The sequence below is a fragment of the Flagellimonas onchidii genome, from assembly GCF_004804315.1.
Taxonomy (GTDB): Bacteria; Bacteroidota; Bacteroidia; order Flavobacteriales; family Flavobacteriaceae; genus Flagellimonas; species Flagellimonas onchidii.
On sequence record NZ_SRXX01000006.1, the window covers coordinates 57,672 to 115,342 of the forward strand.

A 57,671-nucleotide genomic window follows, 5' to 3' on the forward strand; every position below is an offset into this window, starting at 1 on the left:
GATAAAATAGCCGATTTTGTTACTGGAATTCGCTAAATTCGATTCTGTAACAAACGCTGTCCACAATGAAAAAATTAGTAGCCTTATGGCTGTTGGTTGCTTCTTTTGCAACCTTCGGCCAGGATTCCGTCGCCGTTAAATCGCAAGTAGCCAAAGCCATTGAAGAATTAAGGGATTTTATATCGATACCAAACGACGCCCTTAATGCAGATGACATTGATGCCAATATTCTTTGGTTGAAACGAAAGTTTGGGGAGCGTGGATTCAACACCGCAGTATTGGAAACGGAAAATCTTCCACTCTTTTTTGCTGCGTTGCCCATGGAGGATTCTAAACCCACAATGCTTATTTATATGCATTTTGACGGACAGTCTGTGGATCCTTCTAAATGGAATCAACCCAATCCCTACCAAACTGTATTGAAAGCTCCCGATGGAGATGGTTTCAAAACGATTTCTTTTGATGCATTGGAGGATGACATAAACTATAATTGGAGATTGTTTGGGCGTTCTACTTCAGATGATAAGGGGCCTATTGTTATGCTCCTCAATGCCTTAGATCTATTGAAAAAGGACGGTAAGGAAATTCCATTTAACATTAAAGTTATTTTAGATGGTGAAGAAGAAAAGAGCAGTAAACCATTACCAAAAGCAGTAAAACAATATCGTGAATTGCTTCAAGCAGATTTTTTAGTGATTGCAGATGGACCTGTACACCCATCTGAAAATCCAACGGTTGTATATGGTTGCAGAGGAATCACAACCCTGACATTGACCACATATGGACCGATTAAACCTCAGCATAGTGGCCATTATGGGAATTATGCTCCAAATCCAGGATTTCAACTGGCCCAACTTTTGGCTACCATGAAAGATACAGATGGAAAAGTCATTATTCCGGGATATTATGATGGAATATCGTTTAACGAGTCCATATCTGAAGTCCTCAAAAGTGTTCCCGATAGTGACCAGGCCATTGCCGAGAAACTACAATTTAAGTCAGCCGAAAAGGTGGGTGATTTTTATCAGAAGGCTTTACAATATCCTTCCCTAAATATAAGAGGTCTCGGTTCTGGGTGGATTGGTCCGAAAAGAAGAACGATTATTCCTGAAAGTGCAACTGCAGAGCTTGATCTACGTTTGGTTCCGGAAAGCGATGGTTCACGTTTGAAACAATTGGTCAAAAACCACATTTCAAAACAAGGTTATCATGTTTTGGACCATGTTCCTTCCAAAGAGGAGCGCATGTCCTTTGACAAAATAGTGACCATAGAAGAAGGCAGTGTTACAGATGCCTTTCGAACCGATTTGGATAATGCCTATGGCAAATTCTTAATCGAGACGCTACAGTCTTCTTTCAACAAGGATGTTGTGCGAATTCGAATTATGGGAGGTACCGTTCCTATTTCACCATTCATTAATGAATTAAAAATCCCAGCCTTTATTGTTCCTATGGTGAATCCAGACAATAACCAGCATAGTCCTAACGAGAATATTAAGATTGGGCAGTTGGCTTATGGAATCAAAGCGCTTTACAGCATTTTGAGCACTAATATCCCTTAACCATATTGTTTTCACCTTTTGACCAAATTATTCTTTATTTCTAGGAAGATTTATACTACTTTACACTTTCAAATCAACCTATGCGAAAACACCTCTCGATTGCACTCTTTTCACTGTTTTTAACCAGCGCCTGTAGTCCTAAGATTTCTTCCGCAATTATTAAAGATTATGATGCCTTAAAGTATGATCAAAAAGTAGTTGTACTGGAATTGAACCAAAAGCAACCTGTCAACGCAGAAGTGCTTGGCCATGTAAAAATCAGAGACACTGGATTTAGTACCAAATGCAATTATGACATTGTATTGGATAAAGCAAAGCTAGAAGCGCGACGGGTTGGCGGCAATACCATAAAAATCACAAAACACAAGAAGCCAGATTTATGGAGTACCTGCCATAGACTAGATGTCACAATCTTAAAAATTGATTCCTGAAAATATGATTAAAAAAATACCTGTCGTTCTAACATTCACTCTTTTTTTAACCCAGATAGTTTTGGCTCAAGATTTAATTGTGACCAAGCAGAACGACTCCATTCATTGTAAAATAACCAAGTTGAAAAAGGGCTATATTCATTTTGTTTTTCAAAAGGACAATGAATATTTAAGCACTTTGATCCCCGTTGCGGAGACCGCATCATATCAGTATAATTTCGACAAGAATAATCCCATTCCAAAAGATAGTCTTCCATGGGTTGTGGATTATCCAAAACTTAGGATTGCCGTCAGCGGAGGTTTTAGTTATGACCCAAGTAAGTTTACCAACAGTATTACCAATGACTTCAGTGACTATTATAATGAATTAAGGTCGGGCTACCACTTAGAAAGTAGTATTAGTCACTTTTTGGATGAAAAAGTCGGACTAGGAATAAAGTATAGCTTTTTTAAAACAACCAACAGCTTAAATGGGGTTGTTTTTGTGGATAGAAATGGAAACAATCTGACCGGTACGCTTGCGGACAACATTTCCGTATCGTTTGTAGGACCACAATTCTTGCTAAGATTGACCAACCGTACAGGGAAAAATGCCTTTCTGATTAATTCTGCAATTGGCTATTTATCTTATAAAAATAATCAACTATTGGTTGACCCGGTGAAATTAAGTGGCAGCACGGTAGGGTTTGTTTCAGAAATCGGATATGATATTGGGATTGCTGAAAATTTGGCTCTCGGCGTTCAGGTAGGACTAACGGCAAGTAACATTAGAAAAATTACCATTGAGAGTGGTTCAATTACCGAAAAAGTTAAGCTTCCAAAAAATGAAAGACCGCAAGGCAGTGGTAGAATTGACTTTTCACTGGGGCTGAGGTATAATCTCTAGTGTACAGTTCGAAAACCAAAAAACAAAAATGTATGCATAGTCAAAATACAGTTTAACCACATATTTAACCTACTGATTTTCAGATAAATTCATCAAAAACAGAATTTCATCATATAAATTAAGCAGTACAACCTAATTTTTGACAGATAATAACGTAGTGAGTGTAACTTTAAAATACCCAAATCACTCACTATGAAGTATTCTGCACTGGTTATCGACGACTCTTCCATACAGCGATTAGCAACCTCAATTCTGATTAAAAATCATCCCGATTTGGAATTGGTTGGTTCATATGGAAGCCCGTATAAAGGAATCAAGGCTATTTATGACCATAAGGTAGATATGGTTTTTCTGGATGTTTTAATGGACAAGGTCAATGCTTTTGAGTTACTGGAAAGTATCGAGATCAACACCGCAATCATTATGAATTCAACATGGGCCGCTTATGCAAAAAAGGCGTTTGACTATGGCATCAATGATTTCTTGATGAAACCTATGCGCAAAACAAGGTTTGAACGGGCGGTATCCAAAATCATACACGAAATTGAGGTAAAACGGATAAAACCAGTTAAAACCTATACCGTTTTAAAGCGATTTTCAAGTTTCAAAAACTAGCTATTCAAAAAACTTTCGGTACTGCATTACCCTAAAATCAAAAGTGTTGAAATTGGGGTTGGCTGTCTTTAAATCCTTATAGGTTTGAAGGCTGCCCACCGCACGATTTGCAGCACCTGAAGGCGCCGTAAGAGAAACGGCAGTAATTGTTCTAAACTTCTCGACTCCGTTCGAAGTAAAAGGAAGATCAAGTTTATGAATTCTTGGTACTTCATTATTGACCAAGTCCAACTTTAATCCACGTTCCTTTAGTTGTCTTCTGAAAAAATATTCCGGTCCATTTTTGCTGTTGCCTCCCATAAAAAGAACAGTTTGGATATTTGGGTACTCTTGGAGGTATCCCACCAAGTCTCGAAGCTTTACATTTAGCATCCCAAGGTCGGATGCATCTACCTTCTGACGTTCCGCACTTGCAACAATATCACAAACTCCAATTTTTTGTGCTATCAAAAAGCCCTTACGTTGGTTCGCAGCTTCTGTTGTGGTCTCATATTTTAGGTCCAGCCCAAAAATCTCGTTCAAAATGGGCCAAAGCATCCCGTTCCGACTACCATAACAAAAGTCCACATCGTCGTGCTTAAGCTCTCCTGTTGTAAATCGAGGTGGAGGCAAAGTGCCAACAATCAGCTTGGTTGCTTCCGGAAACAGGAACGGCTCATAAGGGTGGGTATGCAGAAAGGGTTTTGAATTCAAAGCTTCAAATTTGATTCGAATTCAAAAATATATAATTCTTATGCCGAATTCCTACTTGCATTAATATTACCATATAAAGATCGGGTCACAATCTTTTCATAGACATCCTTATACTCAGAATTCTTAGTTATATGATAAAGTGCATTCTGTTGGATCACTAACAGTGGAAGCACTATTTTTTCCCTAATCTTTACCGATTCACGGGAAACCTCTTCATCCTCCATTAAAATTTTGAGTCCAGATATTTGAAGGAGCATTTTCTTGGACAACAAAAATTCTTCATGCAATATATTCCAAAATTCTCCAAATTCTTTATCCTCCTTCATATAACTGGTCAAATCAAAATTGGTCTTGGCCAATGACATCATACTATTGTGCATCAACGCTCTAAAGAAGGGAACTTCCTTATACAGTTTCTTTATTTGGGTCAACTTACCATCATCTTTCAATTTCTGGATGGCTGTTCCTATTCCAAAATAGCCTGGTACGTTTTGTTTAAGTTGACTCCAGGAACCCACAAAAGATATAGCCCTCAAATCTGAAAGCTCCAATTGCTTTTTATTGCCACGTTTACCTGGTCGGCTGCCAATATTGGCCTTAGTATAGTATTTTAGGGTACTTCTGTGTTCCAAGTAAGGAATAAACTTGTCATGCTGCTTTAATGCATCATATTTGGCAAAACTAAGTTCGGAAAGCTCCTCTATTAATTTACGCTGCTCCGTTGAAATCACATGTTCTTTTCCATAAAGATTATTACTCAATCCAGCCGTCAACAACTGTTCCGAGTTGTGCATAAACTGCTCTTTAGTACCATAGGTACTGGTAATGGTCTGACCCTGAATAGTCAGCTGTATTTCGTGATTGGCAACATCTTTGGTCTGGGCTGCGTAAAAACGATGCGTTTTCCCACCTCCACGTGCTGGCGGTCCTCCACGACCATCAAAGAAAATAGCTCGAATCTCATTTTTCTTGCACACTTTGCTCAAGGTTTCCTTGGTTTTTAAGATTGACCAATTCGCTTTTAGATAGCCTCCATCTTTTGTACCGTCCGAAAAGCCCAACATTATGGTATGTGTGTTATTTCTTCTCTCTAAATGCTGGCGATATTGCGGTGTATCGAACAAAGTTTGCATGACTCCTTCAGCTTCCTCCATCCCTTTCATTGTCTCGAACAACGGAATGATATCAAAAGTAATCTCATCTTCTTTCCATCCACACCACCTAAACAGGGCAAAAACAAACAGAACTGAGTAAATATCCTCTGAGTTACTGATAATATATCTGTTACAGCCATCTTCACCATTGTTCTGCTGAATTTGTTTTAGCTGACCTATATTGGTAATAGTATCCTTCACAATATCCTCTTCAAAATCGTTAGGATTCAATTGCAAATCTCTCTTTAATAACCACTTCTGTAATTCTGCATCCGAAAGTTCATCTAAACTCTCCTTAATGGCGCCTTGTTGTTTAAGTATGGATTCAACAGCCAGTACATGCTTGCTATGATCTTGACGTATGTCCAAGCTTGCAAAATGTGTTCTGAAAATTCGAACCTTATTAATAAGCATATCCAATTGTTCCAAATACAGGCCATGGTATTTATCTTCCAATTTTTCCCGAATTTGTGTCAAGCTTTCAATGATTTCTTGGTACGAAATAACTGCCTTGGCATCGAACATGGCCTTATAGAGCTTATTGCTTAGTTCATTAAGACCCTCTTGTGTATCCTTAAACGTCAGCTTTTTGCGAAGTGATTTCAGTTCGTTATAGTAGCATTTCATAAGCGTAAGCCGAAGCTCATCTGCCACCTGCTGGGTAATCTTTGCAGTTACAAATGGGTTACCATCCCTATCTCCTCCTGGCCAAAATCCAAGCTTGATAATATTGTAATTATCGAACTCCTCATTATAGATATTACTCTTTATATACTGGAATACTTCTCCAACAGCATCATAATAAGTGTTTCGAAGAATATAAATAATGTTTTTTGCTTCATCTAACGGAGTGGGCTTTTTGGCATTTACTAAGGAAGTGAGTCCCAACTGCTGCAACGTTAAATCAATGTCGTCCACTTCATTCTCATCAATCATGTTTCGCAATTCCGAAATAATATTGAGAACCGACGGGGTATAAAATTGTGTCGGGTGTGCTGTTAAAACGATTCGTGCGCTAAAAGTGGAAAGCGAGTTGGAAATTTTGTCCCAATTTTTGGTACTGTTTACCAATTCAAAATAATCCTTTATGGAAAGGGACTTGGTGTGTTCTTGCAACTTGGGAAAAGCCGAGTCTTCAACACTATCATACAAAACTACTTGTCGCTCCACATACTGAATCACCTTGAACATAAAATCCAAACGCTCTCGTTCATCCTTAATATCCACAAAATTGGTAAAGAAGGTCTCTAAAATTTCCTGTGGTTTTTTACCTTCTTTCAATCCTTTTTCGCATTGATCAAAAAGCAAGGGTATCAAAACACCAACATTTTCGATGTCCCGATAGGGCAAGCTTAAAAATAGACTGTTATAAACATTAAATTTATTGGTGACCGACTTTCTGAATTCTTCTAAACGTCTTGACTGCAGCATGATTTCTTCGGAATGGTTAGTTTTTATAGTTTGTGAAAGGGCAAAGATCGTGATAAATGCCGAACATCACATACCAATTTAGGCACATCACAATTTATAATGGGGAGTCCACAAACCTAACATCAATGGTTCGGGACAAGTTGTTAACGAACAAAAACGGGCTGATCTTGTTTTAAGGTATGTTCTGCACTGAACAAATACCCATCGTAATCGAATCCCTTAAGTTCTTCCATGGTTTTTACATCCTTATCCAAAATATAGCGAACCATAGAACCCCGGGCTTTTTTCGCAAAGAAACTGATGACTTTTAGTTTGTCATTTTTCCAATCTTTAAAGATGGGGGTGATTACGGGAGCCTTCAATGTCTTTTCATCAACTGCCCCAAAATATTCATTACTGGCCAGATTGATGAACAATTCTCCATCTTCCAATTCCGTATTTAGATGGTCCGTTAATTGCTTTTTCCAGAACTCATAAAGATTTTTCTTTCGACCTACTTTTAGTTGGGTTCCCATCTCCAAGCGATAAGGTTGAATTAAATCCAAAGGTTTTAATATACCATAAAGTCCTGAGAGAACCCGAAGGGTATCTTGTAATTTGTCAAGCTTATTCTCAGGAATGGTATAGGCATCCAAACCTTGGTACACATCGCCATTGAATGAATATACAGCCGGTCGGGCATTGTCTTGGGTAAAAGGGGTTGAAAATTGCTGGTTTCGTTGCCAATTAAGTTCTGCCAAATTATCGGAAATGGACATCAATTTTGAGAGTGCCTTTGGTTTTTTCTTGACCAAAACGGCATTCAACTTTTCGGATGCTTCCAAAAACTGGGGCTGACTATATCGAGCTGTTGGCAATGCTGTTTCAAAATCGAGTGACTTGGCTGGAGAGATTACAATCTTCATGAAAACTAATTTTAAGTAAAAATAGTGATGTAATCGGACTTTTGGCAATTTCTTGCCAAAGGTGTTTTCAATTCAAAGATTGAAGAAATCTATTGATCGTTGTGCTTCGCGTAAGAACGCCATTTCTCGATGCAATTTACCATGTCCTCGGGAAGCTCTGAATCGAATCGCATAAATTCACCGGTCACAGGATGTTCAAATCCTAACGTTTTGGCATGTAGTGCCTGTCTGGGTAGTATTTTGAAGGCGTTCTCCACAAACTGCTTATATTTTGTAAAGGTGGTTCCCTTTAAGATTTTATCGCCGCCATAGCGCTCATCATTAAAAAGAGTATGCCCAATATATTTCATGTGGACCCTTATTTGATGGGTTCTTCCTGTCTCAAGCTTACAAGACACCAAAGTAACATAACCCAATCGTTCAATGACTTTGTAATGGGTAACCGCTTCCTTGCCTTGGTCTCCTTCAGGAAAAACAATCATTTGCAAACGATTCTTTGGATTTCGCCCTATATGCCCTTCGACGGTGCCTTCATCATCTTCTACATTTCCCCATACCAATGCCAGATATTCCCGCTCACTACTTTTTTCAAAAAACTGTTTAGCCAGGTGGGTCATAGCAGCTTCTGTTTTGGCAATGACCAAAAGTCCCGAGGTGTCTTTATCTATCCGATGTACCAATCCTGGTCTTTCTGAGCTATTAGAAGGTAAATTATCAAAGTGATAAACCAGAGCATTAATCAATGTTCCTGAATAGTTTCCATGACCTGGATGTACCACCATGCCAGGAGGTTTATTTACCACCAACAACGTATCATCCTCATAAACTATATCTAGAGGAATGTCCTCGGGGGTCAGTAAAAATTCGTAGGGAGGATGTTCAAACATTACTTTGACCTCATCCCCCGCCTTTACCTTGTAATTTTGCTTTACGATGGCATCATTTACCCAGATGTGGCCCTGCTTGGCGGCTTGTTGAATTTTGTTTCGGGTAGCGTTTTCAATAAAGTTCATCAAAAATTTATCCACCCGAAGGGGCTCTTGTCCTTTGGCCCCAATAAATTTATGGTGTTCAAAAAGTTCTTCCTGTGAGGGTTCTTGGTTTTCGGTTGAATCCATGATTACTGGGAGTCAGCTTGTACTCGTGCACTTCCAGGGATAGTTCCGTTTCCACAGACCAATTCAATTTTAGAAGTCTTTGGCAATTTGTCACCAGGTTTGATGTGCTTGCCCTTATACTTCATTCTATAAACCATGTCTTTGCCCAATTCATTAATATAAGAAACACGTTGAACTTCCAACCCCACGGCCCTAAGCATAGAAGTGGCATTTCTTTGAGTGACTTGAATGATATCGGGAACCGTTACTTTTTTATACCCTGAAGGATTGACGGTGAAATAAATTTTTCTATTGGATTTTACCTTACTGCCCGCGCTTGGGTTTTGCTCCAAAATTGAGAACCTTGGATAATCAGGATTGTAATTTGAAGAATCCAAAACCTGATATCGCAATCCTGCATCCTCAACAGCTTTACGCATGTCCATAACCGACATTTTCGCGAAGTCGGGAACTTCTACAAACTCACCATGATTGGTGGTACTTTTCAACCAGTTCAAAATCAAAAAAACAATGAGTATGGTCACCACAAGTGCCAATCCAATTTGGATAAGAAATACCCGACTTCTAAGGAAGTTAAAAAAATGTTTCATGCACAATACCTTATCTGAACAAATATAGGAAAGCCAGTCCTTTTTTCTTTACTTTGGCTAAGTGATTCGATAAGCTGATGAAAAAAAACATTGCCGTCATCATGGGTGGTCATTCCAGTGAGCATGATATTTCTATAAAAAGTGGAAATGTGGTCCACAAATATCTGGATAGGAAAAAATACAAGTCTTACCGCATTGTCATTGAAAAAGAGAAATGGTTATACTTGGATGAAAATGATAAGGAATTCCCTGTAGACAGATCAGATTTCAGTATAAGTCCGAATGGCGTCAAAATCTATTTTCATTGTGTATTCAATGCTATTCACGGCACTCCGGGAGAAGATGGCCTACTGCAATCCTATTTTGAGCTGTTAGGTATTACGCAAACGTCTTGTGAGCATTATCAAGCAGCACTTACATTCAACAAGAGGGATTTATTGAGTGTGTTAAGGCCTTATGGTATCCGCTGCGCAACCTCGTATTATTTGAACAAAGGAGACATTGTCGATAAAGAGGCGATCATCGAAAAAGTAGGGCTCCCATGTTTTGTTAAGGCTAATAAAGCTGGAAGTAGTTATGGAATCAGCAAGGTATATGAAAAAAAAGATTTGGATGCCGCTATAGACAATGCCTTTTCCGAGGATACGGAAATTATTATTGAGTCGTTCTTGGATGGAACCGAAGTCTCCGTAGGCGTAATCACCTATAAGAATCAAATCACTGTACTGCCCATTACTGAAATCGTTTCTGAAAATGATTTTTTTGACTTTGAAGCCAAGTACGAAGGAAAGTCCCAGGAGATTACCCCAGCAAGAATCTCAAAAATCCAACAAGAAAACGTTTCCAAGCTGGCAAAACAGATTTATAGGGTTTTGGGCCTTAAGGGCTATAGTCGAAGTGAATTTATCTTTATTGGCGATGAACCTCATTTATTGGAAGTGAACACTACACCAGGACTTACCGAAGAAAGTATTTTGCCGCAACAGGCAAAAGTTGCAGGGATATCGCTTGAAGAATTATTTGGTAGTGCTATTGAAGCATGTATACCGTAGAAATCTGTATTTTTAGAAAAACTTTCCACCGATGAGGCGTGCGATTTTCCCTGGTTCATTTGACCCCCTTACCTTGGGCCACTACGATATAATCACTAGAGGAATAACTTTGTTCGATGAGCTTTTGATTGCCATCGGAATCAATGCGGATAAGAAATACATGTTTTCCCTAGAGGAACGCAAGACATTTATTGAAGAAGCCTTTAAAAACGAGCCCAAAATAAAAGTAGTTACCTATGAAGGCCTTACAGTAGATTTTTGCAAAAAGGTTAAAGCGGATTTTATATTAAGAGGCTTACGAAATCCAGGGGATTTTGAGTTTGAAAAGGCTATAGCGCATACCAACCGAAAACTCTCCGAAATAGAAACGGTTTTCTTGCTCACCTCCTCTGGCAAATCCTATATAAGCTCCTCCATTGTTAGGGATGTAATTAGAAACGGAGGCGATTATTCAGGTTTGGTACCAAATACTGTGGTGGTCAAATCGCAAAACAAAGGATAAGAGGAATAGCATTTTCTGTCCCCATTTTTCCAAAACCCATCTACACAACTATACCGTTCGTCGACAAAACAACATATTTTAGTCTATTCACAACAATATCTGAGTCAAGTTAGGCAATACTCATATTTTAGTAAGAAATTTCTTATGTAAAAGAATTTTAACCTCAAATCAGCCTACTTTTGAAAGCAATTAAAAAATTCCCCTACCCCTACCTCATAAAACAGTTGCCGCAGCCGACTGCATTTGTGGATAACGACCACATTTTAGTGTCAGCTTCAGATTCTTGGATTCATAATTTCGATGCAATCCAAGAGAACTCAATGGGTTCAGAGGTCTATAAACTTTTCGCTTCGCATTCTGAATTTCATTTTGATGACTTAAAGCGTTGTTTGAAGGGAGATAAAACCCATAAACTTAGGCACAAGAACATAGACAATTCTGAAGATGTATGGTACGAAAGTATTTTCACACCCTGGTTTGATGAAAGAGAAAATCTTTTGGGCACCATTATACAAACCAACAATATCACCCAAGAAGCTATTAAAGATGCCGAGCTCAAAAGAATGAATACTTTATTGAAGGCCAAATCGGAAGTGGCTAAAGTGGGGAGTTGGGAATACGATATAGCCCAAGACAAAATTACTTGGTGCGATATGACCAAAAGAATTCACGGAGTTCCAAAATCTTATGTCCCCAATGTAAATGAAGGAATCGCGTTTTACAAACAAGGCTACAGTCGAAATAGAATTTCAATGCTTTTTCATAATCTTTTGGAAAAGGGGGTTCCGTTTAGTGAAAGATTGGTCATTATCACCCATGATGGCAAAGAAAGATGGGTTGCGGCCGGTGGAAAAGCCATTAAAAAAGATGGGAAAGTTGTCAAACTTTTTGGTACGTTTCAAGATGTTAATGAGCACGTAGTAGCGGAAAACAAGACTAGGGAAAGTGAGCAGTTGCTAACTACTTTGATTGATAATCTTCCATTAAATGTCTTCATCAAGGATAAAAACTCACGCAAAATACTTGTCAATAAATCAGAATGTGAATATCTGGGGCTCAAACCAAAGGACCTCATTGGAAAAACAGATTTTGATCTTTACGATAAAGATGTTGCGCAGATATCTCGGGATGAGGACCTAGAGGTAATGCGGACTTTAAAGCCCATGCTTGGACAAGAAACCATCAACGTAAGAAAAGATGGAAGCATTACCAACTTCCTTACCTCCAAAATTCCTCTTTTGGATATGAATGGCAAGGTTTATGGATTGATCGGTATGAGTATGGATATCACCCATATGAAACAAAAGGAAGATCAACTACGGAACTTGATCAACGTTACCGCAGTCCAAAACAAAAAACTCATCAACTTTGCTCATATTGTTTCCCACAACTTAAGGTCCCATACAGCCAATTTTTCCATGCTCTTAGATTTTCTAATAAAGGAAAGAGACGGTTCCGAAAGGGAACGTATTATGAAAATGCTTTCGTACGCTTCAGACAATCTTTTGGAAACACTGGAAAACTTAAACGAAGTTGTAGACATAAGCACCAACATCAATATGGATAAAAAATCCATGAACCTCAATGAAAGTATTATCAAGGTGCAACAAAATCTTTCCGCTTTTTTGGAAAGAAACAAAGTAGAATTCATTAATTCAGTTCCTGACGACCTTACAGTTCCAAGTGTTCCAGCATATTTAGAAAGTATCGTACTGAATCTTGTAACTAATGCGGTTAAATACCGAAAAACTAATGCACATCCTGTAATTTCTCTTACCGCAAAAAAACAAGAGGACAGTGTTATCTTCAGTATTTCCGATAATGGTCTTGGAATAGATTTAAATCGATACGGCAACAAGATTTTTGGCATGTACAAAACCTTTCATAACAATAAGGATGCCCGTGGGCTGGGACTTTATATAATCAAAAATCAGATTGAGGCCATGGGAGGCAATATTACCGTCAACAGCGAAGTCGGGGTTGGCACTACTTTCAATGTTTATTTTAATGAGGAGAATCAATAACACTGTGATAGGGGTAAATGAAAGAAATTAATAGTATTTATATAATAGACGACGATCATATTACGGTATTCGGCATAAAAAAAATGCTCAAGACCATAGTAAAATGCAACAATATTGAAACTTTTGAAAATGGTAGATTAGCTTTGGACGGACTACAAGAGCGTATTAGTGCTGGGATATCCGCTCCAGAGGTAATATTTCTGGATATAAATATGCCCATAATGGATGGATGGGAATTCTTGGATGAATTTGTGACTCTAGACCTTAAGGAAAAGATAATTATTAATGTAATAACATCATCCATAGATCCTTCAGATTACCAAAAGTGGAACGACTTTAGGCTCAAATGTTGGCATTATCTAAATTTCAGAAACAAACCCATCTATAAAATAGAGGTAACTGACCTTAACCGAATGAATATCACATCGTTCACGTAATATTTCCTATTTTTATCTTAGGGAAAATATATTTTCCTTTAGTTTTTAACCAGTTACGCCAACGATTGAAATATTTTATTTACCCCGCCATTCTATTGTTTTTGTTATCGTGTGAAACAAAAACACAAGATGAAATTGTTTCGTATCAAACCTTTTATGAGGCTTCGAATGGAACGGAAACTGCGACCTATCCGGAAACCATAGATTTTTATATCAAACTCGCTAAGGATTTTCCCGAAATAAATATTCAGACCATAGGAGAGACCGATAGTGGATATCCATTGCATATGGTCACTTATAATCCCGATGGAGACTTCAATTTTGAACGTTTAAGAGAAAAAAAGGCAATCATTCTAATCAACAATGGAATACATCCGGGAGAAAGCGATGGAATCGATGCCACAATGTTACTTTACAGGGATTTAGCAACCAAAAAATTGCCGCATCCAAAAAATACTGTATTGGTTACCATTCCTATATATAATATTGGAGGCGCCCTTAACCGAAATTCAAATACTCGGGCCAACCAAAACGGACCCAAGGAATACGGATTCAGGGGTAATGCGCTCAATTATGACCTCAATAGGGATTTTGTTAAGATGGACACCAAAAATGCAAAGACGTTTTCCCAGATTTTTCATCTGGTACAGCCCGATGTTTTTGTTGACAATCACGTAAGCAATGGGGCCGATTATCAATACACGTTAACCCATTTATTTACACAACACAATAAACTAGGCGGAAAACTTGGGGTTTATCTCGAAAAAGAATTTAAACCCCAGGTTGAAAAATCCTTGGAGCAAAAGGATTGGGACATAACCCCTTATGTAAATGTATTTAACCGTCCTCCCGAGCTGGGTTTTAGTCAGTTTATGGATTATCCAAGGTATTCCACAGGTTACACTGCACTTTGGAACACTTTGGGACTCATGGTGGAAACACATATGCTCAAACCTTACAAACAAAGGGTTGAAGGGACCTATGAGTTCATGGAAAGTGTTATGGATGTAGTGGAAAAAGAATATGAAACTATTCGAAAACTCAGAAAACAGACCTTCGAGGAAAACCTTGTACTCGACCAATACCCTTTTAACTGGCAGTTAGACACCACCCAATATTCCCAGCTCAATTTTAAAGGGTACGAAGCTGAGCAATTAACCAGTGAGGTAACAGGGCTTGAAAGATTAAAATACGACAAAGACCGACCTTTTACTCGTGAAACAGTTTACTACAACCATTACTTCCCACAGGATACGGTGATTGTACCAGCCGCTTATGTGATTCCTCAAAGTTGGCAAAGTGTTATGGAAAGGCTCGTGCCCAATGAAATAGAGTACTTTATTTTGGAAAAAGACACTTCTCTATTGGTCGAATCCTACCACATATTAGACTTTGACACTAGGAAAAATCCTTATGAGGGTCATTATTCACACTCCAATGTCCAGCTCAAAAAAAACAACCTAAATATAAATTTCCAAGCAGGGGACTATATAGTGCCAACAAGTCAGCCAGGAATCCGATATTTATTGGAAACTTTAGAACCGCAAGGCCCTGATTCTTTTTTTAACTGGAATTTCTTTGATATGATTTTGCAGCAAAAAGAAGGGTTTTCTCCCTATGTTTTTGAAGATATTGCTTTGGATATCCTGAAAAAGGACTCTACGCTTCGAGGTAATTTTTTGCTCAAAAAAGAACTGGATGAGGAATTTGCAAAAGATTGGTATGCACAGTTGGATTGGGTATACCAAAGGTCTAAATACCGTGAAAAGGCTTATATGAGGTATCCGGTATATCGAATTCCCAAAGGCAGCCGCGCCGAAGCTATTCTTCTGGAATGAGCCAGCCTTCAAATAATACTTTGATGTTGTGATAAGAGTTTTCAAGGGCTTTCTTTATTTTTTTCTGGCCTTTCCATTTTACCTTTTCAATACCTTCCTCTTTTTGCCCCACCAACTTTCCATTATAGGTAGTGTACATTGAAAACCAGTGTACTTGTTTTAATCTATATTCTCCGTTTCTTTTGAAAACATGGTAGGTTGTACGAAGAAACTTATCAATTACAAGGTCTTTCACACCTGTTTCTTCCTCTACTTCACGAATTGCAGCCTTCTCAATGGATTCACCCTTGTCTACCTTCCCCTTGGGTAAATCCCATTTATTATTTCTGTAGATAAATAGCACTTTGCCATTTGGATTGGTAACAAATCCACCTCCCGCCACCACAACAGGGATTTTATGCATAAAAACATCCAAGATTTTCTCCTCATCTGGATGGTAGATATAAGCCTCTTTTAGCCTTCCTTTAGAAAGTGAATCTATAGCCATCAATATGGAATCCCCATCTAACGAAAAGAGGTTTCCATTTGAGTTATCTTGACGCTCATTTGTTAAAATGAGTGGAGACTCATTAACAAAAACTTTATACATTTGCGCAATGGTTTTAAACAAAGATACCGCACGAAAAACTGCCGAACTTTTGCTGCAAATTAATGCAATTAAGTTGGAACCAGAAAATCCATTTACGTGGGCTTCTGGATGGAAATCACCAATCTATTGTGATAACAGAATTATGCTTTCCTATCCCGAAATACGCAATTTTGTTAGGGAAGAAATGGCAAATCAGGTAGAATCCCTTTATGGCAAACCAGATGTTATTGCCGGAGTGGCCACAGGGGCCATCGGAATAGGGATTTTGGTTGCGGAAGCATTGGGACTTCCCTTTATATATGTAAGACCGGAGCCTAAATCGCATGGCAGACAAAACCAAATTGAAGGGCAGCTGGAATCAGGTCAAAATGTTGTGGTCATCGAGGACCTCATCAGCACAGGAAAAAGTAGCTTAAATGCAGTTAGAGCCCTTAAGGAACAGGGTGCAAATGTAAAGGGTATGGTGGCTATTTTCACTTATGGATTCTCAGTAGCGACCGCCAATTTTGAATCGGAAGGGGTTACCCTGAACACACTTTCCGATTATGACCACTTAATAGAACAAGCCGCTGAGACCAGCTATATCAAAGAATCCCATCAACAAACCCTATTGGAGTGGAAGACCAATCCGCAACAATGGAAACAATAGAACAAAATGCATATTGAAACTCCATCCAAAAAAGTAGCTAAAAGTGACAAAGAAGTTTTTGATTTCTTGACAGATATCAAAAATTTCGAAACGCTTATGCCTGACAATATTGACAAATTTGAAGTATTGGACGATATCACATTCAAATTTGCCCTTAAAGGAATGCCCGAAATAGTCTTAAGACTAAAAGAACAAGTTCCAAACAGCAAAGTGGTTTTGGGTGCGGCCAGTGACAAACTGCCATTTACGCTGACAGGTGACATCACAGCCTTGGGAGATTCGGAAAGTGAAATAGCCTTAAGCTTTGAAGGAGAATTCAATGCTATGATGGCCATGATGATAAAATCTCCCATAACTAACTTTATGGAAACGCTTTCGGTCAATATGGACAAGATTTTTTAATACAAGAGCGACACCTCCTTAAGATCAAATTCTTTTAATAGACTATCCTCAAGTTCAACCCTAAGCTTCCCTTCGGGTGACACACCTCGGATAAATCCCATAAACGTTTGCTCATACCTGTCATTAAAGGTAGAAGGCTTATCCTTTCTGAACAATAGGTTTTCATAAGCGGGTAATTGTTGGATGACCGTTTTGGTTTCAATACCCTCTAAATAAAACCGTAGTTTTTCCAACAATTTTGACAAAACTTCATCCAAGTCAAAAAACCGTCCAGTCAATGATTTCAACGAGGCTACTTTATCTAAATTTTCAAATGAAGTTTGGTTTACATTAAGTCCAATACCAATTATAGAACTTTGAATATGCTTTCCCTTCAAGATGTTTTCAATCAATATGCCACATATCTTGGAGGCACCTGACATAATGTCGTTGGGCCATTTTACCCTCAAAACTGGAATTCCCATTTCTTTTAGCGTTTCATAAACAGCCAAGGAAACTCCTATGTTCAACACAAATTGTTGGTCGATATGCAGAGCTTCAAACCTTTTCAACACACTAAAAGTCAAGTTTTTACCTGATTCCGATTGCCAACTAGCTCCCATTTGCCCTCTACCCTTTTGTTGGCTTTTAGTCACCACAACCGTATAATCCCTAAGTTTGGCAGACAACAATAAATCTTTTAAATACAGATTTGTAGAGTCAGTGGCATCAAGTTTGATTATTTGTGATAGTTCTCCCAATGTGGTACGTCCAATGATATGTTAAATTCTAGGGCTAAGAAAACAAAAAAAATATAACTTTGTAGAAACTAAAATTTTTGAATGCAGAAAACGAAAGCTAGTGCAGATGAACTGATTGCCTTAATTTTACACGGGATTGAAGAAGTTAAAGGAGTAGATATCAATCTACTAGATCTTAGGGAAATAGAAAATACAGTTTGTGACTACTTTATAATCTGCAACGGTACTTCCAACACGCATGTAAACGCAATAGTCTCATCCATCCAGAAAACCGTTAGCAAGGCCATCCAAGATAAACCTTGGCATGTTGAAGGTTCAGAAAATGCAGAATGGGTTTTGATGGATTATGTAAATGTTGTTGTACATGTATTTCAAAAACACATTAGAGAATTCTACGACATTGAAGGACTTTGGGGCGATGCCAAAGTAACCATGGTGGAAAGCAGCTACAATTCTTAAAAAATGGCAAAAGAAAACAATTCGAATACCCCTAAAAAACCGCGTTTTAGTTCTTGGTGGATCTATGGTGTGGTAATAGCTTTAATTATAGGATTTCAATTCCTTGGTGGAGGCAGTTTTTCCAATACGGAAAAAACTACGACTTCAGCACTTGAAGAATATCTTAGAAATGGCGATATCGAAAAAATCATCGTCATAAAGAATATAGGTCAGGCCAAGGTATTTCTTACCGAAGCCGCCCTCCAAAAGGAAGTTCATAAAAAAGTAAGTGAAAAGCCTCTCATTCCTGCAACCAGTGCCGTACCACAATATATTGTTGAATATGGGGACCTGCAGATATTTCAGAACGAGATTGACGAAATCAAAGCCGAAAACAATCTGAACACCATTGTTGAGTTTGACACGGAATCCAATGTGTTAGGTGAACTATTACTGTCATTGTTACCATTTGCTTTGATAATAGGTATCTGGATTTATTTGATGAGAAGGATGTCAGGTGGTGCTGGAGGTGGTGCAGGTGGACAGATTTTCAATATTGGAAAATCAAAAGCTAAGCTTTTTGATGAAAAAACCGATACCCGCACTTCTTTTAAAGATGTGGCCGGGCTTGAAGGAGCAAAGGAAGAGGTGCAGGAAATCGTAGAATTTCTTAAAAACCCAGATAAATACACCTCTTTAGGGGGGAAAATCCCAAAAGGGGCCCTTTTGGTAGGCCCTCCTGGAACGGGTAAGACCCTTTTGGCCAAAGCCGTTGCAGGTGAAGCCAAAGTTCCGTTTTTCTCGCTATCCGGTTCCGATTTTGTTGAAATGTTCGTAGGTGTGGGTGCTTCTCGAGTAAGAGACTTGTTCAAACAAGCCAAGGATAAATCACCATCCATAATTTTTATTGATGAAATCGATGCCATTGGTAGGGCAAGGGGCAAAAACAATTTCACAGGTTCCAATGACGAACGTGAAAACACCTTGAACCAACTTTTGACCGAAATGGATGGTTTTGGCACCAATACGAACGTAATTGTTTTGGCTGCCACAAACCGTGCCGATGTATTGGACAAAGCATTGATGCGAGCCGGTCGTTTTGACCGTCAGATTTATGTGGACCTTCCTGATTTAAGGGAAAGGAAAGAAATTTTTGAAGTACATCTTCGTCCTATTAAAACTGCAGAGACTTTAGACCTTGATTTCTTAGCGAAGCAAACCCCAGGTTTTTCAGGTGCTGATATTGCCAACGTCTGCAACGAAGCGGCACTTATCGCTGCCCGTAAAGAGAAAAAAGCGGTTACTAAGCAGGATTTCTTAGATGCGGTTGACCGGATTGTTGGTGGACTCGAAAAGAAAAACAAAATCATTACTCCAGAGGAGAAAAAGACCATTGCCTATCACGAGGCAGGACATGCAACCGTTAGTTGGATGTTAGAGCATGCCGCCCCCCTGGTCAAGGTCACCATTGTACCAAGAGGACAATCATTGGGTGCTGCCTGGTATTTGCCTGAAGAAAGATTAATCGTTCGCCCAGAACAAATGCTTGATGAAATGTGTGCTACCATGGGTGGTAGAGCAGCGGAAAAAGTGGTTTTCAACAAAATATCCACCGGAGCATTAAGTGATTTGGAAAAAGTCACCAAACAGGCACGTGCCATGGTCACAATCTATGGTCTTAATGATGAGCTGGGCAATATCACCTACTATGACTCATCGGGGCAAAACGAATATGGTTTTACAAAGCCCTACAGTGAGGAAACCGCTCAAAAAATAGATGAGGAAATTTCTAAGATCATCGAAGAGCAATATCAACGTGCTATCAAGCTTTTGGATGAAAACAAGGATAAATTAAAGGAACTTGCAGATAGGTTGTTGGAAAAAGAAGTTATCTTTAAAGATGATTTAGAAAAGATTTTTGGAAAGCGACCTTTCGAAAAAGAGGAGCCGGAAGAAGAAGAGGAAAAGGAAACTGCAGAGTAAGATTGAATGTTTTCACAATACCCCAAAATAGAAAACTATTCTTGAGAAACCGAAATGGGAGTTTTTGACAAACTTTTTGGAGGTGGCAAAAAGGTTTCTAAAGAAACATTGGAAACCCGTGGGGAACATATGCCCGATTTAAAAATTCCTGTAGATGAAAAATTTACCATTTACTTCAAAAAGAATGGTGGTAAGTTCATCTATTGTGAAAATGAATCGGAAATCTCAGAAGCACTAAAAAATATTGTATCTGAAAACGATTGGCAAAATCACCTTTTCTATATACTAGACCCTAGGTTAAAAAGTCGTTTCGCATCTGAAAAAATTGAGTTTACCGAAAAGAGAAAGGAAAGTAACATTTTCTTTACCACCTGCGAGCATCTAATTGCCCATAATGGATCCATTTTGGTGTGTTCCAATCAAATCAAAGAAAAAAAATTGGATGAGTTACCTTCGAACCTCATCGTTTTTGCAACAACAAGTCAGCTTGTAGACTCCATTAGTGAAGGGCTCAAGGTAATCAAAGAAAAATATCGCAAGAACATTCCTAACAATATTACCACGCTGAAACATTTTCAGCCTACCCCAGAAAATAAAAATGACTTCTTATCATACGGTAGTGCCTCAAAAAATGTATATCTTTTATTGCTAGAAGACTACTGATTAAATGAGAGAAATTCTAAGGCGCTCCATTACGGGGGTAATTTACGTGGTGCTGTTATTGGGCACTGTTTTTTTAAGTTCCGATGCCTTTGATTTTCTTTTTATGGTATTCGGATTGGCCTGTTTATATGAGTTCAAAAAAATAGTCCGTCTCAAACACTATTACATCTTTGTTGCCTATTTGGCTCTTTGGTGGGTGTTTATTTATCTAATTCAAGATAGTGTTTTGATCACTATTCTTATGCTCTTGACCATAACTGTTGACCTTGCCCTGTTGGTATTTCTGTTTTCGAAAAAAGAAAAGTATTTTACTAAGCTTCAGAAATTCATCATTGCCGTCTTTTACATAGGTGGAGGGTGTATTTTTTTGACCATGATTCCGTATAAACAAAACGATTTTGCCCAATTTTTGATTATGGGGATTTTCATTTTGATCTGGGTAAATGACACTTTTGCGTATCTGGTCGGAAGAACATTGGGCAGAACAAAGTTATTTCCTTCAGTTTCTCCTAAAAAAACCATTGAAGGTTCTGTTGGAGGTCTTATTTTTGCACTTATAGCAGCCTATATTTTGGCGATGTACGAAACAAACCTGACCCTTTGGGAATGGATGACCCTAGCCTCTGTGATTGTTGTTGCAGGAAGTTTGGGTGATTTGCTCGAATCAAAATTTAAACGCATTGCCGGAGTTAAGGATAGCGGTGCAATTTTACCAGGCCATGGGGGAATTTGGGACCGTCTTGACAGTTTAGTATTCGCTGCACCGTTTGCCTATTTAGTACTTAATATATTTTCTTATGTTTCATAGAGAAGGCCAAAAAATAATTATTATCACTTTTTTTGTAGTGGTCGCTGTTATCCTTTCTTCACAATTTTATGTTGATGTTGAATGGGTTCGCATAACTATTCAAGTAGTGACTTTAGTCTTTTTAATACTGATTCTACAATTTTTCAGAAACCCCAGAAGACCGGTAACTCCTAACTTTGATGAAATTCTGGCTCCTGTCGATGGAAAAGTTGTGGTCATCGAGGAGGTTGAAGAACCTGAATACTTTAAAGACAAGCGAAAACAAGTCTCAATATTCATGTCTCCTATAAATGTGCATGTCACGCGTTATGCAGCAAGTGGTACAGTGACCTTCTCCAAATACCATCCAGGTAAATATCTTGTGGCTTGGCATCCCAAATCCAGCACGGAAAACGAGCGCACAACCGTGGTTTTACATACTCCAAAGTTTGGGGAAATTGGATATAGACAGATTGCAGGCGCTTTGGCCCGACGTATTGTAAATTATGCTGAAGAAGGAGAACAAGTGACCCAAGGTCAAGATGCAGGGTTTATCAAATTCGGTTCAAGAGTAGATCTATTCTTACCTTTAGATTGCAATATTGCGGTGAAGCTAGGTCAAAAGGTAGTTGGTGCAAGAACCTGTATCGCATCTATTAGGGAAAAAGATGATTGATGAGGAATTAAATACACAGTTCAAGGAAGCGGTTGTTTTTATGAACGACTATACCAAACCCTTACCCGCGGACCTTTTGCTCAAACTCTATGCTTATTTCAAAATAGCCAACAAAAATTATGATAATCCCGGTAGTAAGACCCCTCTAATCAATGCCTTTAAGGCAAACGCGTTGATTCAAGCACAAAATATAAGCGTGGAAGAGGCAATGAGAAGTTATATTGAGTTGGTCAATGCGAAGATTAGAAAAACCTAAACCGTCAAACTTGGTTGGATACGTTTTTTTTCAATGAACGTAAAATACACTGCCCCAACGATGGTAATGATGAAATATATGGCTACCAAATAACTTCCAACCGATAGAAAAGCGTCTATTCCAAACCAATTTCCTGTACTAAAAATCAAAGTAAGTCCAGCAATGCTTCTTACAACTTCAACCCAAACTGCATAAGTTTTTCTATCCATTAGGCTCGTATAGCCATAAATCCCTAGAAAAACAAAACCTCCAAAAACAAGCAAGTTTCCAAATCCTATTTCGGAATAGTTGTAAAACATAAACAACAATAACGCGGTATTGGCCAATAACTGGAATATGGCATATGCCTTTAAGTTCAATGAGGCTTCCGGCTTATACTTGGTAAAGTTATAAACATCTTCAATCTTGGAAATTGGATAATTCAATTTTACATCTTCTGGACGCCATCCTGTGGGCATAAACCAAATTCGTAGTTTATCCCACCAACTTTTTGTTCTCCACGCGTCGAGACACAATCTCCAAAAATGCTGAAAGTTGATTAAAATCGGATTCCATGTGGCCGCTGGTTTCAAAACTCCATATTGTGGTGGAACATTATTCAACTCTTCTTGAAAGGTCCCGAACCAACGATCCCAAATACAAAGTATTTGTCCTAAATTTTTGTCAATGTATTCTGGGTTGATTGCGTGGTGCACTCTATGTTGAGAGGGAGTAACAATAATATATTCCAACCATCCCATTTTACCAATATGCTGGGTATGGTACCAAAATTGGGCAAACAAATGAACCGGTGCCAAAATTGCAATCACTTCATTTGGAATGCCAAGAATAGCTGCTGGAATCAATAAAATAGGAAAATACCCAACCACGTTTGAGATAGATTGCCGCAGGGCACAGGCCAAGTTAAACTCCTCACTACTATGATGAATCACGTGCTGGTTCCAAAAAATATTGATATGATGACTCAGTCTATGATTCCAATAACCGGCAAAATCAATAGCAATGAATGCAATTAACCAAACTGCCCAAGTAGCCTCAACCTGTATTAAGGCAAGATGCTCGACCAAATACGGATAGGTAATCAATACTACGGCCAATCCCAATGAATCCTTGATAATATTGGTAAGGCCTGAGCTCAAACTACTTACGGTATCCATCACATTGTGTTTTTGACTTTTGACAAAATGCCCGTACAGCACTTCAAAAAGCACTAAAACAACAAAGAAAGGAATGGCATATAATAAAGCTGTAGCGTAGGTCTCCATATCTCACAAATTTTAGTTTAACAGAGCGAGATTGGAGGTTAATTTAGTGTAAATTTTCTAAACCCTACAAACTTTTTATTCTACAATGGCCAATGGATCAGTGTCTTTCCAATTTCCGCGTGTAAAGTCTGGGAAAGGTTGTGGAGCTCCACCACTTGCCACAGAACGCTCACTAAGTGGAGCTACAGCACTCCAAAAACAGCCTTCGTAAACATTTTGGTCTAGAGGAAGTCCTTTTTGTAGACATTCGACCACTCGATAGATCATAATACCATCCATTCCACCGTGTCCACTGCCTTTGGCCGCTTCATTCAGTCTTTTGTACAATGGATGGTCATATTTTTCATAAAGGGCTTGAAGTTGTTCTCCCTGTACCCAAGAATGATGGTCTTTTGTAAGACCTTCCACTCCACCTTCCAACGCAACTCTTGTAGGGAATCCAGCCAAGGTTCCTTTGGTACCTTGAATCAAATTCAGTCGAGAATAGGGTCTTGGGCTTGTTTCGTCCCATTGCACCATAACCGTTCTTCCCAGATTAGTTTTAATGATACTGGTGTTTAAATCTCCCCCTTTATAATCCAATTTGTTCCATTTGTGGTCACTTGGATAATTCTTTTTGGCATATGCTGCTCTTCCTCTAGCCGGAGTCGAGAAAGACACCAAACTTTGAAAGTTATCTTCTCCCCTACCCAAATTCATGTATTGGGCAACTGGTCCCAAACCATGGGTTGGATACAAATTCCCATTTCTATGTGCATAATGATAGGTACGCCATGAACCCGTACCTCTCTTTTGTTCATTCATCTGTCCTCGTAGCTCGTGGATATAAGCCGCTTCGCCATGTAAAACTTCGCCAATCACTCCTTGTCGGCACATATTCAGAAACATCAGCTCATCACGATTATAATTTACATTTTCAAGCATCATGCAGTGCTTTTGCGTACTTTCACTAGTATCTACAATATCCCACATTTCTTGAACTGTCACGGCAATAGGCACTTCTACAAAGGCATGCGCACCATGCTTCATAGATTCAATAGCCATTGGAGCGTGATTAATCCAATTTGTGGCAATAAAAACAACATCTGGCTTTACCTCTTTCAACATTACTTTCCATTTGTCCTCATCACCCCAATATTCTGCAATATTTTTATGTCTGTTGGACTTGGAAACCTCTTTTACCCAGCCCACTTTTTGCTTTACCAAATCTTCGTACAAATCACATATAGCAACTACTTCCGTATTGGGAAGTGCCGCAAAAAAACGTACGTGGCCTCCACCTCTTGCGCCTACACCAATGAATGCAGCTCTTACCTTTTCCAGTTTCGGAGCAGCAAAATCACCCATGTATTTGGATTGGGAAGGTCTTTCCGTCTCGGCCTGCAAATAACTAGGTATTACGGAAACGGCGGCAGCTGATAATGAAGTTTTCTTAAGAAAATTACGTCGATTGATATTGTCCATGTCGGCTATTGTGATTTAGTGTTAACGATAACATTAATGTATGCAAAGTATAAAAAAATGCAGTACCAGCTTCATCTTATTTGTTAAATATATTCCCATCACGAAAGCAAAACCTACTCAGTGGAAAATCTTGACTTCATTTTTAGGTGAAAACATCTTCCTCAGAACAATAGTTCATAACAAGTGCTATTTGTGTTTTATCTCAATTTTGACAACTATAGATTTGCTAGCCGGTGTATTGCTCTTATCTGCATACAGATCAATAGGAACAAGCACATTGGTCTCCGGAAAATAAGCACAAAGGTTTTTTGAAGGAATGTTGTACGGTATTACTTTAAAATTCTCAGCCTTACGCTCTGTAGTTGAGTAGTTACTGATCAGATCCACGGTTTGCCTTGGTTTAATTCCTTTTTCTTCCATATCATACGGATTCATAAAAACTACCCTACGTTCCCCATAAATTCCCCGATAACGATCATTCATACCATAAATAGTGGTGTTGAATTGATCATGACTTCGGACCGTCATCAATAAAAATTCGTCGTCTTTCAAATCATGTTCGGGCAATCTGCAAATGGAAAACTGTGCTTTACCATCAGGCAACTTCGAAAAATCTGCCTCCCTTGCATTATTGGGTAGATAAAATCCAGCTCCTTTGGAACGTTTGGAATAATCTTCATATCCGTTTAATACTTCGGAAATCTTCTCCCTGATTAAACCGTAATCCATACCCAAAACCATCCAATTAATCTTGGAGTCTTCCCCAAAATATGCTTGTGCTATTTCAGCAACGATTTCGGGTTCACTTCTAAGTTTATTGCTTATCGGTTTTAACCGCCCCCTGCTCTGATGCACCTTGCCCATGCTATTTTCCACAGTCACAAAACGTTCTTTGTCTTGCTCCGTTCTTCCCAAAGTAGGCAATATCAACGCTGTTTTACCAGCAGTGAGATGGGTGCGATTTAATTTTGTGCTCACTGAAACCGTTAAATCACAATTTTGCAGGGCTTTAGCGGTATATCTGGTGTCGGATGCGGCAGAAACAAAGTTTCCACCAAGAGCAATAAATACCTTGGCCTTATGTTGATGCATTGCTTGAATAGCATTTACCGTATCCAATCCCTCTTTATCCGGCGGGTCAAAATCAAATATGTCTTTTAGGGCTTTATTCAATGGTTCAGAAACATGATGCATTATCCCAACACTTCTATCTCCCTGTACATTGCTATGTCCACGAACCGGGCAGGTTCCAGCTCCTTTTTTTCCAATACTTCCCTTGGCAAGTAATAAATTCACACATTCCTTGATGTTATCGACTCCGTTTTTATGTTGCGTGAGCCCCATAGCCCAGCAAATGATAATTTTTGATTTCTTGGCCAACAAGTCAACGGCCAAATCAACCTGTGAGGAATCCACTCCACACAATTCTAACAGATGGTTTTCGCCATATTTTTCCAAATCATTCAGGAGTTCCTGAAAGCCGTTGGTCTTATCTTTAATAAAGTCACGGTCGAAAACAGGTTCACCCTTTTTTTCTCGCTCCACCAATCGTTTCATTATCAGTTTAAGGAGAGAGACGTCTTGATTAATCTTTACCTGAAGAAAAATATCGGTCAGTTGTGTGCCTTTTCCTAAGATTCCGTCAATTTGTTGTGGGTTTTTGAAACGGTTAAGGCCACTTTCCAAAAGTGGATTGATAGTGATTATTTGACCACCGTTTTCTTTGCACTTTTGCAAAGCAGACAACATTCTTGGGTGATTCGTCCCTGGGTTTTGACCAATGACCATAACTACCTCAGCCTCGTACAAATCTTCCAAAACAACGGAACCCTTACCGATACCCAAGGTTTCCGTTAAAGCAACTCCACTGGATTCATGACACATATTAGAACAATCGGGCATATTGTTGGTCCCAAAAGCCCGTACGAACAAACCGTATAAAAAGGCTGCTTCGTTACTAGAACGTCCCGATGTGTAAAAAATAGCCTCATCTGGCGAATCCAAAGTGTGCAAATGTTTTGCGACCATACTAAAGGCGTCTGACCACGAAATTGGTTCATAATGCACTGAGCCTGGATAGAGTACAAAGGGTTCAGTAATTCTACCACTTTTTCCAATTTGGTAATCTGTCCAAGTGGATATTTCCTCTACGGAGTATTTCTCAAAAAAAGCTCGGTCTACGCGGTCAAAAGTGGCCTCTTCAGCAATGGCTTTTGCCCCATTTTCACAATATTCCCCCAATTTGGAAGGCGTTTCGGGGTCAGGCCAAGCACAACCTGGGCAGTCAAAACCTTCTTTTTGATTCATCTGAGAAAGGGTCTTCAACGAACGAAATAAGCCTGATTCTTTCCTTACATGCTCCAACGCAGCTTTTATTCCAGGAATGCCCGCGGCGTAATCGGATGGTTCCGAAACTTTTAAATCCGAAAACCCAATGCTTCCGGTGACTGAAATATTTCGTGTTTTGGGATTGGACATATCACTAAAATACAATTGTCATTCATCCCACCCTTCCTTATTTAAGGATTTCTTTCAAAAAAGCTTCTTTGTAGGCCCTTCCTATGGGAATTTTTCCTCCTCCAGAAAGGTAAACGAGGTTTCCGACCAACTTCGAGATTCTGTCAACATTAACGATATGGGATTTATGCAACCTTTTAAATTGTTTTTCGGGCAATGTTTCTAACCAAAATCTTAGCGGTTCGTGCGAAAGGTATTTTTTTTCAGGGGTCACAATCTCCGTATAATCCGAATCTGAATCAATATGTTCTATTAGATCCAAATCTACCTTGATGTGTTCGTGTCCTGATTTAACATATATGAACCTACGCGGGTTCTCCCATTCCATATGGGCATTGTCCCCCCCTTGTAAAGTATTGGAGGGCACCTTGGCAACGGCCTTTAAAAATCGCTGGAAAGAGAAAGGTTTAAGCAAGTAATCAATCACATTAAGGTCATAACTTTCCAAAGCATATTCAGAAAAAGCGGTTGTTAAAATAACATGGGGAGAATTGGGTAAGCTTTTTAAAAAATCGATTCCAGAAACTTTGGGCAAATGTATGTCCAAGAACAATAAATCGACCTGTTCAGACTTGATTAATTCCATTGCCTGCAACGCATCAGAAAAGATTCCGGCCAATTCCAAAGTGTTTACATCTTCTATAAACTTTTTTAAGATGCGTTGCGCAGGTGGTTGGTCTTCAATGATGATGCATTTCATGACTCTACGATTTTTCCAGTTCCAATGACAAAGAAACCAAAAACTGGTTTTGGTCTTGCTCTATTCCAAGTTGATGCTTATCAGGATACAGGAGCTGTAAACGTTTTTTGACATTTTTTAATCCTATGCCTTTAGCTACTGTGCTCATTCCTGTCACAGGCGCAAAGTTATTTTTACAACTGAACTGCAGTTGGTTGCCATGTTGCGCCACTTCTATATCAATTTCAATATCTGAGGATTGGCCAGATTGACTATGCTTGAACGCGTTTTCAATAAAAACAATCAAAATCAGTGGAGCAATTTTATATCCTGATTTTATTTGATGTGTTTTGAATTGCACATTTCCTCTTTCTTCAATCTGAAGTTTGTACAGCTTGATAAAGTTGCCCAACTGTTCGATTTCCTTTTTTAAAGGAACAAAATTTTCTTTGCATTCATAGAGCATGTAACGAAGTACCCCGCTCATTTCCAATATAATCTCTGGCGTCTTGGGAGAATTTTCCAAAGCATACGAATACAGATTGTTCAGATTGTTGAATAAAAAATGGGGATTGATCTGCGAGCGCAAAAATTGAAGTTCACTTTCTTGTACAGCACTTTGCAATGCATCTATCTGCTTTTGTTTTTGTAGGGCATCCCAGCCAAATTTGAACCCCGACAATATTGCCAGCACCGGAACAATACCAACCAAAGTATAATACACTCCTGGAAAATCCTGTGCTCTTTTTGTTCCTGGAAAGAATATCTGTTCCAGAACAAGTTCTTCCATAAGAATCAATCCCAAAACAATCAGTAAAACACCTCCAAAAAACTTTATTTGCTTGCCTTTATATAAGAAATTGGGCATTAAATAATATCCAATGATAATGGCTGCCAGGGTAAAGGTTGCAAAAGAAGCCACCTCGTAAAAATCAATATGGGGATTTCTCCGGTCAAAGGAATAGAAAACAAAGACCAGTATATGCAACACGATTTGAAAAACAAGCTCTTTTCGGGAAATCAAATTCTTAGTTTTTACGCAAGCAAAGCTATCAGACATAAGATAAGGAAAGAAAACTTATACCGCCAACAACCATTTTGAAGCCTTGAACTACAAATTGTTAAATTTTCTTAATCTCTGTCGATTACAACTCAATGGACGTTGTTCACAGAAATTACTTCACCTATTTCCGAATTCAGTGCCACCTTTGAAAAAGAAACCAATATAACATGACATTCACAACAAGGTTCAAAAGCCATTTTTTGTTTGCTCTAGCACTTGTATCAACGTTTTGGAGTATAGAAGCCCAAGAAAAATCCGTTGAGTTTAGCGGAAAAGTGGTAGATAAAGCAACAGGAGAACCAGTGGCTTATGCAACGGTAATGGCAGCCGATAACAATACAAAAACGGCAATAGTAGGAACGACCACATTAGAAGATGGGTCGTTTTCACTTAAAACAGATGCTTCCAACTACTATATTGAAGTCAGTTTTATCGGTTTTGAAAAAACTCGAATTGAGCCTCCAACAACCCAAAACTCAAAAATAGATTTGGGCGTCATAGCGATTTCCGAAGATGCTCAACAGCTAGAAGAAGTTGTTGTTGAAGGTGAAGTCTCCAAAACCGTCTTCAAACTAGATAAACGAGTTTTCAACGTGGGCAAAGATTTGAGCAGTACCGGAGCTAGCGCTTTGGAAGTTTTAAATAACGTTCCTTCGGTAAATGTAAATATAGAAGGGCAAATCAGTTTAAGGGGAAGCCAGGGTGTACAAGTACTCATCAATGGAAAGCCTTCTATAATCGCGAGTGATGAAAGTAATGCTTTAGGCACCATTACTGCCGATATGATAGACCGTGTAGAGGTAATTACCAATCCTTCTGCCAAGTATGATGCAGAAGGTACTTCTGGCATCATCAACATTGTCATCAAAAAAGAGGAACGCAAAGGTTTAAATGGTTCGGTTTCCGTCAACACTGGTGCTCCAGATAGCCATAGCGTGGGCATTAGCTTGAACAGGAGGACGGAAAAATTCAATCTTTTTACGCAGCTCGGTGCTGGGTATCGAGAACTTCCCAACGATTTGGAGAGTAGAAATACGGATTTGATCAATAATACAACTATACTGTCCAACGGTGAGGAATTCCGAAATGAAGCTTATTACAATTTTGTTTTGGGTACGGATTACTATTTTAATCCGACCAGCGTATTAACCCTATCCGGGAATTTTGCCCTCGAAATTGAAGACCAACCTTCTACGACCAATTTTGCTTCGATAAATGGTGCTGATGTAACTACCGCAGAATGGGAAAGGAATGAGACAACAGAAGCAACCAACCCAAAGTTTCAGTATGAATTGCAGTATAAAAAGGATTTCCAAGGTAATGAGGACCATACACTACTGTTTAGCGCATTGGGAAACTTTTTTGGCAAAGACCAATCTTCAGAATTCACGGACACTACCATTTCGGGTACCGATAATGATGATATGCAACTTACCCGAACTGATTTTAAAGAGGCCGTATTTACCTTTAAATTGGATTACACAAAGCCTTTCACAGACGAGTTGACTTGGGAAACCGGGGCACAATATGTTCTTAACGATGTAAGCAACGATTATGAAGTCCAGAATTTAATCAATGGTGCTTTTCAGGTAGATCCAGGACTTACCAATATATTCGAATACGACCAAAAAGTATTGGGGGTATATACCACAGGAGCATATGAAGGCAAGAAATGGGGAGTAAAGGGTGGTCTACGCTTGGAGCAGACCAACTTGACCACTTTTTTAATAAATACCGGAGAAGACAATTCACAGGACTATAATAACCTATTCCCCAGTTTTCATACGTCTTATAAATTTTCAGAAAAAGTTTCATTACAAGCGGGATATTCCAAGCGTATTTACAGACCTAGAATGTGGGACTTGAATCCTTTTTTCAATATTCGGAACAATTTTAGTATCCGACAAGGAAACCCAGAGCTTCTACCAGAGTTTACCGATTCTTATGAGCTTACCTCCATTTTCTTTATAGGGAAAACAGCTGTTAATCTTGGGGTATATTATCGCTATACAACAGATATTATTGAGCGTGTCGCCACTTTTGAAAACAATGTAAGCACTTCAAGACCAGAGAACATTGGAACCAATAAAACCACTGGGATTGAATTCAATACCAAATACAGTCCAGCTAAGTGGTTGACATTCAACGCTGACTTTAACTACAATCAGTTTACAAGGGAGGGTACCTTTGAAAATACCGTGTTTGATTTTAATGCGGATAGATGGTCATCAAAGCTTATGGGTAAAGTGAAGTTTCCTGCAGATATTGATCTTGAAGCTACCGGAAACTATCGGTCGAGCTATCAAACCGTGCAGGGCGAAACCAACGACAATCTTTTTATGGATCTAGGACTACGCAAAAAGCTCATGAAAGGTAAAGCCATTTTAAATTTGAGTGTACGTGATGTCTTCGCCTCCAGAATAAGCGAAAACCAGATTGCCCAAGCCGATTTCGAGATATATAATCGTCGTCTGCGAGGTCGTTTTGTTGCCTTTGGCTTTAGTTATGGCTTTGGAAAAGGAGAAGCCATGCAGTATTCCGGCGGGAGAAGGAGGTAATTCCCGGCTTACTTAATCAAAATAACCGGTAACCATGGAGCTATCTGTTATTTAAAAAACTAAATGTAAAATCAATATCGTTAGCTTTACGAATAGGAATCAGTTCAACTCCGAAGGGATGATTTGTTGACCTAAGATAATACTGGTATCTTTCCAAGCTGGAATTCTCAAAATTCCTAATTACAGGAATACAAAAGACATGTCCCATAAGAAATTCAACGTGAGCTCCAAAATTCTTTTCTTCCTCTTCTTTTCTCTCCGCAAAACTTATTTCTGGATTTAGCAACAATTCATCAGAAGAAAGTACCGCCCCAAACTTTGGTTTAAAAATATATACAGGATAATCAGAGAGGTCATATCTTGCAAATTCACGGATAAAATTGAACCGTTCCTGATGTGAATCTTTTTTTATTCTTTCCCTTTCTTCCAAATACACTTTGTATATACCTCTTCTAAAAAGCCTACCCAGCTTCTCCTGAAACCCTCTACGCAGTTTGTATTTTGGCTTTGCGGTTATCTTTCTTCTTTTCCAATCAATTTTAAAAAACTCGGATTTATATCTTTTCCCTTTAGGAAGTTTACTTGTGTCCGTTAACAATAAATACTTTGAAATATTCAAAATCTCCTTCAAAACCAATTCTACAGAAGGAGACAATGGCTTAGGTGACCCAAAATAGTGATTACAGTCATCACAAACATTTTCACAGAAATTTTTCCCACCAAGTGATTTAGGAAATGTATGAGCTCTTTTATCAAAAGAGACTTGTGGATTAGATCTACTGCACCAAATACATTTTCTCACAAAATCAACATTTAGGAGTCATCCAAGCTTGCCAAGCTTTTTTCCAAGGTCTCAATTTTAGCTTCAGCATCAGCGGCTTTCTTCTTTTCAATGGCTACCACCTTTTCAGGGGCGTTGTTCACAAAGCGCTCGTTGCTCAACTTCTTTTGCACAGATTGCAGAAAGCCTCGGGTATAGTTCAATTCCTCGGTAATCTTCTTGATCTCCGCTTCAACATCAATGGCACCGCTCATTGGAATAAAATATTCGTTGCTCTTTACCCTAAAGCTCAATGCGCCATCCAAAGGAGCTTCTACCATTTCAATATTTGAAAGATTACCCAGTTTGGTAATAATAGCATCCATACCGTTACTCATCTTTTCGCTATTTAAAACGAAAAGTTCCAGTGCTTCTCTTTGAGGGATGTTTTTTTCCTTTCGTATGGTTCGAATCCCCGAAATTACTTCGGATGCAAAATCAAAACCAGAAATCAAGGAAACATTTGTCTCCTCTTGCTTAGGCCAACTTGACACTATCAATGCTTGCTCGGGGGTACGCTCCGCTATGTGTTGCCACACTTCTTCCGATAAAAAGGGCATGAAGGGATGTAAAATCTTTAGATTTTGTTCAAACAAGTGGATAACCGCATCAAATGTGGTCTGATCAATTGGTTTTTGGTAGGCAGGTTTTACAATTTCCAACAACCAAGAACAGAAATCATCCCAAACCAGTTTGTAGATAGCCATTAACGCGTCCGAAATTCGGTATTTGGAGAAATGATCTTCAATTTCGGCCAATGTTTGATTGAATTTCGCCGTATACCAGTCAATTCCAATCTTTGCTGATTCAGGTTGAGGCAAATCGGCAACTTCCCAGCCTTTTACCAATCGAAAAGCATTCCATATTTTATTGGCAAAGTTTTTCCCTTGTTGACAAAGTGCTTCGTCGAACATCAAATCATTTCCAGCCGCGGAACTCAATAGGAGTCCCACACGAACACCATCCGCACCAAAATCCTCGATTAATTTAAGGGCATCTGGCGAGTTGCCCAATTGTTTTGACATTTTTCGACGTTGTTTGTCTCGTACCAGACCAGTCAAATACACATTTTCAAAGGGCCGTTTGCCTTGATATTCGTATCCAGAGATAATCATACGAGCTACCCAGAAAAACAAAATGTCAGGTCCGGTAACCAAATCACTGGTTGGGTAGTAGTAATTTATTTCTTCATTTTCCGGTTCCAAAATGCCTCCAAAAACGCTGATGGGCCATAACCAGGATGAGAACCAAGTATCGAGCACATCTGAATCCTGACGTAAGTCCGAATCTTGGATTTTTGGATTTTTGGACTGAGTCTTCTTCAGTGCTTCTTGCCTAGTTTCCGCTACAACAAAATCATCTTTTCCGTCACCAAAATAGTAAGCAGGAATTTGCTGTCCCCACCACAGCTGACGGGAAATATTCCAATCCCGGATGTTTTCCATCCAATGGCGGTAGGTGTTTTCAAACTTCTTTGGATATAATTTAATATCATCTGTCTTTAATACCCCATCAATGGCAGGTTTTGCCAATCCTTCCATTTTCAGGAACCATTGATCGGACAAACGAGGTTCAATCACAGCTTTGGTTCTTTCTGATGTACCAACTTTGTTGGTATGCTGCTCTGTTTTCACCAAAAACCCCTTTTCTTCCAGTTCTTTGGAGATTTCTTTTCGTACCACAAAACGGTCTTTGCCCTGGTAGTGCAATCCGTAGGAATTAAGTGTCGCATCTTCATTAAAGATGTCGACAACCTCCAAATTATGTTTATCTCCAAGGTTTTTGTCATTTTCATCGTGTGCTGGGGTTACTTTTAAACAACCAGTACCAAATTCAATATCCACATACTCATCTTCAATAATTGGAATGATGCGATTGCAGATAGGCACAATCACCTTTTTTCCTCTTAAATGGTGGTATCTCTCATCATTTGGATTGATGCAGACGGCAGTATCACCCAAAATAGTCTCGGGACGAGTGGTTGCGATGGTCACTTTTTCGTCCGAACCTTCAATTTGATAAGCCAAATAGTATAGATTACCCTGTCTTTCTTCATAAATAACCTCCTCATCAGAAAGGGTGGTTTTGGCTTCTGGATCCCAGTTAACCATTCTGTACCCTCTGTAAATCAAGCCTTTTTCGTATAAATCCACAAAAACCTTGATTACTGAGGCTGACATATCGTCATCCATGGTAAATTTAGTTCTGTCCCAATCACAGGAACAACCCAATTTTTTAAGCTGTTGCAAAATTACCCCACCATATTCATTGGTCCAATCCCAGGCATGCTTTAGGAATTCTTCCCTAGACAGATTGGCCTTATCAATACCTTCATCCTTCAGTTTTGCCACTACTTTAGCTTCGGTGGCTATGGAAGCATGATCCATACCAGGCACCCAACAAGCATTTTTGCCCAACAAACGTGCTCTACGGATAAGTACATCTTGAAGGGTATTATTGAGCATATGCCCCATATGTAGCACCCCAGTGACATTAGGGGGAGGTATGACTATGGTATAAGGTTCCCTGTCATCGGGTTTTGAACTAAAAAAATCATGCTTTGTCCAGTAGTTGTACCAGTGCTCTTCTACCCTATTGGGCTCATATTTTGATGGAATTTCCATTTTTCGGTATAGTTTTTGTCTAATTTGACCCGGATTGGTGTCGGGAAGGCATTTTGCAATATTAAATTATTGTAATTCCTCGGCTGAAAGCCAATCCTGAAATACGAAACAAAAATAAGTAACGTTATTACATAACAAAAGAATTTTGGATGCAGGTGTGAAAACATTTACATTTGGAGTTCACCCAAAACTAGAAATGATGAAAAAATCTGTACTCATGTTGTTTGTTGGGCTTCTTTCTTTAGGTACCTACGCCCAAGAAGCTACTGCAAAGATTGAATTTAAGAGCGAGACCATTGATTATGGTGAAATCGACAAAGGCAGTGATGGTGTTCGAGTGTTCGAATTTACCAATACCGGTACTGCACCTTTGGTAATCAGTAATGTAAAATCCAGTTGTGGATGTACTATTCCCAAAAAGCCGGAAGATCCTATTTTACCAGGTAAAACAGGTCAAATTCAGGTGAAATATGATACGAAAAGGGTTGGCCCAATTAGAAAGGCCATCACGGTTACTTCTAATGCGGATACACCCACAAAGGTTCTAAAAATAAAAGGAACTGTTAAGGCCGAAGGAGCCAAATAGATATAAAGAATACAATAAAGAAGGCCTTTCCATTTTATGGAAGGGCTTTTTTTATTCAAAAACATTTTTTAGAACAAAGGAAAAGAGCAAGTCCCGATTATATCGTTCTATAAGTACGCGAACGCGTTTTCCTTCCTTTTCATTCAACATTTTTAAAACTTCCTGAAGTTTATAATTGTGAATTTTTTTTCCATTCACCGCAAGTATAACATCACCTTCCTTTAATCCCGCCTCTGCTGCAGGGCTTCCTGCGCGAATCCCCGAAACAATTATTTCAGGAACAAGGCTCAATCGGGTTTTATTTTCCAAAAGAATTTGAACATTCCCAAAGGTGTTATCGTCATTTCTCACTATACCGTTAAGATCTGCAATACTTTCGGCTATATAACGCAATCCATTGTGTTGCAACGCAATTCCGGACATATTATAATGAAAGGGGGACCTAAAGTTCGCGTTCTTTTTAAGATTTACAAATCCTGTATTATAGTCAAAAATAATATTGAATCGTTTCAGAATTTCTCCACCGACACTCCCATTGCGGTCCGCAAGATTTTTAACAAATGAAAAAGATTCTCTATATGGAAATGCCGCTTTAGCATCTTTGAGCTCAAAGTTTCCAATTTTTATACCACTTACTTTGGTCCGTTTCCCAAAAATATCCCCGCTTAGCCCCCTTCCTAGATAATCCTCATAGTTTTTTTCCGGAATCTCCAAACCTTTATCAGGTTGATGAAAAAGCCAAAGAGCATCGCTACTTCCTGTGTCAACCAATAGCTTGACAGGGATGTTTTCTTCATCTTTCATTAAAACGGTACCTTCTACATAAGCTTTTCTATTTTCAATCGTGAGTGGTATTATCTCAGAACGGGAATTGAAATTATATTTATAGAGATCCGGGTTATGAAGTTTAATATGATTGGTTCCATAATTTATTTCAACAACAAAATCCCTAAACAAATCGTAACCCAAAATTCCATGTACAGGTATCCCCAAAGATGTGGAAAAGTTGATTTCCTTATCCAACACCACATATAGGCCTTGGTTATTGTTCCTTGCTTTTCCGAGTTTAAAGGAATTCCCCATGGAACTCAGTGCTTTTATGGGTTCACCCCCGCCAAGCCCATTTATGGTTACTTCTGAAACATTATTTATCTGTATGGAATCTGTATCGGAAAGATTAAACAAAATTGGTCTACTTACTCCTGAATCCAGCACAAATTTCAAATTGGAGCCATTGACCTCAATGGGTATTATAATCAGATTATTGACCAGTTCAAATTTGACTTTTTGAAACTTTTGAGTTTTTGGCAATCTATAACTCTGTGCCGAAACCAAAAAAGGAAGTGCCACAAAAAGAATCACAAAAAAATGTAGGTTTTTTTTCAATTTGCTTACTTCTATAGGGTTATCTCTTTTAAATATACAAAATAATCATAGACATATTTGTTAATTTAACATTCTGTTCCGATTCAAATAAAAGCTTATTGAGTTGCTTTCGACTATTGGTTTTCCCATTTTTGCTAAAAATTAATGCATGCCAGGAATATCCAAAAAAGGGAGGCAAATGCCTGCCTCACCTATTCGAAAGTTGGTTCCCTACGCCGAAGAGGCCAAAAAAAAAGGCACACAAGTCATACATCTGAATATTGGACAACCTGATATCAAGACTCCAAAAATAGCCTTGGATGCTGTTCGCAATCATAATATTGAGGTGTTGGCCTATAGCATGACGGAAGGCTCTGAAGCGTATAGAACCAAAATAGCTGCTTATTACGAAAAAAAAGATATTCATGTCACTTCCAATGAGATTATTGTTACCACTGGAGGTTCAGAAGCGCTATCGTTTGTCATGGGTACCATTATGGATGCTGATGATGAAATTATAATTCCAGAGCCGTTCTATGCCAATTATAATGGATTTGCAACAGCTCTTGGTGTAAAGGTGGTTCCTATAGTTTCAAAAATTGATGACAATTTTGCGTTACCCCCAATTTCAGACTTTGAAAAACTGATAACTTCCAAAACCAAGGCTATTCTAATTTGCAATCCTGGCAACCCGACGGGTTATCTATACAGTGAGCAAGAGATAAAGCAACTGGCCGAATTGGTCAAAAAACATAATCTTTTTCTCATCGCGGATGAGGTCTATAGGGAATTTACCTATGATGGTAGAGAACATTATTCCATTTTACAGGAGGATGGCTTGGAAGAACATGCCATAATTGTGGATTCTGTTTCAAAAAGATACAGCATGTGTGGTGCCCGCATTGGGTGTTTGGTCTCAAAAAACAAAACGGTGGTTCAAACGGCACTCAAGTTTGCGCAGGCCCGTTTGTCACCCCCTACTTTTGCACAAATCGCCAGCGAGGCCGCATTGGAAACTCCCCAGTCATATTTTAACGACGTAATTCATGAATATGCCGAAAGAAGGGACATTCTTATTTCGGAACTCCAAAAATTACCTGGGGTTCGCGTTGCAATTCCGCAAGGTGCCTTTTATTGCGTAGTTGAACTTCCCGTTTCCAATTCAGATGATTTTGCCCAATGGTTGCTTGAAAAATTCGAAATGGATGGACATACCGTTATGGTTGCACCTGCCGCTGGGTTTTATGCTACAAATGGGTTGGGAACCAATCAAATCAGAATAGCGTATGTCCTAGAGAAGCCACTACTTATAAAAGCGGTACAAATTTTGGGTGAAGCTTTAAAAAAGTATAGTAATTAAGTGAATATACAGGAAAACATATCGCTTAAGAACTACAATACCTTTGGTATAGATGTCAAGGCCAAGGCCTTTGTTGAAATCAATGGACTGGCCCAGCTCCAAAAGGTATTGGAGTTAAAAGCGTATCCAGACAAGTTCATTTTGAGTGGTGGAAGTAATATGTTGCTCACCAAAGATATTGATGCACTGGTAATGCACATCAACCTTAAGGGCATCACGGTGCTGGAAGAAAATGATGATGAAGTCATTATAAAGGTGATGGCTGGAGAAAACTGGCACGATTTGGTATTATGGAGTCTTAACAAAGGATATGGCGGACTTGAAAACCTTTCATTGATTCCTGGTAATGTGGGAACTGCACCTATTCAGAATATCGGTGCCTATGGAGTAGAGCTCAAGGATGTGTTTGAAAGTTGTGCCGCAATGGAAATCAGAACTGGTGAACTGGTTGCTTTCAGCAATGATCAGTGCGAGTTCAGTTATCGGGACTCCATATTCAAAAACGAAGCAAAGGGAAAATATATTATTACTTCGGTAGCACTAAAGTTGTCCAAAACAAATCATACGCTGAATACCGGATACGGAGCAATTGAAGACCAGCTTAGGAAAAATGGAGTTGTGTATCCTACTATTAAAGATATTTCCGATGCGGTTATAGCCATCCGGCAAAGCAAACTACCCGACCCCATGGAAATAGGGAACAGCGGAAGCTTTTTCAAAAACCCTGTAATTTCTAGAAAAACATACCAAAAGCTTAAAAAACATCATCCCGATTTACCATCATATCAAGTCGACGAAGATCAGTACAAAATCCCTGCGGGTTGGCTCATTGAGCAATGCGGATTGAAAGGAGAGCGTTACGGTGACGCTGGGGTACATGAAAAGCAAGCTTTGGTATTGGTAAATTACGGAAACGCAACAGGGTTGGAAATTCTTGAATTGGCAGAGTTGGTTCAAAAAACAGTGAGTCAAAAATTCAACATCCATATAAATCCTGAAGTTAATATCATAAAATAACCCCTGCATTGAAACAATAACAGGGGTTATACCAAACCAAACTAACCAAAATTTTTATGCTTTGAGGAATAATTGCTGGCTTTACAAAACTTTAGGATTCCAACAAATAATCCTTTTTCTTACTTAACGTTGTTGTATATACGAGATAAACAGTATTTTAGATTTTAGCCCCTAGAAATTTTACCTTAACCACCCTTTGATGAGTACACTGATTGAAAGACATATTGTTTCACTACTTGCCGAAAAAGACGACAAAGCCATATCCCTATTATATGACAATTATGGGGAGACTTTGTTCGGTGTAGCTTACAAAGTTGTAAAGGATGAGGAACTGGCTCAAGATGTGTTGCAGGAAAGTTTCATAAAAATCTGGAAAAAAGCCGATTCTTACGATGCATCAAAGGCAAAACTTTTTACTTGGCTCTTCCGAATTACCCGAAATACAGCTATTGACAAACTTCGAAGCATCAACAATAAATCTGACAAAGAAGTCCAAATCGACGTTTCAGACGTATATAATCTAGGAGTCAGTGGCATTCGCCCCGAATTCATGGATGTCCAAGAGAATCTTGACAAAATAGAATCCAAATATAAAATTGTCTTGGAAGCCCTATTTTTTCAGGGAATGACACAACAAGAAGCCAGTGAAGAATTGGATATTCCACTAGGCACAGTTAAGTCAAGACTTAAAATTGGACTAAGGGAATTAGGTAAGATTTATGGTGCAAATATCACGCAACTCCTTTTGATAATCTTATTGTCATGAAAGAAAAAGTACAACATTTTTTAGATTCTGATATACTGGAAAAATACCTTTTGGGGGATACTACCAAAGAGGAAACCCTTAAGGCAGAACGTTATATCACCATGTATCCGGAGGTAAAGAAAACCTACGACCAATTACAGGACAACTTGGAAGCTTTCGCCAAAATGTATGCTAGAAAAACTCCAGATGGTCTCAAGGAAATTATTCTACACAGTGCCAAGAAAGAAAAGGCCGTTAAAAATAGATTTTACCGTTATGCTGTTGCTGCTTCTGTAGCTATAATGGTTTTCGCTGGGTCCTCATACTTTCTATGGAACCAAAACAAAAACTTGCAACAAGAAAACACTTTGGTCACCAACCAAATCAAATATTTGCAGGAAAACATGCAGAATCAATTGGAGGATATGAGAAACCAGTTTATCGTGTTAAACAATCCTTCCACTAAAAAGTATGCCCTAAATGGAAAAAGGGAAGGTAAAGCACTTAAGGCTGTGGCCTATATCAATCCAGTTAAAAAACTGTCTTATATAAACGTTAGAAATGTTCCCAACCTTCCAGAAGACAAATGTTTCCAAATGTGGGCGGAAGTGAATGGAGAATTAGTCAATTTAGGCGTTATCAAACAATTTGACGATAAGGATAAACTCTTGGCTCTTCCCTATGCCGAAAATGCCATAGGCTATATAACGGTTGAACCACAAGGAGGAAACACTTCTCCCACGGTTAAAAATATTGTAGCAAATATTTCTTATTAGTATAGCCAAAGTATTGTAAAACTTCAGCAGCTTTAGGAAGCTATTTTGTACCTTTGCCCAAAATTTGGGATATGAAGTTAGCATTGTTGACTATTGGTCTTTTAGGGCTTGCATTTGCAGGAATAGCTATTAAAATTTGGTCCAAAAAAGATGGTAAGTTTGCTGGAACATGTGCAAGTCAAAATCCATACCTGAACAAAGAAGGTGAAGCTTGCGGTTTTTGTGGAAAACTGCCCAGCGAACAAGAATGTAAAAAGGATTCTGTCCCAGATTTTAGATAATTCATATTTGAACATCCCACAAAATCAGATTTTTGCTAAAAGCTGAACAATCTATTCAAGAAAACATCAAAAAGGCGAAAGATGGAAATCAAATAGCCTTTAGCATCCTCTTGGATACTTTTTGGAACGATGTCTATGCATTTCAAATGGCACGCACAAAAAATGAAAACGATGCCGAAGACATTACTATCAGAACTTTTTCCAATGCTTTTGACAAGATAGCCTCATACGATGAATCATATGAATTCAAAACCTGGCTCATCACCATATCCAAAAACCTTCATGTAGACCTTATCCGTAAAAGAAAAAGAAGCCTTTTGGATGAAATGGAATCGCATGGAGATGCGGTAAAAAAAGTTTTGGATGAAACCCCTTCTGCAGAGGATCAATTGATTATAGAACAAAATCTGGCGAATTTACTGCAGGACATCAAAAAATTGAAACCGCACTATCAAAAGGTTATCAACCTTCGTTATTTCAACGAATTAAGTTATGCCGAAATAGCCCAACAACTGAATGAACCTGTCAATAATATCAAAGTAAAATTGCTTCGTGCCAAAAAGCTGCTGGCCGAAATCATTACCAAAAAGTAAACAGGGGTTTCCTAACCAGTTTCGTATCTTTGTACCCTAAATTTTTGCTATGGGCACAACCACAGTTGACAACGTCCTACCACCAAAAGGAAAACCAAAATGGTTGAGGGTAAAACTTCCTACGGGAAAAAAATACACCCAGCTCCGTGGACTGGTTGATAAGTACGACCTACATACCATCTGTACCTCCGGAAGCTGCCCAAATATGGGTGAATGTTGGGGAGAAGGAACAGCAACTTTTATGATATTGGGTAATATCTGTACCCGTTCTTGTGGTTTTTGTGGTGTAAAAACAGGCCGTCCCGAAAGTGTGGATTGGGCCGAGCCGGAAAAAGTGGCTAGATCAATAAAGATTATGAGCATTAAACATGCTGTGGTGACCTCTGTGGACAGGGACGACCTTAAAGATATGGGCTCCATTATCTGGTCCGAAACTGTTAAGGCAATCCGGAGAATGAACCCCGAAACCACTTTAGAAACATTAATACCTGATTTTCAAGGAATTGAAACTCATTTAGATAGGATTCTGGAAGCTGCTCCTGAAGTGATTTCTCACAATATGGAAACCGTAAAACGCCTTACCCGCGAAGTGCGAATACAAGCCAAATATGAAAGAAGTTTGGCCGTTTTGGATTATTTAAAGAAAAATGGGGCCAATAGAACCAAATCTGGCATCATGCTAGGTTTGGGTGAAATGGAGGAAGAAGTTATCCAAACCATGCAAGATTTAAGAAATGTTGATGTGGACGTGGTGACTATTGGGCAATATTTGCAACCATCAAAAAAACATTTGCCCGTCAAGGAGTTCATTTTGCCTGAACAGTTCAAAAAATATGAAGAAATCGGTTTGGAAATGGGTTTCAGGCATGTAGAAAGTGGTGCATTGGTACGTTCTTCCTACAAGGCCCACAAACATATCGATTAATCCCACCCTACAACTTCTTTCATGAAACAGCTCAATATTGGTATAAATGGCTTTGGACGTATTGGAAGAACTCTTTTTAGACTTCTTCAAGGTCACCCGCAAATAAAGGTAACCGCAATAAACGACCTAACGGATGCCAAAACTCTCGCCCACCTTTTGAAGTATGACAGTATTCACGGAACCTTTAACTGTAACGTGGATTCCAATGACCTAGGGATTATGGTTGATGGTCAAAAAATTGCCGTTTTCAACCACTCCCATCCCAAGGATATTGATTGGCGGGCCCAAAATGTTGATATGGTTGTTGAGGCGTCGGGAAAATTTAAAGACTCGGAATCTTTGTCTTTTCATATTAAAAATGGGGCCAAAAAAGTTATCCTTTCTGTTCCCCCAGCAGATGATTCCATCAAAATGGTGGTTATGGGAGTCAATGAGACCTCAATTGGTCCTAATGACCATATCGTATCAAATGCCTCATGCACAACAAACAATGCGGCTCCAATGATCAAGGTAATTAATGAGACATGTGGAATTGAGCAGGCCTACATTACCACGGTACATTCTTACACCTCGGACCAAAGTTTGCACGACCGACCCCATCGCGATTTAAGAAGGTCGCGCGCGGCAGGTCAATCTATCATTCCTACCACCACTGGAGCAGCAAAAGCACTAACCAAAATCTTTCCTGAATTATCAGACGTAATTGGTGGTTGTGGGATACGTGTTCCCGTGCCAAATGGATCGTTGACCGATATCACGTTTAATGTAAAAAAAGAGACCTCCATCGCTGAAATAAACCAGGCTTTTGAAGATTACGCCAAAAATGAATTAAAAAATGTACTTTACTATACAAAAGACCCTATAGTTTCTATTGATATAAACAATAGTTGCTATTCTTGTACGTTTGATTCTTTGATGACCTCCGTTATTGGAAAAATGGTGAAAATAATCGGATGGTACGACAATGAAACTGGATATTGCTCGAGAATTATTGATTTAATAGCTTTGTTTATTAAGAAAAACTACGTTTGACGTCTAGCTCAATATATAATCATCTTTGCAAAGCAAGGTGGATGGTTATGTGCATTCTTCTGTGCGCACAGTGGTCTTTTGGTCAAAACAAGGATGATGCCGCTTCAAAAACCCAAGCTGTTTTTGACACCTTTACCAGATATCGGCATCAAAACAAAATTGACAAAGCGCTTGAAATACTTGATAAGGCCGCGGAAATTGCCGAGAACAATGAAGATTCTAAACTTCTGTTGGACACCTTTCACGAATATGCTCGTATTTTTTTGGAAGAAGGAGACAGGGAAACAGCCCTATTTTATTTAGACAGAGCCAACATCCTTTTAAAAGAACCCACTTACTCTTACGGACAGGCCGTTCATAATTATTTGGAAGCCGCTCTTCGATTTGATGAGGGCAACAACTTCCAATCCTTAAAGCTTTTAGAAGAGTCTAGAAAGCTGAGCAACAATAGAAACCTGGGCAATAACATTTTGCTTTTGGAGGCTTATATCTTCACCAATATCGAACGGTATGATGATGCCATCAAAAATCTCCATGCCCTAATAGTAAATTCAGACGATAAAGAAAGGGCTTTTCTTGCCACCAAGGCTAATTTGCAACTTGCAAGCATAAGCCTTGAACTCAACGATTTGGAAGAAGGAATCATTCATTCCAAAGCAGCTCTTGAACTGGCACAAAAACATGATTTCTCCAAGGATATCAAAACAGCCAACGAACGCTTGGCACTCATCTATGAAAAAAGCGGCGATTTTCATGAGTCTTTAGTTTACTCAAAGGCCTTGATACAGGTCAGGGATTCTATTTTCAATGTTGAAAAAGCAAAATTGGAGGCCGAAACAGGTGATGATATTAGATTTAAGCATTTAAATAGTGAGCTGGTCAAAACTACTGCGGAAAGAGACGAGGCTAGAGAGTCCAAAAGTCGTTCGGAGATTACATTGATACTGACCTCTGCCTTTTTGACCATTATCTCTCTTTTGGCAGTTTCTTTATTCAGAAACAACCAAATAAAACTTAAGACCAACGACCTTTTATACACCAAAAACAAGGAATTGGAGCTTGCCAGGGATTCTGCGGTTTCTGCCATGGAAGCAAAAACCAACTTTTTGTCTACGGTAACCCATGAATTGAGAACGCCTTTATATGCCGTAACGGGGCTTACGCACCTCTTGTTGGAAGAAAATCCGGCAGAACATCAGAAAGAGCATCTAAAGTCTCTGAAGTTTTCCGGAGATTACCTGCTTAACTTCATCAATGATATCCTTCAAATCAATAAAATTGATGCTGACAAACTGGAACCCCTGAACATCGAATTCAAGCTCCAAAAAGTTCTAAAAGATGTTGTGGACTCCTTGCAGCAGAATGCCAACGAAAAGAACACCAAACTTATTTTGGATTACGATTCCAAAATACCGCTTCAATTGCTTGGAGACCCCATAAAACTATCGCAGGTCTTTATGAATCTTGTAGGGAACGCCCTTAAGTTTACAAAGGATGGCAAGGTTGAGGTAATCGCCAAAATGCTCAGAAAAGATGAAGAAAACGTTAAACTCTACTTTGAGGTAAAAGACAGCGGAATAGGAATCTCCGAGGAACAACAAAAACACATTTTTGACAGTTTTGAACAGGGCTCCATACAAATCAACCGGGAATATGGTGGTACGGGCCTTGGACTTACCATTGTAAAAAGTTTGCTGGGTCTATTTGATAGCAAAATTCATCTGGAAAGTGAACTTGGGGAAGGAAGCTCTTTCTTCTTTGAAATGGATTTAAAATGTGATACAAAAGCACTTCAAGAAGTTTCATTTGAGTTGGCGTCCGAAGAATTTAACTTTAAAGGATTACACCTATTGGTAGTCGAGGACAACAAAATCAATCAGGTCATTACCAAAAAAATGCTCACCAAAAAAGAAATTACCTGCGATATAGCCAATAATGGAAACGAAGCAATCGACCTAGCCAAATCAAATACCTATAATGCCATTCTTATGGACATTCATATGCCTGGTATCAGTGGAGAGGAAGCCACCCGTCAAATTCGTAAGTTTGATCAAGAAATCCCCATTATTGCCTTAACCGCCATTTCGTTGGACGATAGTTTGGACAGTTTCTACGAAGCGGGATGCAACGATGTGGTCACCAAACCATTTAAACCCGAGGTGTTCTATCAAAAAATAGGGGAAAACATTTTTCGGAAAAAAGAAGAGGGCTTGGTTTAGAACTGACGAACAACCGCCTCCCTTAAAGATTTTAAGTCTTCACTATCAAAATCATGTGAAACCTCCAAATAATACAGGTTTTCTACCCTACCCTGCAATCTCCCGAAATCTTTTTCCGTAGTGAGAACCACTTCAAAATTTGTAAACCGTTCTATTTCGGTATTCGTAAAATAATGATGGTCGCCAAATTCAAAATGTTTAAAATCAAGGCCAACGAAGTCTAAATATGAGACTAAGGGTTCAGGGTTGGCTATTCCCGTGACCAAAGCCATTTTTTTACCTTTAAGCTCGTTAAGCTCAACCTTGTCCCCTGAACTATTCTTTACAGATTCATCATATTTTAAAGCGGAAAACAGCACTTTTTGATGGAATTTTGGCTTAATCTTTCCTGAAATGGCTTCTTTTTCTTCTTTGGAAAGAAGTTTGGGGCATTTGGTCACTATAATCAAATCGGCACGTCTTGCCTCTCTCTTACTATCCCTGAGGTTTCCCGTAGGCAAGTACCAATCTTTGACAAAAAGGTTGTCGCAAGCCGTCAACAAAATGGAAAAACTTGGTTTTACCTTCCTGTGTTGAAAAGCATCATCCAATAGAATTACATCTGGCTTTATTAAACTTTCCAATTTTTGGATTCCATTGCGTCTATCAGAATCAACAGCAACCGTCACATTTGGAAATTTTTTATGAAGCTGGTATGGCTCGTCCCCCAAATCTTTCATGGTGCTTTCCGAGGTGGCCAAAACAAATCCCTTGGATTTTCTTTTATAGCCCCTGCTCAACACCGCAACTTTGCGACCTTCAAATACTCTTACCAAATATTCAATCATTGGGGTTTTTCCCGTACCTCCAACACTTAAATTGCCAACGCAAATGGTCGGGGTATTGTATGATTTGGAGCTGAGAAAACCAATATCAAACAATCTATTTCTAAGGAAAACCACCAAGCCATAGATTAGGGAAAACGGGAAAGCAATTTTACGGAGCAATGCCAGCATAGAGCGAAAATATAATATTTTATCTTTAGCCCTATCAAGAAAGATAAAATGACCGTAAAGGATATCACAAACATACTGGAAGAACTTGCACCACTACCCTATGCAGAAGATTTTGACAATGTTGGCCTATTGGTCGGTAATAACCATATGGAAGTTACTGGTGTTTTGGTCACTTTGGACACTTTGGAAAATGTTGTCGATGAAGCCATTACCAAAGGCCACAATCTAATTGTTAGTTTTCATCCCATAATTTTTAAGGGAATCAAAAAGTTTACCGGCGGCAGCTATGTAGAACGTGTTGTAATGAAGGCCATCTCCAACAATATTGCCATCTATAGCATGCATACCGCACTAGACAATTCACATCTCGGTGTAAATGCCAAAATCTGTGAGGTTTTGGGATTAAAGGCCCCAAAAATTCTAATTCCCAAGTCGGGAACCATTAAAAAACTAACGACCTATGCTCCCACCGCATCGGTTGAGGCCGTTAAAGCGGCTTTGTTCAAAGTTGGGGCCGGTGAAATTGGAAAATATAACAACTGTAGTTTTAGCACAGAAGGGCAGGGCAGTTTTAAACCTACTGAAGGGACAAATCCCACTTTGGGCGAAATCGGTAAAGTTCATTTAGAAAAAGAAATGCAAATCAACATGATATTTTCATTTGAAAAAGAACGAAATGTTCTTAATGCCCTTTTTGAAAGCCATCCTTACGAAGAAGTCGCTTATGAAATTATAACCTTGGAAAACACCAACCAAGATATTGGAATGGGCATGATTGGTTCGTTAGAAAATGGAATGGAAGAAGAAGCCTTTTTAAAATTGGTAAAAAAACGAATGAATGCCTCGGTCGTGCGCCATTCAAAACTGTTAGATAAAAAGGTTAAAAAAGTAGCTGTTTTAGGAGGCAGTGGTGCTTTTGCCATCTCGGCCGCCAAAAAAGCCAAAGCCGATATTTTCATCACTTCGGACATAAAATACCACGAGTTTTATCAGGCCGAAGGGCAATTGGTCATTGCCGATATCGGGCACTTTGAAACAGAGCAGTTTACAAAAGACTTATTGGTTGATTATCTTATCAAAAAAATTCCTAATTTTGCAGTCGCGTTATCCGAAAGCATAACAAATCCCATTAAGTATTTATAAAATTTATGGCGAACAAGAAAGAAAACACCGTGGAAGAAAAACTAAGGGCTCTATATGATCTTCAGTTAATTGATTCCAGGGTTGATGAAATACGCAATGTAAGAGGCGAACTACCGTTGGAAGTGCAAGATTTGGAAGATGAAGTACTTGGTCTTAAGACCCGTATGGACAAATTGAAAACCGATGTTGAAACGGTAAATTTTGAAATTGCTGCAAAAAAGAACCTGATCGAAGAGTCTAAGGCATTGATGAAAAAATATGCCGAGCAGCAAAAAAATGTACGAAACAGCCGTGAATTTAACTCTTTAAGTAAGGAAATTGAGTTTCAAGAGCTTGAAATACAATTGGCCGAAAAGAACATCAAGGAATTTAAGGCCCAAATAGAGCAAAAGAAAGAGGTGGTTTCCGAAACCAAGGAAAAACTATCTGAGCGCGAAGGGCATTTGAAGCACAAAAAAGGTGAATTGGATGCTATTCTTGCCGAAACTGAAAAAGAGGAAAAAGCCCTTTTGAAGAAATCCGAAGAGTTTGAGGACAAAATCGAAGAACGCCTAGTCCAAGCCTATAAACGCATTAGACATAATGTTAAAAACGGTTTGGCCGTTGTTCCGGTAGAGCGTGGTGCTTCTGGGGGTTCTTTCTTTACCATTCCGCCTCAGGTGCAGGTTGAGATTGCCTCGCGTAAAAAAATCATTACCGATGAACACAGTGGTCGAATTTTGGTTGATCCACTTCTTGCCGAGGAAGAACAAGACAAAATGCAAAAACTGTTTTCAAAGATTTAAGCAACAATATGTTTTGAAAATACAAGCCACCTTTTTAGGTGGCTTTTTTATGTTGTTAATGTATTCCTGAGGTTTTTGTCATTCATGCGACCGCGTGCCGCCAAAGCTTTTCAGCCGTCGCAGCCTTGCTGCTTTGGCGAAGATGGCTTGCAGTGGCGCAAAACAGGAATCTAATGTTTTTTTGACACGAATTTCTCGAATTTCGCCAATTGACACGAATACTTTTTTGTTCCTTCCCTATCATACTGAGTAATGTCACACTGAGCGTACGCGTGTCGCTGAAGCTTTAGCGTAAGCACAGTCGGAAGTGAAGATGGTTTGACCCTTTCCGTCCCGTAGTGCGGGACACCTTTCCCTAAAAGGGAAAGGAGCTCTTTCTGCATCAAATGTGGGATGGCGTAGAACCAACAAGAGAGATTTCTCAGTCGTTACACTTCTTCGAAATGACGAAAAATCGACAAGGTTATTCCGAACGAATGTGAAGAATCTTAGCCTTCATGTGGATTCCCACTTTCGTGGGAATGACATGTATGGCACCAATGACCACACAAAGAAAAAAGGAGGGCCTAAAACAAACCCTCCCATTTATTGTTTACGTTTTTTAGTTTTTAAAAACCTATGCAAAAAACTCCTAAATCCCCTATAAAAGTCCAATTGTTGTTCGATAATGTTTCACGGGCAGCTAAAATATCCGGATTATTGTTGCAATAGTCCAGTCCAGCAGCACCAAGTGTCACATTGAGCTGAACCTCCATGGTTGCCCAACCCAATAAAGTTGCACCATAATTGTCCCTTGATAATCCTGGATTGTCCAACATATTTTCCATGAATTGAGCACTGCTAATGTCCCAACCTCCCAAGTTTTGGTCAAAGGCTTTGGCATCTTTGAACATACTGCTCATATCAATCACATTGGATGTTTTTTCTCCCCATGCTCCAATAGGTTGGTTAAATACTGTGGTTGAATGGAACATAGAATTCATGTAAATCACACTGGACACATCCCAGCCACTGATATCATCGTTGAACCCTTCATTTAAGTAAAACATACTATTCATGTCTTCTATTTTGGAAACATCCCAGTTTGCAATGCTCGTTTTAAAATTGACGCTACTTGTCGAGAACATACTGCTTATATCTTTAACCATTGACAGGTCAGGACTGTCCGTTGCATTGTAATCCATACTAGTAAGTACAAATGCTTTTTCTAGAACCCTCCATTGAATGTTACCCCATTGCTCCATACTGGTAAAATAGTCTTCATACCCCGACACCCTGAGCGCAGGGAACTGTCCTGTGATGGCCACGGTATAGGCCCCGGGTTCTTCATAAACATGGATAGGTTTAGCAGTGGTCAATTCTTCAACTTCGGAACCGTCTCCCCAATCGATCACATAATCAAAAGTAAGTCCTTCCAAATTGTTGTCGGATATTTCGGAGTTCAGTTGGATCTCCACCCCTTGTCCATCAGTCGTCCATGTAGTTACGAAGGAGTCGGGGCTTTCTGCAAGTACACCGTCATCGACCACATTTATGGTGATCTCGGCTTCGGTGGTAGCAGCTCCATCCGTTACGATTACGGTCAATATATAGGACGGAGTGCCCTCAAAATCGAGTGTTTTACCCTCGTCCAAGCTCAATATCCCTGTTGCCTTATCAATCACAAAAAGGCCGTTTGCAGGGTCGGTGATATCGGTCACAATCTCAAATTCAAGTGTGTCGCCATCAGGATCGGTCGCATCTACTGTTCCAACCTCGGCGCCTTCCACGTTCTCGGCCACCTCGAACACTTGGTCCGCCGTTATCTCTGGGGCCTTGTTCACATTGCCCACATTAATGGTCACCTGGGCATTGACCGTAGGGTTGTTGTCATCGCTCACCCCAATGGTGATCTCAAATGTCTTGGACTCTTCGTGGATGTCGAAGCTCTTGCCTGCCGCAAGGCTTATGGCACCGCCCTCGTTGGTCTTGACAACCTCGAACAAATCCTCGCTGTTGGCGACCATACTGAACTTTAGTTCATCACCGTCCGCATCGGTCGCTTTCAATGTTCCAATCACATCGGTGTCCGGTATGTTCTCATTGGTGTCAAAAATCAGTGTGCTCTGGTCAATCTTGGGTTCGCTGTTCGTTGGTGGGACAGGGTCTTCTTTTTTGCTACAGGATATGGCCCCGATGAGCAATAGGGCCAGCAATAAAGATCTTTTCAGGGTTTTACGCTCGATGGCGCTCGATGGCGCTCGATGGCGCTCGATGGCGCTCGATGGCGCTCGATGGCGCTCGATGGCGCTCGATGGCGCTCGATGGCGCAATTTTAGCTTATTTCTCATGGTATTTAGTATTTAAGTGAATACCGCTAAGTTAGCCTGCCAATGTATGGCCCATCCCTCCCAATTGACGGATGCCCCGTTTGGGTTGACGGATGGGGTAATTTGGGGAACGGTCCTTCGCCAGCCTTCTTCGCCAAAGTAGCTTGGCTACGACGGCCGAAAGGCCTCGGACTACAAGTGAAGAGTAGAAGGCTTCGGACTATCGGTAAATCCCACGCTAAAGCTTCGGGTTTTGATGAAGGACAAGAAGTGAAGGGTTTCGGTGAAATTTCAACAAAAGCCCGCAGCAAGTTGGGAAGAATTCTTATCACTTGGCTTTATAAACCCGTATTTGGTCGATAGGGAATGTTCATCTGCCAATTCACAGAGGAATATCCACATTTATTTGGCTAGATTGAAGACAACAAATCTTAAATACTAGCGCCATGAAAAAAAACTACACTACTTATTACATCTTTTTGGGGTTATTCTCATTAATGATTTTGACCTCACTTTACAAGCATTTGTTTTTTTACGAAGCTATGGTACAGGAATACGCCAAACTTGGTTACCCTGAACATTTGGTAAAACCACTGGCCATTGCCCAATTTTTAGGGCTCTCCCTAATCATTTACAACAAAAGTAAAAGGTTGCTGGAATGGGCTTATGGGGGGTTTATTTTAAACTTGGTGTTTGCAATTATCGCCCATTATGTTTCTAAATACGGTAATGGTGCCCCCGCAGTGGTTTGTTTGGCGTTATTGTTTATCACCTACTTTTTGGGCAATAGAAGAGATACCGTCCAACAATCGGAGAATTTAGCCATCTCTGTTTAAATCTTTATTGCCCAGAATACCAAAAGCGGCCCGTTGGGCCGCTTTTACATTTTATAGAAGTGATACTATTTTATCTTCAACTTCCTGAGAATCCCAAACATTTTCTATGTTCGGAAGTTTCATGATTTCTTGCATAATCTTTTCCTGCCTATCCCCTATTGCCAATGCTTCCGAATAAGGTTTATCCGAAAACGTGACCCTACTATATACTGGAATCCATTTGTCCGGATGTTTTGTCGAAAATCTTTTTTCTATTTTTTTCTGTAGCAAAAACATTTGGTCGGCCGTTTTACTGCTCATTTCCACAAAGTTCCGGTAGCTCAATTCAGCAATGGCATCTGCGTTGGGCTTGCGTTGTTTTTGGTATTCGTCAAAAATGGTATCCCAATTGTCTCCATAGGTTTCCATAAGCTCGTTCAACACAAAAATATCTTCAAAACCAGCATTCATGCCCTGCCCATAGAAGGGAACAATTGCATGGGCGGAGTCACCAACCAAAGCCACTTTATTCCAATAAGTCCATGGGTAGCACTTCATGGTGACCATTGCGCTTGTAGGGTTCTTGAAAAAATCGCTAGTAAGGTTTTCGATTTCCTTCTGAACATTTGGAAAATAGGCTTTAAAAAAAGTCTTGGCCTCCTTTTCTGTGGCAATGTTTTCAAAAGACACAGGTCCCTCAAAAGGTAAAAATAGAGTACAGGTAAAGCTTCCACCCAAATTGGGCATGGCAATAAGCATAAATTTCCCCCTGGGCCAAATATGAAAAGAATGTTTATCCAACTTATGGGTTCCATCCGCATTAGGGGGAATAGTAAGTTCTTTGTACCCCACATTAATGAATTGCTGCGAGTAATCGAATCGACTTCGGCGTTGCATTTTATGCCGTACTCGTGAAAAAGCCCCGTCGCAGCCAAAAATTAAATCGTATTGATACGCTTTCCACTCACTCTTTTCGGACGCTCCCGTGTACAACTTGGCTTCGGGCAGGTCGATATCCCAAACTTTTTCGTTGAATTTGAACTCGGCTCCCGCTTTTTCGGCCAAGTCTATCATCTTTCTATTTAAAACCCCTCTTGAAATAGACCAAATTGCTTCTCCCTCTTTACCGTATTTTTGAAAGTAGACCGGTTTTTCGTTCACGTGCATTGCTCTTTTGTCCAGAGGAATAGCAATTTCCTTGATTCGCTCTTCCAATCCAACTTTTCTGAGCGAGCGCCACCCTCTATTGCTCATTGCCAAGTTGATGGAGCGCCCAGAAAATTCTACCGTTCGGATATCAGGTCTGCGGTCAAAAACAGTAACCTTGTGTCCTTTTTTCTTTAAATAGATTGCTAAAAGTGAGCCCACCAATCCCGAACCGATGATGGCAATATTTTTGGAAGTCTGTGTCATAAATGCCCTTGGGCCGATTCTCGTTAAACCATAAAATTACGGAATAAAGTAAAAATGCTTCTGCTTTAAAGGTTGCAATTAAGACAAACTCTCCTTTTTTCGCAGTTTCCAGATGATCAGAAACACCATCTTAAATTTATTTTTATATTTTTTAACATTTACCTCAAGACTTTTGGCACTAAGATTGACGTATATAAAGAAAATATTCCGCTCAGGCGTCCATATATATGCAAAAAGTCCTTCATAACTTTTATGAAGGACTTTTTCCCTTTTTAAGGGTTATGCAATAATATCTTATTCTAGAATACCGTCAACAATACCGTATTCAATAGATTCTTCTGCTCCCATCCAATAGTCGCGATCAAAATCCTTCATCACCTTGTCAAAATCTTGGTCACAGTTTTCAGCCAAAATCTTGGCACCGAGTTCTTTTGTCTTTATGATTTCTTTAGCCTGAATCTCGATATTGGAGGCTTGCCCCTGAGCTCCTCCGCTAGGTTGATGAATCATCACCCTCGCATGTGGCTGAATAAAACGTCTTCCCTTTTCCCCAACAGATAACAAAATAGAACCCATTGAAGCGGCCAAACCTGAACAAACGGTCGAAACCGGGCTTTTAATTTGTTTTATGGTATCATAAATCGCAAAACCTGAAGTAACATACCCTCCAGGGCTATTGATAATCAGTTGGATTTCTTTATTATTTTGAAGATCCAAGTAAAGCAGGCGATCTATTACATGTTTTGCTGAATCATCATCTACCATTCCCCACAAAAACACTTTACGTTCTTCCAGTAATTTTTCTTGAATCAACTCTTGAACTTTCCCTTTTTTTGAACTCATTCTTTAGCTTTTGAAAGTTTCAAAATTAATCAAATTCCCTAGAAGTTTCATGTACCTTAAAACGACCTTTTCAAAATCAAGATTTATTAGGATTTAATCTCAACTTTTTTCGACACCACATCTTTAATAGGGATTACAAATTTCCCATCTTTAGTAATCAAAGTCAATGAGTTGTTTTCTATGGCTTCAATAGTTCCTGAATATTTTCCAATGACTACCTTGTCACCCACAGCAAAAGTTCTTCGGGTGTAGAACGACCTTAAAAGGTCAGTGATGATATCCCTTGAACCTAACCCTAGCCCTAATGCAAAGGCCAGCAAGAAAGCTCCCAAAATCATGGTAATGTTATTGGTAATGATAGAAGTGTCTATTCCCGCCTGATTCAATGCCGTAATGGAAATAAAAATTACGATGATGTAAAACAATAGGTTGCTCACTAAATTAGATCCTCCGAATTCGAGGGAATCGAACAGCTTTTTTACTGTCTTTTTTACAAAGTTTCCAATGTATAGTCCTATCATGATCAACGCTAAAGCACTGAATAATCTGGGCAAATAGCGAAGTAGATTTCCTATTTCCGTAGAAATGATCTCCCAGCTTAGAATATCGGCGGCCACGATCAAGAAAACCAACAACAAGAACCATTTGACAAATCCGAGTATGACCTTTATGATATCAATTTTAAAATCACCTCTGCCAAATAAATCCATCTCATTGATTTTTTCGCTCAAGGCATCTGTTTTTGCCAATTTTAGAACTTTACCCAAAATAAAAAGGATAATTCTGGTAACAAGCCAACCGATTAAAAGAACTATCAGTGCGCCGATTATCTTTGGCAAGGCCATGGCAATATCCCTTCCCATGGTGGCAAGGGAATCGAAAGTCAGATTTTTCCATTCGTTAATAGTTTCCATATTCGTAGTTTTTTAAGTGTTCGTTCAGATTAGTTATTTCCAAAAGTTTTAAAGAGTTTCCGCAAAGCAGAGCCCACATTGAAAGAAAACAATGACGCTAGATCGAGGATCAACTTTGCCGCTGCAATGTCGTTCATTACCTTTTTCTTCATACCAGGTGGAACTTCTTTTAATGAAGCTTCCAATTCCCTAAATGGATTTCTTTTCTTCTTTGCCATCTATGGTAAGGTGTTATACATTTCCACTAGTTTTTCTTTTGCTCTCTTGAGACGCATTTTTATTGCGCTCTCCCCTATTTCCATAAGGGCCACAAGGTCTTTTATCGATGCTCCATCTTGATATTTTAACAACAAAATGGATTTATCTTCTGGTGATATCAGTTCCAAGGCCTCCTTTAACTTACTGGCCTTCATTTCAAAAAGGCTATCGTCGGGCACTTCAACGGTCAATTTATATTCTGAATCTTCAACTGGTACCGATTTATCGCTCATTTTTCTTTGCTTATTCCTGTTTACGTAGTTTACACAGAAATTATAGGTAAAAGAGTAAAGCCAAGTTGAAAACTTGGATTTTCCTTTGAACATCTTCAGTTTTATAAACAGCTGCAAAAAAACGTCCTGGGTTAAGTCTTCTGCTTCATCTTGCGACTTTGCAAATCCATAACACTTGTTGTAGACCATTTTTGCATACCGGTCATACAGCTTACCAAACAGCAGTGGATTGTTGTTGGCGACAATCTTTTTTACCAGCTCCTCATCTGTTAAATGGGCATACGGGTCGTCTGTTTCCAATGGTTTCTTATCGAGATTATTTATAAGAATTAGAAACAGTCTTTTTAAAAAAGTCACTCAGAAGGGGTTGTGGTTAGTGAATCAGTTTAGATATGCAACAGATTTATTCCTAATATAAATTAAAATCGAGTTACATTTGAAAAAAAAGCACATGAAAACTGTTTCCTTCTTAGTACTCTCATCACTTTGGCTATTTATCAGTTGTAAAACGGAGCCCAAAAAGGTTGAAAAAGCATTCGACGAACCTACCATAGCTGAAAAAATTGCTTATGCCCATGGTTTCGAAAACTGGAAATCGGTCAAAGAATTCACCTTTACATTTAACGTAGACCGGGATACTACTCACCTTGAACGTACTTGGATATGGAAACCCAAAACTAACGATGTTGTCTCCATTTCGAAAAATGACACATTGGTTTATAATCGGAAATCGATGGACAGCATTGCCACCAAAGCGAATGCAGGTTTTATTAATGATCGTTATTGGGTTTTGGCCCCGTTTAACTTAATATGGGACTCCAATAACTATACTTTTGAGCATTCAGAGAATGAAAAAGCTCCCATCAGTCAAAAACCGATACAAAAATTAACCATTGTTTATGGTAGTGAGGGTGGATACACCCCTGGTGACGCCTATGATTTTTATTTTGGTGATGATCATATCATCCGTGAATGGGTTTTTAGAAAGGCAAATCAACCTGAACCATCTATGACCACAACTTGGGAGGATTATGTAGAAATTGAAGGGCTTCTACTTGCCCAAGACCATAGAATGGCAGAAGGTTCTTTTAGTTTGAATTTCACTGATTTAGAGGTCAAGCAGTGATTTTTTAAGATTTGCTTTTTCTCAATAAGGCTGTTACCCCCAGTACCAAAAGCACGCATCCTGTTAGAGCAAAAAAACTATGTTTTAAAGAAGATTCCTCAGCAATAAACCCTAAAATAACGGGACCCATCAAAAACCCCAAATACCCAGTCCCCGCAATAAAGGAAACCCCTTTGGCGGATTCAACTCCCTTTACATTTCCACCGATACGAAAAAGCTCAGGAATAATCACCGAGAACCCGAGACCGTTAAGTGCAAATCCTAAAATGGCAAGTAACGTGTATTCAGATAATACTAAAACATAACCTACCGTAGCAATAATTGCTCCTAACACGACAATATTTACCGATCCTATTTTTGCACTTATGCCATCTCCTAAAAATCGGCCCAAGGTCATAGCAATTGAAAAGGCCAAAAAACCAGAGCCTATAAAAGCTTCTGGGGCCAATGTAACCTCTTTAAGGTAGAGACCGCTCCAATCAATAATGGCACCTTCACTTCCCATGGTCACAAATGCAATAATTCCC

General features: G+C 39.2%; 56 protein-coding genes (2 of these 56 cut by a window edge). 33 read left to right on the forward strand and 23 right to left on the reverse strand.

Annotated features, from left to right (window positions below; genetic code table 11):
- The 5 genes from trpA to E4661_RS07980 all read left to right on the forward strand — a co-directional run.
- Positions 1-36, forward strand: partial view of a tryptophan synthase subunit alpha gene (gene trpA, locus E4661_RS07960; RefSeq protein ID WP_136466303.1) — the final stretch only. It extends 726 nt beyond the left edge of the window; 36 of the gene's 762 nt are visible here — the last part of the coding sequence; its start codon lies off the left edge, out of view; it ends in the stop codon at positions 34-36.
- Positions 37-65: 29 nt separating this feature from the next.
- Positions 66-1,562: a M20/M25/M40 family metallo-hydrolase gene (locus E4661_RS07965; RefSeq protein ID WP_136466304.1), complete on the forward strand. Its 1,497-nt coding sequence runs from the start codon at positions 66-68 to the stop codon at positions 1,560-1,562.
- Positions 1,563-1,642: 80 nt separating this feature from the next.
- Positions 1,643-1,993 carry a hypothetical protein gene (locus E4661_RS07970; RefSeq protein WP_136466305.1) on the forward strand — a complete coding sequence of 117 codons (351 nt, stop codon included), beginning with the start codon at positions 1,643-1,645 and terminating at the stop codon, positions 1,991-1,993.
- Between the two features lie 4 nt (positions 1,994-1,997).
- Complete coding sequence (locus E4661_RS07975; RefSeq protein WP_136466306.1) at positions 1,998-2,879, forward strand: hypothetical protein; 882 nt, start codon at positions 1,998-2,000, stop codon at positions 2,877-2,879.
- Between the two features lie 192 nt (positions 2,880-3,071).
- On the forward strand, positions 3,072-3,494 hold the full coding sequence (locus tag E4661_RS07980) for a LytR/AlgR family response regulator transcription factor (protein WP_136466307.1): 423 nt from the start codon (positions 3,072-3,074) through the stop codon (positions 3,492-3,494).
- Here the strand turns inward: E4661_RS07980 and E4661_RS07985 are convergent, their stop codons facing one another.
- The 5 genes from E4661_RS07985 to E4661_RS08005 all read right to left on the reverse strand — a co-directional run bounded on the left by E4661_RS07985 (position 3,495) and on the right by E4661_RS08005 (position 9,385).
- On the reverse strand, positions 3,495-4,187 hold the full coding sequence (locus E4661_RS07985) for a uracil-DNA glycosylase family protein (RefSeq protein ID WP_136466308.1): 693 nt from the start codon (positions 4,185-4,187) through the stop codon (positions 3,495-3,497).
- A 38-nt stretch (positions 4,188-4,225) separates the two neighbouring features.
- Complete coding sequence (locus E4661_RS07990; RefSeq protein ID WP_136466309.1) at positions 4,226-6,772, reverse strand: phosphoenolpyruvate carboxylase; 2,547 nt, start codon at positions 6,770-6,772, stop codon at positions 4,226-4,228.
- Between the two features lie 143 nt (positions 6,773-6,915).
- Complete coding sequence (yaaA, locus tag E4661_RS07995) at positions 6,916-7,677, reverse strand: peroxide stress protein YaaA (RefSeq protein ID WP_136466310.1); 762 nt, start codon at positions 7,675-7,677, stop codon at positions 6,916-6,918.
- 89 nt (positions 7,678-7,766) lie between these two features.
- Positions 7,767-8,795 carry an RluA family pseudouridine synthase gene (locus tag E4661_RS08000; RefSeq protein WP_136466311.1) on the reverse strand — a complete coding sequence of 343 codons (1,029 nt, stop codon included), beginning with the start codon at positions 8,793-8,795 and terminating at the stop codon, positions 7,767-7,769.
- A gap of 2 nt (positions 8,796-8,797) precedes the next feature.
- Positions 8,798-9,385 carry a PASTA domain-containing protein gene (locus E4661_RS08005; protein WP_136466312.1) on the reverse strand — a complete coding sequence of 196 codons (588 nt, stop codon included), beginning with the start codon at positions 9,383-9,385 and terminating at the stop codon, positions 8,798-8,800.
- A gap of 77 nt (positions 9,386-9,462) precedes the next feature.
- On the opposite strand from E4661_RS08005, the gene E4661_RS08010 reads away from it, so the two are divergent.
- The 5 genes from E4661_RS08010 to E4661_RS08030 all read left to right on the forward strand — a co-directional run bounded on the left by E4661_RS08010 (position 9,463) and on the right by E4661_RS08030 (position 15,238).
- Positions 9,463-10,437: a D-alanine--D-alanine ligase gene (locus E4661_RS08010; protein ID WP_136466313.1), complete on the forward strand. Its 975-nt coding sequence runs from the start codon at positions 9,463-9,465 to the stop codon at positions 10,435-10,437.
- A 31-nt stretch (positions 10,438-10,468) separates the two neighbouring features.
- Positions 10,469-10,939 (forward strand): pantetheine-phosphate adenylyltransferase, encoded by a 471-nt coding sequence (gene coaD / locus E4661_RS08015; RefSeq protein WP_136466314.1) that lies wholly within the window; start codon positions 10,469-10,471, stop codon positions 10,937-10,939.
- Positions 10,940-11,118: 179 nt separating this feature from the next.
- Positions 11,119-12,963 (forward strand): PAS domain-containing sensor histidine kinase, encoded by a 1,845-nt coding sequence (locus E4661_RS08020; RefSeq protein WP_136466315.1) that lies wholly within the window; start codon positions 11,119-11,121, stop codon positions 12,961-12,963.
- 17 nt (positions 12,964-12,980) lie between these two features.
- Entirely contained in the window at positions 12,981-13,400 is a 420-nt protein-coding gene (locus E4661_RS08025; RefSeq protein WP_136466316.1) for a response regulator, read from the forward strand.
- A gap of 65 nt (positions 13,401-13,465) precedes the next feature.
- Positions 13,466-15,238: a M14 family metallopeptidase gene (locus E4661_RS08030; protein ID WP_136466317.1), complete on the forward strand. Its 1,773-nt coding sequence runs from the start codon at positions 13,466-13,468 to the stop codon at positions 15,236-15,238.
- Here E4661_RS08030 and E4661_RS08035 read toward each other — a convergent pair.
- Positions 15,222-15,827, reverse strand: a complete 606-nt coding sequence (locus E4661_RS08035; RefSeq protein WP_136466318.1) for an NUDIX hydrolase — start codon at positions 15,825-15,827, stop codon at positions 15,222-15,224. The two genes, E4661_RS08030 and E4661_RS08035, sit on opposite strands and share 17 nt — an antisense overlap.
- Before the next feature lie 7 nt (positions 15,828-15,834).
- Between E4661_RS08035 and pyrE the strand changes: the two genes are divergently transcribed.
- Entirely contained in the window at positions 15,835-16,476 is a 642-nt protein-coding gene (pyrE, locus tag E4661_RS08040) for an orotate phosphoribosyltransferase (RefSeq protein ID WP_136466319.1), read from the forward strand.
- Positions 16,477-16,482: 6 nt separating this feature from the next.
- Positions 16,483-16,878, forward strand: coding sequence for an SRPBCC family protein (locus E4661_RS08045; protein WP_136466320.1), 396 nt, complete (start codon positions 16,483-16,485; stop codon positions 16,876-16,878).
- On the opposite strand, the gene E4661_RS08050 is transcribed toward E4661_RS08045, so the two are convergent.
- A complete protein-coding gene (locus E4661_RS08050; protein WP_136466321.1) occupies positions 16,875-17,618 on the reverse strand; it encodes a biotin--[acetyl-CoA-carboxylase] ligase in 744 nt (247 codons plus the stop codon). The genes E4661_RS08045 and E4661_RS08050 overlap by 4 nt on opposite strands.
- A gap of 81 nt (positions 17,619-17,699) precedes the next feature.
- Between E4661_RS08050 and rsfS the strand changes: the two genes are divergently transcribed.
- Genes rsfS through E4661_RS08080 form a run of 6 tightly spaced genes read left to right on the forward strand, consistent with a single transcriptional unit; the run spans position 17,700 to position 22,421 of the window.
- A complete protein-coding gene (gene rsfS / locus E4661_RS08055; protein ID WP_136466322.1) occupies positions 17,700-18,077 on the forward strand; it encodes a ribosome silencing factor in 378 nt (125 codons plus the stop codon).
- A 3-nt stretch (positions 18,078-18,080) separates the two neighbouring features.
- Positions 18,081-20,039 carry an ATP-dependent zinc metalloprotease FtsH gene (ftsH, locus tag E4661_RS08060; protein ID WP_136466323.1) on the forward strand — a complete coding sequence of 653 codons (1,959 nt, stop codon included), beginning with the start codon at positions 18,081-18,083 and terminating at the stop codon, positions 20,037-20,039.
- 54 nt (positions 20,040-20,093) lie between these two features.
- The gene (locus E4661_RS08065; RefSeq protein ID WP_136466324.1) at positions 20,094-20,702 is read left to right on the forward strand and encodes an LUD domain-containing protein; all 609 of its coding nucleotides are present in this window, start codon (positions 20,094-20,096) and stop codon (positions 20,700-20,702) included.
- Positions 20,703-20,706: 4 nt separating this feature from the next.
- Complete coding sequence (locus tag E4661_RS08070) at positions 20,707-21,510, forward strand: phosphatidate cytidylyltransferase (protein WP_136466325.1); 804 nt, start codon at positions 20,707-20,709, stop codon at positions 21,508-21,510.
- On the forward strand, positions 21,500-22,165 hold the full coding sequence (locus E4661_RS08075) for a phosphatidylserine decarboxylase family protein (RefSeq protein ID WP_136466326.1): 666 nt from the start codon (positions 21,500-21,502) through the stop codon (positions 22,163-22,165). The genes E4661_RS08070 and E4661_RS08075 overlap by 11 nt, the downstream gene beginning before the upstream one ends.
- Positions 22,158-22,421, forward strand: a complete 264-nt coding sequence (locus E4661_RS08080) for an acyl-CoA-binding protein (RefSeq protein WP_136466462.1) — start codon at positions 22,158-22,160, stop codon at positions 22,419-22,421. The genes E4661_RS08075 and E4661_RS08080 overlap by 8 nt, the downstream gene beginning before the upstream one ends.
- Here the strand turns inward: E4661_RS08080 and E4661_RS08085 are convergent.
- From E4661_RS08085 to E4661_RS08105, 5 genes are all read right to left on the reverse strand, one after another.
- Positions 22,418-23,686 carry a sterol desaturase family protein gene (locus E4661_RS08085; protein WP_136466327.1) on the reverse strand — a complete coding sequence of 423 codons (1,269 nt, stop codon included), beginning with the start codon at positions 23,684-23,686 and terminating at the stop codon, positions 22,418-22,420. The two genes, E4661_RS08080 and E4661_RS08085, sit on opposite strands and share 4 nt — an antisense overlap.
- Before the next feature lie 75 nt (positions 23,687-23,761).
- Positions 23,762-25,150: a Gfo/Idh/MocA family protein gene (locus E4661_RS08090; RefSeq protein ID WP_136466328.1), complete on the reverse strand. Its 1,389-nt coding sequence runs from the start codon at positions 25,148-25,150 to the stop codon at positions 23,762-23,764.
- 186 nt (positions 25,151-25,336) lie between these two features.
- Positions 25,337-27,628, reverse strand: coding sequence for an FdhF/YdeP family oxidoreductase (locus tag E4661_RS08095; protein ID WP_136466329.1), 2,292 nt, complete (start codon positions 27,626-27,628; stop codon positions 25,337-25,339).
- A gap of 37 nt (positions 27,629-27,665) precedes the next feature.
- On the reverse strand, positions 27,666-28,367 hold the full coding sequence (locus tag E4661_RS08100) for a LytR/AlgR family response regulator transcription factor (protein WP_136466330.1): 702 nt from the start codon (positions 28,365-28,367) through the stop codon (positions 27,666-27,668).
- Positions 28,368-28,371: 4 nt separating this feature from the next.
- Complete coding sequence (locus tag E4661_RS08105; RefSeq protein WP_240751430.1) at positions 28,372-29,370, reverse strand: sensor histidine kinase; 999 nt, start codon at positions 29,368-29,370, stop codon at positions 28,372-28,374.
- Positions 29,371-29,576: 206 nt separating this feature from the next.
- Here E4661_RS08105 and E4661_RS08110 point away from each other — a divergent pair, with 206 nt between their 5' ends.
- Positions 29,577-31,967, forward strand: coding sequence for a TonB-dependent receptor (locus E4661_RS08110; RefSeq protein WP_136466332.1), 2,391 nt, complete (start codon positions 29,577-29,579; stop codon positions 31,965-31,967).
- A 40-nt stretch (positions 31,968-32,007) separates the two neighbouring features.
- On the opposite strand, the gene E4661_RS08115 is transcribed toward E4661_RS08110, so the two are convergent.
- Together E4661_RS08115 and E4661_RS08120 are read right to left on the reverse strand one after the other, a co-directional pair.
- Positions 32,008-32,769 (reverse strand): HNH endonuclease, encoded by a 762-nt coding sequence (locus tag E4661_RS08115; RefSeq protein ID WP_136466333.1) that lies wholly within the window; start codon positions 32,767-32,769, stop codon positions 32,008-32,010.
- A gap of 11 nt (positions 32,770-32,780) precedes the next feature.
- Entirely contained in the window at positions 32,781-35,411 is a 2,631-nt protein-coding gene (locus E4661_RS08120; protein WP_136466334.1) for a valine--tRNA ligase, read from the reverse strand.
- Positions 35,412-35,607: 196 nt separating this feature from the next.
- Here E4661_RS08120 and E4661_RS08125 point away from each other — a divergent pair, with 196 nt between their 5' ends.
- Complete coding sequence (locus tag E4661_RS08125; RefSeq protein ID WP_136466335.1) at positions 35,608-35,997, forward strand: DUF1573 domain-containing protein; 390 nt, start codon at positions 35,608-35,610, stop codon at positions 35,995-35,997.
- 51 nt (positions 35,998-36,048) lie between these two features.
- Here E4661_RS08125 and E4661_RS08130 read toward each other — a convergent pair whose 3' ends face one another.
- Positions 36,049-37,383, reverse strand: a complete 1,335-nt coding sequence (locus tag E4661_RS08130; RefSeq protein ID WP_240751431.1) for an aspartyl protease family protein — start codon at positions 37,381-37,383, stop codon at positions 36,049-36,051.
- A gap of 148 nt (positions 37,384-37,531) precedes the next feature.
- Here E4661_RS08130 and E4661_RS08135 point away from each other — a divergent pair, with 148 nt between their 5' ends.
- The 9 genes from E4661_RS08135 (at position 37,532) to E4661_RS08175 (ending at position 46,310) form a co-directional block, all read left to right on the forward strand.
- Positions 37,532-38,722 carry a pyridoxal phosphate-dependent aminotransferase gene (locus tag E4661_RS08135; protein WP_136466336.1) on the forward strand — a complete coding sequence of 397 codons (1,191 nt, stop codon included), beginning with the start codon at positions 37,532-37,534 and terminating at the stop codon, positions 38,720-38,722.
- Positions 38,723-39,739 (forward strand): UDP-N-acetylmuramate dehydrogenase, encoded by a 1,017-nt coding sequence (murB, locus tag E4661_RS08140; protein WP_136466337.1) that lies wholly within the window; start codon positions 38,723-38,725, stop codon positions 39,737-39,739.
- Between the two features lie 199 nt (positions 39,740-39,938).
- Entirely contained in the window at positions 39,939-40,505 is a 567-nt protein-coding gene (locus E4661_RS08145; RefSeq protein ID WP_136466338.1) for an RNA polymerase sigma factor, read from the forward strand.
- Positions 40,502-41,260: an anti-sigma factor gene (locus E4661_RS08150; RefSeq protein ID WP_136466339.1), complete on the forward strand. Its 759-nt coding sequence runs from the start codon at positions 40,502-40,504 to the stop codon at positions 41,258-41,260. The genes E4661_RS08145 and E4661_RS08150 overlap by 4 nt, the downstream gene beginning before the upstream one ends.
- Before the next feature lie 71 nt (positions 41,261-41,331).
- Complete coding sequence (locus E4661_RS08155) at positions 41,332-41,541, forward strand: membrane or secreted protein (RefSeq protein WP_136466340.1); 210 nt, start codon at positions 41,332-41,334, stop codon at positions 41,539-41,541.
- A 32-nt stretch (positions 41,542-41,573) separates the two neighbouring features.
- Positions 41,574-42,134, forward strand: a complete 561-nt coding sequence (locus E4661_RS08160; RefSeq protein ID WP_136466341.1) for an RNA polymerase sigma factor — start codon at positions 41,574-41,576, stop codon at positions 42,132-42,134.
- A gap of 49 nt (positions 42,135-42,183) precedes the next feature.
- Positions 42,184-43,059, forward strand: a complete 876-nt coding sequence (gene lipA, locus E4661_RS08165; protein ID WP_136466342.1) for a lipoyl synthase — start codon at positions 42,184-42,186, stop codon at positions 43,057-43,059.
- Between the two features lie 21 nt (positions 43,060-43,080).
- Positions 43,081-44,091: a type I glyceraldehyde-3-phosphate dehydrogenase gene (gene gap, locus E4661_RS08170; protein ID WP_136466343.1), complete on the forward strand. Its 1,011-nt coding sequence runs from the start codon at positions 43,081-43,083 to the stop codon at positions 44,089-44,091.
- A 47-nt stretch (positions 44,092-44,138) separates the two neighbouring features.
- Positions 44,139-46,310: a tetratricopeptide repeat-containing hybrid sensor histidine kinase/response regulator gene (locus E4661_RS08175; RefSeq protein WP_240751432.1), complete on the forward strand. Its 2,172-nt coding sequence runs from the start codon at positions 44,139-44,141 to the stop codon at positions 46,308-46,310.
- Here the strand turns inward: E4661_RS08175 and lpxK are convergent.
- Positions 46,307-47,305 carry a tetraacyldisaccharide 4'-kinase gene (lpxK, locus tag E4661_RS08180; RefSeq protein WP_136466345.1) on the reverse strand — a complete coding sequence of 333 codons (999 nt, stop codon included), beginning with the start codon at positions 47,303-47,305 and terminating at the stop codon, positions 46,307-46,309. The genes E4661_RS08175 and lpxK overlap by 4 nt on opposite strands.
- A 48-nt stretch (positions 47,306-47,353) precedes the next feature.
- Between lpxK and E4661_RS08185 the strand changes: the two genes are divergently transcribed.
- Positions 47,354-48,448: a Nif3-like dinuclear metal center hexameric protein gene (locus E4661_RS08185; protein WP_136466346.1), complete on the forward strand. Its 1,095-nt coding sequence runs from the start codon at positions 47,354-47,356 to the stop codon at positions 48,446-48,448.
- 5 nt (positions 48,449-48,453) lie between these two features.
- Positions 48,454-49,233 (forward strand): zinc ribbon domain-containing protein, encoded by a 780-nt coding sequence (locus E4661_RS08190; RefSeq protein WP_136466347.1) that lies wholly within the window; start codon positions 48,454-48,456, stop codon positions 49,231-49,233.
- Between the two features lie 608 nt (positions 49,234-49,841).
- Here E4661_RS08190 and E4661_RS08195 read toward each other — a convergent pair.
- Positions 49,842-51,563, reverse strand: coding sequence for a BspA family leucine-rich repeat surface protein (locus E4661_RS08195; RefSeq protein ID WP_136466348.1), 1,722 nt, complete (start codon positions 51,561-51,563; stop codon positions 49,842-49,844).
- Between the two features lie 425 nt (positions 51,564-51,988).
- Here E4661_RS08195 and E4661_RS08200 point away from each other — a divergent pair, with 425 nt between their 5' ends.
- Complete coding sequence (locus E4661_RS08200; protein ID WP_136466349.1) at positions 51,989-52,378, forward strand: DoxX family protein; 390 nt, start codon at positions 51,989-51,991, stop codon at positions 52,376-52,378.
- A 51-nt stretch (positions 52,379-52,429) separates the two neighbouring features.
- Here the strand turns inward: E4661_RS08200 and E4661_RS08205 are convergent, their stop codons facing one another.
- The 5 genes from E4661_RS08205 to E4661_RS08225 form a co-directional block, all read right to left on the reverse strand.
- The gene (locus tag E4661_RS08205; protein ID WP_136466350.1) at positions 52,430-53,770 is read right to left on the reverse strand and encodes an FAD-dependent oxidoreductase; all 1,341 of its coding nucleotides are present in this window, start codon (positions 53,768-53,770) and stop codon (positions 52,430-52,432) included.
- Between the two features lie 294 nt (positions 53,771-54,064).
- A complete protein-coding gene (locus tag E4661_RS08210; protein WP_136466351.1) occupies positions 54,065-54,613 on the reverse strand; it encodes a ClpP family protease in 549 nt (182 codons plus the stop codon).
- An 86-nt stretch (positions 54,614-54,699) separates the two neighbouring features.
- On the reverse strand, positions 54,700-55,527 hold the full coding sequence (locus tag E4661_RS08215; protein ID WP_136466352.1) for a mechanosensitive ion channel family protein: 828 nt from the start codon (positions 55,525-55,527) through the stop codon (positions 54,700-54,702).
- A gap of 29 nt (positions 55,528-55,556) precedes the next feature.
- Positions 55,557-55,745: a hypothetical protein gene (locus E4661_RS08220; protein ID WP_136466353.1), complete on the reverse strand. Its 189-nt coding sequence runs from the start codon at positions 55,743-55,745 to the stop codon at positions 55,557-55,559.
- Complete coding sequence (locus E4661_RS08225; protein WP_136466354.1) at positions 55,746-56,375, reverse strand: RNA polymerase sigma factor; 630 nt, start codon at positions 56,373-56,375, stop codon at positions 55,746-55,748.
- A 94-nt stretch (positions 56,376-56,469) separates the two neighbouring features.
- Between E4661_RS08225 and E4661_RS08230 the strand changes: the two genes are divergently transcribed.
- Positions 56,470-57,144 (forward strand): hypothetical protein, encoded by a 675-nt coding sequence (locus tag E4661_RS08230; protein ID WP_136466355.1) that lies wholly within the window; start codon positions 56,470-56,472, stop codon positions 57,142-57,144.
- Positions 57,145-57,148: 4 nt separating this feature from the next.
- Here the strand turns inward: E4661_RS08230 and E4661_RS08235 are convergent, their stop codons facing one another.
- Positions 57,149-57,671, reverse strand: the 3' end of a protein-coding gene (locus E4661_RS08235) for an MFS transporter (protein ID WP_136466356.1). 626 nt of this gene lie beyond the right edge of the window; the window shows 523 of its 1,149 coding nt (coding positions 627-1,149); its start codon lies off the right edge, out of view — the gene reads right to left on this strand; its stop codon occupies positions 57,149-57,151.

Coding starts and splice junctions, on each gene's coding strand:
- E4661_RS07965 (WP_136466304.1), top strand. CDS start 66: ATGAAAAAATTAGTAGCCTTATGGCTGTTGGTTGCTTCTTTTGCAACC.
- E4661_RS07970 (WP_136466305.1), top strand. CDS start 1,643: ATGCGAAAACACCTCTCGATTGCACTCTTTTCACTGTTTTTAACCAGC.
- E4661_RS07975 (WP_136466306.1), top strand. CDS start 1,998: ATGATTAAAAAAATACCTGTCGTTCTAACATTCACTCTTTTTTTAACC.
- E4661_RS07980 (WP_136466307.1), top strand. CDS start 3,072: ATGAAGTATTCTGCACTGGTTATCGACGACTCTTCCATACAGCGATTA.
- E4661_RS07990 (WP_136466309.1), bottom strand. CDS start 6,772: ATGCTGCAGTCAAGACGTTTAGAAGAATTCAGAAAGTCGGTCACCAAT.
- yaaA (WP_136466310.1), bottom strand. CDS start 7,677: ATGAAGATTGTAATCTCTCCAGCCAAGTCACTCGATTTTGAAACAGCA.
- E4661_RS08000 (WP_136466311.1), bottom strand. CDS start 8,795: ATGGATTCAACCGAAAACCAAGAACCCTCACAGGAAGAACTTTTTGAA.
- E4661_RS08005 (WP_136466312.1), bottom strand. CDS start 9,385: ATGAAACATTTTTTTAACTTCCTTAGAAGTCGGGTATTTCTTATCCAA.
- E4661_RS08010 (WP_136466313.1), top strand. CDS start 9,463: ATGAAAAAAAACATTGCCGTCATCATGGGTGGTCATTCCAGTGAGCAT.
- coaD (WP_136466314.1), top strand. CDS start 10,469: ATGAGGCGTGCGATTTTCCCTGGTTCATTTGACCCCCTTACCTTGGGC.
- E4661_RS08025 (WP_136466316.1), top strand. CDS start 12,981: ATGAAAGAAATTAATAGTATTTATATAATAGACGACGATCATATTACG.
- E4661_RS08035 (WP_136466318.1), bottom strand. CDS start 15,827: ATGTATAAAGTTTTTGTTAATGAGTCTCCACTCATTTTAACAAATGAG.
- pyrE (WP_136466319.1), top strand. CDS start 15,835: ATGGTTTTAAACAAAGATACCGCACGAAAAACTGCCGAACTTTTGCTG.
- E4661_RS08045 (WP_136466320.1), top strand. CDS start 16,483: ATGCATATTGAAACTCCATCCAAAAAAGTAGCTAAAAGTGACAAAGAA.
- rsfS (WP_136466322.1), top strand. CDS start 17,700: ATGCAGAAAACGAAAGCTAGTGCAGATGAACTGATTGCCTTAATTTTA.
- ftsH (WP_136466323.1), top strand. CDS start 18,081: ATGGCAAAAGAAAACAATTCGAATACCCCTAAAAAACCGCGTTTTAGT.
- E4661_RS08065 (WP_136466324.1), top strand. CDS start 20,094: ATGGGAGTTTTTGACAAACTTTTTGGAGGTGGCAAAAAGGTTTCTAAA.
- E4661_RS08070 (WP_136466325.1), top strand. CDS start 20,707: ATGAGAGAAATTCTAAGGCGCTCCATTACGGGGGTAATTTACGTGGTG.
- E4661_RS08075 (WP_136466326.1), top strand. CDS start 21,500: ATGTTTCATAGAGAAGGCCAAAAAATAATTATTATCACTTTTTTTGTA.
- E4661_RS08080 (WP_136466462.1), top strand. CDS start 22,158: ATGATTGATGAGGAATTAAATACACAGTTCAAGGAAGCGGTTGTTTTT.
- E4661_RS08085 (WP_136466327.1), bottom strand. CDS start 23,686: ATGGAGACCTACGCTACAGCTTTATTATATGCCATTCCTTTCTTTGTT.
- E4661_RS08090 (WP_136466328.1), bottom strand. CDS start 25,150: ATGGACAATATCAATCGACGTAATTTTCTTAAGAAAACTTCATTATCA.
- E4661_RS08095 (WP_136466329.1), bottom strand. CDS start 27,628: ATGTCCAATCCCAAAACACGAAATATTTCAGTCACCGGAAGCATTGGG.
- E4661_RS08100 (WP_136466330.1), bottom strand. CDS start 28,367: ATGAAATGCATCATCATTGAAGACCAACCACCTGCGCAACGCATCTTA.
- E4661_RS08110 (WP_136466332.1), top strand. CDS start 29,577: ATGACATTCACAACAAGGTTCAAAAGCCATTTTTTGTTTGCTCTAGCA.
- E4661_RS08120 (WP_136466334.1), bottom strand. CDS start 35,411: ATGGAAATTCCATCAAAATATGAGCCCAATAGGGTAGAAGAGCACTGG.
- E4661_RS08125 (WP_136466335.1), top strand. CDS start 35,608: ATGATGAAAAAATCTGTACTCATGTTGTTTGTTGGGCTTCTTTCTTTA.
- E4661_RS08135 (WP_136466336.1), top strand. CDS start 37,532: ATGCCAGGAATATCCAAAAAAGGGAGGCAAATGCCTGCCTCACCTATT.
- E4661_RS08145 (WP_136466338.1), top strand. CDS start 39,939: ATGAGTACACTGATTGAAAGACATATTGTTTCACTACTTGCCGAAAAA.
- E4661_RS08150 (WP_136466339.1), top strand. CDS start 40,502: ATGAAAGAAAAAGTACAACATTTTTTAGATTCTGATATACTGGAAAAA.
- E4661_RS08155 (WP_136466340.1), top strand. CDS start 41,332: ATGAAGTTAGCATTGTTGACTATTGGTCTTTTAGGGCTTGCATTTGCA.
- lipA (WP_136466342.1), top strand. CDS start 42,184: ATGGGCACAACCACAGTTGACAACGTCCTACCACCAAAAGGAAAACCA.
- gap (WP_136466343.1), top strand. CDS start 43,081: ATGAAACAGCTCAATATTGGTATAAATGGCTTTGGACGTATTGGAAGA.
- E4661_RS08175 (WP_240751432.1), top strand. CDS start 44,139: ATGTGCATTCTTCTGTGCGCACAGTGGTCTTTTGGTCAAAACAAGGAT.
- lpxK (WP_136466345.1), bottom strand. CDS start 47,305: ATGCTGGCATTGCTCCGTAAAATTGCTTTCCCGTTTTCCCTAATCTAT.
- E4661_RS08185 (WP_136466346.1), top strand. CDS start 47,354: ATGACCGTAAAGGATATCACAAACATACTGGAAGAACTTGCACCACTA.
- E4661_RS08190 (WP_136466347.1), top strand. CDS start 48,454: ATGGCGAACAAGAAAGAAAACACCGTGGAAGAAAAACTAAGGGCTCTA.
- E4661_RS08195 (WP_136466348.1), bottom strand. CDS start 51,563: ATGAGAAATAAGCTAAAATTGCGCCATCGAGCGCCATCGAGCGCCATC.
- E4661_RS08200 (WP_136466349.1), top strand. CDS start 51,989: ATGAAAAAAAACTACACTACTTATTACATCTTTTTGGGGTTATTCTCA.
- E4661_RS08205 (WP_136466350.1), bottom strand. CDS start 53,770: ATGACACAGACTTCCAAAAATATTGCCATCATCGGTTCGGGATTGGTG.
- E4661_RS08210 (WP_136466351.1), bottom strand. CDS start 54,613: ATGAGTTCAAAAAAAGGGAAAGTTCAAGAGTTGATTCAAGAAAAATTA.
- E4661_RS08215 (WP_136466352.1), bottom strand. CDS start 55,527: ATGGAAACTATTAACGAATGGAAAAATCTGACTTTCGATTCCCTTGCC.
- E4661_RS08220 (WP_136466353.1), bottom strand. CDS start 55,745: ATGGCAAAGAAGAAAAGAAATCCATTTAGGGAATTGGAAGCTTCATTA.
- E4661_RS08230 (WP_136466355.1), top strand. CDS start 56,470: ATGAAAACTGTTTCCTTCTTAGTACTCTCATCACTTTGGCTATTTATC.